This is a genomic window from Nostoc sp. C117 (genome assembly GCF_043099735.1).
Classification (GTDB): Bacteria; Cyanobacteriota; Cyanobacteriia; order Cyanobacteriales; family Nostocaceae; genus Nostoc.
Map to the genome: position 1 here is coordinate 5,770,657 of NZ_CP170991.1, position 57,671 is coordinate 5,828,327.

The 57,671-nt window shown below is 40.8% G+C and carries 51 protein-coding genes and 1 tRNA gene (2 of these 52 only partly in view); 25 read left to right on the top strand and 27 right to left on the bottom strand.

Annotated elements, in window-relative coordinates; all coding sequences use genetic code 11:
* Positions 1-1,437, bottom strand: partial view of an MlaD family protein gene (locus ACFG4S_RS24845; protein WP_392531604.1) — the 5' portion only. The gene continues 42 nt to the left of window position 1, outside the view; only the first 1,437 of its 1,479 coding nucleotides appear in the window; it begins with the start codon at positions 1,435-1,437; its stop codon lies off the left edge, out of view.
* 107 nt (positions 1,438-1,544) lie between these two features.
* Positions 1,545-2,327, bottom strand: a complete 783-nt coding sequence (locus ACFG4S_RS24850) for an ABC transporter ATP-binding protein (RefSeq protein ID WP_392531605.1) — start codon at positions 2,325-2,327, stop codon at positions 1,545-1,547.
* Between the two features lie 518 nt (positions 2,328-2,845).
* Here ACFG4S_RS24850 and ACFG4S_RS24855 point away from each other — a divergent pair.
* Entirely contained in the window at positions 2,846-3,883 is a 1,038-nt protein-coding gene (locus ACFG4S_RS24855) for a low specificity L-threonine aldolase (RefSeq protein WP_392531606.1), read from the top strand.
* 356 nt (positions 3,884-4,239) lie between these two features.
* Here the strand turns inward: ACFG4S_RS24855 and ACFG4S_RS24860 are convergent, their stop codons facing one another.
* Positions 4,240-4,602 carry a hypothetical protein gene (locus ACFG4S_RS24860; RefSeq protein ID WP_392531607.1) on the bottom strand — a complete coding sequence of 121 codons (363 nt, stop codon included), beginning with the start codon at positions 4,600-4,602 and terminating at the stop codon, positions 4,240-4,242.
* A 256-nt stretch (positions 4,603-4,858) separates the two neighbouring features.
* On the opposite strand from ACFG4S_RS24860, the gene ACFG4S_RS24865 reads away from it, so the two are divergent.
* Positions 4,859-5,920: a DMT family transporter gene (locus tag ACFG4S_RS24865; RefSeq protein WP_392531608.1), complete on the top strand. Its 1,062-nt coding sequence runs from the start codon at positions 4,859-4,861 to the stop codon at positions 5,918-5,920.
* 266 nt (positions 5,921-6,186) lie between these two features.
* On the opposite strand, the gene ACFG4S_RS24870 is transcribed toward ACFG4S_RS24865, so the two are convergent.
* Positions 6,187-6,402: a chlorophyll a/b-binding protein gene (locus tag ACFG4S_RS24870; protein ID WP_392531609.1), complete on the bottom strand. Its 216-nt coding sequence runs from the start codon at positions 6,400-6,402 to the stop codon at positions 6,187-6,189.
* A gap of 180 nt (positions 6,403-6,582) precedes the next feature.
* Between ACFG4S_RS24870 and thyX the strand changes: the two genes are divergently transcribed.
* The 3 genes from thyX to ACFG4S_RS24885 all read left to right on the top strand — a co-directional run bounded on the left by thyX (position 6,583) and on the right by ACFG4S_RS24885 (position 9,137).
* A complete protein-coding gene (gene thyX / locus ACFG4S_RS24875) occupies positions 6,583-7,305 on the top strand; it encodes an FAD-dependent thymidylate synthase (RefSeq protein WP_392531610.1) in 723 nt (240 codons plus the stop codon).
* A gap of 92 nt (positions 7,306-7,397) precedes the next feature.
* Entirely contained in the window at positions 7,398-8,279 is an 882-nt protein-coding gene (locus ACFG4S_RS24880) for an Rpn family recombination-promoting nuclease/putative transposase (protein ID WP_392531611.1), read from the top strand.
* A gap of 57 nt (positions 8,280-8,336) precedes the next feature.
* Entirely contained in the window at positions 8,337-9,137 is an 801-nt protein-coding gene (locus ACFG4S_RS24885; RefSeq protein ID WP_392531612.1) for a hypothetical protein, read from the top strand.
* Between the two features lie 12 nt (positions 9,138-9,149).
* Here ACFG4S_RS24885 and dcd read toward each other — a convergent pair whose 3' ends face one another.
* Together dcd and ACFG4S_RS24895 are read right to left on the bottom strand one after the other, a co-directional pair.
* A complete protein-coding gene (gene dcd / locus ACFG4S_RS24890; protein ID WP_392531613.1) occupies positions 9,150-9,701 on the bottom strand; it encodes a dCTP deaminase in 552 nt (183 codons plus the stop codon).
* 92 nt (positions 9,702-9,793) lie between these two features.
* Positions 9,794-10,330, bottom strand: coding sequence for a P-loop NTPase family protein (locus ACFG4S_RS24895; protein WP_392531614.1), 537 nt, complete (start codon positions 10,328-10,330; stop codon positions 9,794-9,796).
* A 342-nt stretch (positions 10,331-10,672) separates the two neighbouring features.
* Here ACFG4S_RS24895 and ACFG4S_RS24900 point away from each other — a divergent pair, with 342 nt between their 5' ends.
* From ACFG4S_RS24900 to ACFG4S_RS24915, 4 genes are all read left to right on the top strand, one after another.
* Complete coding sequence (locus ACFG4S_RS24900; RefSeq protein ID WP_392531615.1) at positions 10,673-11,296, top strand: adenylate kinase family protein; 624 nt, start codon at positions 10,673-10,675, stop codon at positions 11,294-11,296.
* Positions 11,297-11,474: 178 nt separating this feature from the next.
* Positions 11,475-12,221 (top strand): ribonuclease PH, encoded by a 747-nt coding sequence (rph, locus tag ACFG4S_RS24905; protein ID WP_392531616.1) that lies wholly within the window; start codon positions 11,475-11,477, stop codon positions 12,219-12,221.
* A 486-nt stretch (positions 12,222-12,707) separates the two neighbouring features.
* Positions 12,708-13,430: a 6-phosphogluconolactonase gene (gene pgl / locus ACFG4S_RS24910; protein WP_392531617.1), complete on the top strand. Its 723-nt coding sequence runs from the start codon at positions 12,708-12,710 to the stop codon at positions 13,428-13,430.
* 449 nt (positions 13,431-13,879) lie between these two features.
* Positions 13,880-14,773 carry an FHA domain-containing protein gene (locus ACFG4S_RS24915; RefSeq protein WP_392531618.1) on the top strand — a complete coding sequence of 298 codons (894 nt, stop codon included), beginning with the start codon at positions 13,880-13,882 and terminating at the stop codon, positions 14,771-14,773.
* 751 nt (positions 14,774-15,524) lie between these two features.
* On the opposite strand, the gene ACFG4S_RS24920 is transcribed toward ACFG4S_RS24915, so the two are convergent.
* From ACFG4S_RS24920 to ACFG4S_RS24930, 3 genes are all read right to left on the bottom strand, one after another.
* Positions 15,525-16,760, bottom strand: a complete 1,236-nt coding sequence (locus ACFG4S_RS24920; protein WP_392531619.1) for a DUF445 domain-containing protein — start codon at positions 16,758-16,760, stop codon at positions 15,525-15,527.
* Between the two features lie 139 nt (positions 16,761-16,899).
* A complete protein-coding gene (gene ubiE / locus ACFG4S_RS24925) occupies positions 16,900-17,595 on the bottom strand; it encodes a bifunctional demethylmenaquinone methyltransferase/2-methoxy-6-polyprenyl-1,4-benzoquinol methylase UbiE (RefSeq protein ID WP_392531620.1) in 696 nt (231 codons plus the stop codon).
* Between the two features lie 85 nt (positions 17,596-17,680).
* Positions 17,681-18,625, bottom strand: coding sequence for a response regulator (locus ACFG4S_RS24930; RefSeq protein ID WP_392531621.1), 945 nt, complete (start codon positions 18,623-18,625; stop codon positions 17,681-17,683).
* Positions 18,626-18,907: 282 nt separating this feature from the next.
* Between ACFG4S_RS24930 and ACFG4S_RS24935 the strand changes: the two genes are divergently transcribed.
* The 4 genes from ACFG4S_RS24935 to ACFG4S_RS24950 all read left to right on the top strand — a co-directional run bounded on the left by ACFG4S_RS24935 (position 18,908) and on the right by ACFG4S_RS24950 (position 22,733).
* Positions 18,908-19,993, top strand: a complete 1,086-nt coding sequence (locus ACFG4S_RS24935) for a RuBisCO accumulation factor 1 (RefSeq protein ID WP_392531622.1) — start codon at positions 18,908-18,910, stop codon at positions 19,991-19,993.
* 644 nt (positions 19,994-20,637) lie between these two features.
* Positions 20,638-21,411 carry an aquaporin Z gene (gene aqpZ, locus ACFG4S_RS24940; RefSeq protein ID WP_392531623.1) on the top strand — a complete coding sequence of 258 codons (774 nt, stop codon included), beginning with the start codon at positions 20,638-20,640 and terminating at the stop codon, positions 21,409-21,411.
* Positions 21,412-21,693: 282 nt separating this feature from the next.
* Positions 21,694-22,035, top strand: a complete 342-nt coding sequence (locus ACFG4S_RS24945) for a hypothetical protein (RefSeq protein ID WP_392531624.1) — start codon at positions 21,694-21,696, stop codon at positions 22,033-22,035.
* Entirely contained in the window at positions 22,035-22,733 is a 699-nt protein-coding gene (locus tag ACFG4S_RS24950) for a DUF6745 domain-containing protein (RefSeq protein WP_392531625.1), read from the top strand. The genes ACFG4S_RS24945 and ACFG4S_RS24950 overlap by 1 nt, the downstream gene beginning before the upstream one ends.
* A 26-nt stretch (positions 22,734-22,759) precedes the next feature.
* Here ACFG4S_RS24950 and ACFG4S_RS24955 read toward each other — a convergent pair whose 3' ends face one another.
* A complete protein-coding gene (locus ACFG4S_RS24955) occupies positions 22,760-23,665 on the bottom strand; it encodes a DUF4437 domain-containing protein (protein WP_392531626.1) in 906 nt (301 codons plus the stop codon).
* A 97-nt stretch (positions 23,666-23,762) separates the two neighbouring features.
* Here ACFG4S_RS24955 and ACFG4S_RS24960 point away from each other — a divergent pair, with 97 nt between their 5' ends.
* The 4 genes from ACFG4S_RS24960 to ACFG4S_RS24975 all read left to right on the top strand — a co-directional run bounded on the left by ACFG4S_RS24960 (position 23,763) and on the right by ACFG4S_RS24975 (position 28,019).
* On the top strand, positions 23,763-24,161 hold the full coding sequence (locus ACFG4S_RS24960; RefSeq protein ID WP_392531627.1) for a nuclear transport factor 2 family protein: 399 nt from the start codon (positions 23,763-23,765) through the stop codon (positions 24,159-24,161).
* A gap of 799 nt (positions 24,162-24,960) precedes the next feature.
* A complete protein-coding gene (gene ada / locus ACFG4S_RS24965; RefSeq protein WP_392531628.1) occupies positions 24,961-26,118 on the top strand; it encodes a bifunctional DNA-binding transcriptional regulator/O6-methylguanine-DNA methyltransferase Ada in 1,158 nt (385 codons plus the stop codon).
* A 141-nt stretch (positions 26,119-26,259) separates the two neighbouring features.
* Positions 26,260-26,937, top strand: coding sequence for a DNA-3-methyladenine glycosylase family protein (locus ACFG4S_RS24970; protein WP_392531629.1), 678 nt, complete (start codon positions 26,260-26,262; stop codon positions 26,935-26,937).
* Between the two features lie 83 nt (positions 26,938-27,020).
* Positions 27,021-28,019 (top strand): DMT family transporter, encoded by a 999-nt coding sequence (locus tag ACFG4S_RS24975; protein ID WP_392531630.1) that lies wholly within the window; start codon positions 27,021-27,023, stop codon positions 28,017-28,019.
* A gap of 38 nt (positions 28,020-28,057) precedes the next feature.
* Here the strand turns inward: ACFG4S_RS24975 and dapF are convergent, their stop codons facing one another.
* Positions 28,058-28,897 carry a diaminopimelate epimerase gene (gene dapF / locus ACFG4S_RS24980; protein ID WP_392536076.1) on the bottom strand — a complete coding sequence of 280 codons (840 nt, stop codon included), beginning with the start codon at positions 28,895-28,897 and terminating at the stop codon, positions 28,058-28,060.
* Positions 28,898-29,012: 115 nt separating this feature from the next.
* Between dapF and ACFG4S_RS24985 the strand changes: the two genes are divergently transcribed.
* Positions 29,013-29,228: an RNA-binding protein hfq gene (locus ACFG4S_RS24985; RefSeq protein WP_392531631.1), complete on the top strand. Its 216-nt coding sequence runs from the start codon at positions 29,013-29,015 to the stop codon at positions 29,226-29,228.
* Positions 29,229-29,535: 307 nt separating this feature from the next.
* On the opposite strand, the gene ACFG4S_RS24990 is transcribed toward ACFG4S_RS24985, so the two are convergent.
* The 4 genes from ACFG4S_RS24990 to ACFG4S_RS25005 all read right to left on the bottom strand — a co-directional run bounded on the left by ACFG4S_RS24990 (position 29,536) and on the right by ACFG4S_RS25005 (position 31,180).
* Positions 29,536-29,609 (bottom strand) — tRNA-Pro (locus ACFG4S_RS24990).
* A gap of 50 nt (positions 29,610-29,659) precedes the next feature.
* Positions 29,660-30,025 carry a DUF1818 family protein gene (locus tag ACFG4S_RS24995; RefSeq protein WP_392531632.1) on the bottom strand — a complete coding sequence of 122 codons (366 nt, stop codon included), beginning with the start codon at positions 30,023-30,025 and terminating at the stop codon, positions 29,660-29,662.
* Between the two features lie 287 nt (positions 30,026-30,312).
* Entirely contained in the window at positions 30,313-30,921 is a 609-nt protein-coding gene (locus ACFG4S_RS25000) for a hypothetical protein (protein WP_392531633.1), read from the bottom strand.
* Positions 30,922-30,943: 22 nt separating this feature from the next.
* Positions 30,944-31,180, bottom strand: a complete 237-nt coding sequence (locus tag ACFG4S_RS25005) for a DNA-directed RNA polymerase subunit omega (RefSeq protein WP_094351515.1) — start codon at positions 31,178-31,180, stop codon at positions 30,944-30,946.
* Between the two features lie 151 nt (positions 31,181-31,331).
* Here ACFG4S_RS25005 and ACFG4S_RS25010 point away from each other — a divergent pair, with 151 nt between their 5' ends.
* Positions 31,332-31,751 (top strand): fasciclin domain-containing protein, encoded by a 420-nt coding sequence (locus ACFG4S_RS25010; RefSeq protein ID WP_392531634.1) that lies wholly within the window; start codon positions 31,332-31,334, stop codon positions 31,749-31,751.
* A 98-nt stretch (positions 31,752-31,849) separates the two neighbouring features.
* Here the strand turns inward: ACFG4S_RS25010 and ACFG4S_RS25015 are convergent, their stop codons facing one another.
* Complete coding sequence (locus ACFG4S_RS25015) at positions 31,850-33,316, bottom strand: glycoside hydrolase family 13 protein (protein ID WP_392531635.1); 1,467 nt, start codon at positions 33,314-33,316, stop codon at positions 31,850-31,852.
* Between the two features lie 653 nt (positions 33,317-33,969).
* On the opposite strand from ACFG4S_RS25015, the gene ACFG4S_RS25020 reads away from it, so the two are divergent.
* Both ACFG4S_RS25020 and ACFG4S_RS25025 read left to right on the top strand, forming a co-directional pair.
* On the top strand, positions 33,970-35,697 hold the full coding sequence (locus tag ACFG4S_RS25020; RefSeq protein WP_392531636.1) for a S8 family peptidase: 1,728 nt from the start codon (positions 33,970-33,972) through the stop codon (positions 35,695-35,697).
* A gap of 114 nt (positions 35,698-35,811) precedes the next feature.
* Entirely contained in the window at positions 35,812-36,111 is a 300-nt protein-coding gene (locus tag ACFG4S_RS25025; protein WP_392531637.1) for a hypothetical protein, read from the top strand.
* A 37-nt stretch (positions 36,112-36,148) separates the two neighbouring features.
* Here ACFG4S_RS25025 and ACFG4S_RS25030 read toward each other — a convergent pair whose 3' ends face one another.
* Together ACFG4S_RS25030 and ACFG4S_RS25035 are read right to left on the bottom strand one after the other, a co-directional pair.
* Positions 36,149-41,539, bottom strand: a complete 5,391-nt coding sequence (locus ACFG4S_RS25030; RefSeq protein ID WP_392531638.1) for an AAA family ATPase — start codon at positions 41,537-41,539, stop codon at positions 36,149-36,151.
* Between the two features lie 517 nt (positions 41,540-42,056).
* The gene (locus tag ACFG4S_RS25035; protein WP_392531639.1) at positions 42,057-45,134 is read right to left on the bottom strand and encodes an amino acid adenylation domain-containing protein; all 3,078 of its coding nucleotides are present in this window, start codon (positions 45,132-45,134) and stop codon (positions 42,057-42,059) included.
* Between the two features lie 1,270 nt (positions 45,135-46,404).
* Here ACFG4S_RS25035 and ACFG4S_RS25040 point away from each other — a divergent pair.
* From ACFG4S_RS25040 to ACFG4S_RS25050, 3 genes are all read left to right on the top strand, one after another.
* Positions 46,405-47,694 carry a glucose-1-phosphate adenylyltransferase gene (locus ACFG4S_RS25040; protein WP_392531640.1) on the top strand — a complete coding sequence of 430 codons (1,290 nt, stop codon included), beginning with the start codon at positions 46,405-46,407 and terminating at the stop codon, positions 47,692-47,694.
* Between the two features lie 47 nt (positions 47,695-47,741).
* Positions 47,742-48,314, top strand: coding sequence for an AAA family ATPase (locus ACFG4S_RS25045; RefSeq protein ID WP_392531641.1), 573 nt, complete (start codon positions 47,742-47,744; stop codon positions 48,312-48,314).
* A gap of 116 nt (positions 48,315-48,430) precedes the next feature.
* Positions 48,431-49,426, top strand: coding sequence for a DnaJ C-terminal domain-containing protein (locus ACFG4S_RS25050; protein WP_392531642.1), 996 nt, complete (start codon positions 48,431-48,433; stop codon positions 49,424-49,426).
* 111 nt (positions 49,427-49,537) lie between these two features.
* Here the strand turns inward: ACFG4S_RS25050 and ACFG4S_RS25055 are convergent, their stop codons facing one another.
* From ACFG4S_RS25055 to fabD, 3 genes are all read right to left on the bottom strand, one after another.
* Positions 49,538-50,203 carry a glutathione S-transferase family protein gene (locus tag ACFG4S_RS25055; RefSeq protein WP_392531643.1) on the bottom strand — a complete coding sequence of 222 codons (666 nt, stop codon included), beginning with the start codon at positions 50,201-50,203 and terminating at the stop codon, positions 49,538-49,540.
* 104 nt (positions 50,204-50,307) lie between these two features.
* Positions 50,308-50,574, bottom strand: coding sequence for a Uma2 family endonuclease (locus ACFG4S_RS25060; RefSeq protein ID WP_392531644.1), 267 nt, complete (start codon positions 50,572-50,574; stop codon positions 50,308-50,310).
* 4 nt (positions 50,575-50,578) lie between these two features.
* Positions 50,579-51,460, bottom strand: a complete 882-nt coding sequence (fabD, locus tag ACFG4S_RS25065) for an ACP S-malonyltransferase (RefSeq protein ID WP_392531645.1) — start codon at positions 51,458-51,460, stop codon at positions 50,579-50,581.
* Between the two features lie 57 nt (positions 51,461-51,517).
* On the opposite strand from fabD, the gene ACFG4S_RS25070 reads away from it, so the two are divergent.
* Positions 51,518-51,697 (top strand): hypothetical protein, encoded by a 180-nt coding sequence (locus ACFG4S_RS25070; protein ID WP_392531646.1) that lies wholly within the window; start codon positions 51,518-51,520, stop codon positions 51,695-51,697.
* Positions 51,698-51,805: 108 nt separating this feature from the next.
* Here the strand turns inward: ACFG4S_RS25070 and ACFG4S_RS25075 are convergent, their stop codons facing one another.
* From ACFG4S_RS25075 to ACFG4S_RS25100, 6 genes are all read right to left on the bottom strand, one after another.
* Complete coding sequence (locus ACFG4S_RS25075) at positions 51,806-52,798, bottom strand: beta-ketoacyl-ACP synthase III (RefSeq protein WP_392531647.1); 993 nt, start codon at positions 52,796-52,798, stop codon at positions 51,806-51,808.
* 84 nt (positions 52,799-52,882) lie between these two features.
* On the bottom strand, positions 52,883-53,905 hold the full coding sequence (plsX, locus tag ACFG4S_RS25080; RefSeq protein WP_392531648.1) for a phosphate acyltransferase PlsX: 1,023 nt from the start codon (positions 53,903-53,905) through the stop codon (positions 52,883-52,885).
* Between the two features lie 377 nt (positions 53,906-54,282).
* Positions 54,283-55,764: a leucyl aminopeptidase gene (locus tag ACFG4S_RS25085; protein WP_392531649.1), complete on the bottom strand. Its 1,482-nt coding sequence runs from the start codon at positions 55,762-55,764 to the stop codon at positions 54,283-54,285.
* Positions 55,749-55,943: a hypothetical protein gene (locus ACFG4S_RS25090; protein ID WP_392531650.1), complete on the bottom strand. Its 195-nt coding sequence runs from the start codon at positions 55,941-55,943 to the stop codon at positions 55,749-55,751. Before ACFG4S_RS25090 ends, ACFG4S_RS25085 begins: the two co-directional genes overlap by 16 nt.
* Before the next feature lie 294 nt (positions 55,944-56,237).
* Positions 56,238-57,398 (bottom strand): hypothetical protein, encoded by a 1,161-nt coding sequence (locus tag ACFG4S_RS25095; RefSeq protein WP_392531651.1) that lies wholly within the window; start codon positions 57,396-57,398, stop codon positions 56,238-56,240.
* A gap of 113 nt (positions 57,399-57,511) precedes the next feature.
* On the bottom strand, positions 57,512-57,671 hold the final stretch of the coding sequence (locus ACFG4S_RS25100) for an alpha/beta fold hydrolase (protein WP_392531652.1). The gene runs 668 nt beyond the window's last position; only the last 160 of its 828 coding nucleotides appear in the window; the start codon falls outside the window, past its right edge; the stop codon is at positions 57,512-57,514.

Sequence of the window (57,671 nt, forward strand, 5' to 3'; positions counted from 1 at the left end):
CCGCAACTGTTTTAAGAGGTTTTCTTGGGATAAGTTAGGGATAGATGAACTAGGAATTGGTTGAGGTTTCGTGATGGTATTCTGAGAACTAGGAGGTGAATTAATTGCATAAATACCAGGATTTGTCTCAGATTGAGTGTCTGGCGATCGCAATTTTAAAAACGGTTCACTATCAGATATCTCTTTTTGAATTAATACTGGCGCAGAAATTACATTATTTGGTTTACTCACAGCAGCTTTTACCGAATCTAGAGTAGTGGCAATCTGCACTTGTTGCTGCATCTGTTGTGTCGAAGATACTAAACTACTTAAACCATTCACTAGTCGCCGGAGATTTTGTCGGAAAGTAGGATCGCCTGTCAATTCATCCAAATCAGATGTAATTTTTTGGGTATTTTCAAATGTTACGCGTGCTGAATCTAAGGTTTGTTGCAATACGACGATATTTTTTGGATCGTTTAAGGTTTTAGAAGCATCACGTAAATTAGCTGAAGCTTGTGCTGCATTGTTGGAGAGAGCTTCTAAATTGTTTAATAATTCTCCTTGAGTCAATCGATTTACAGCGGGTGATAGGCTGCTAACTGTAACACGTAATTGGTTGCTGGTTTCAGTAATATTGTTCAGCGCACCAACCAATGAAGAACGATTTGTTGTTACCAAGTTATCTAGGTTCTTCAGCAATCGATTCGCTTGAAGTGCAGTTGCACCGAATTGATTTACTGTTTGAGTAGTGGATACATTAAGTTGATTGGTTGCTCGCTGTACAGAATTAGCAGTGGCTGAAAATGTATTTAGTTGTTGTCGCAAGCTTTTAGTCAAACCTTTGAGATCTTGACTTAAGTCTGTAAAACTAGATGCTGCGACTGTAGTTGCTTCCAAAACTCCATTGACATTTTTATAAAATTTTGGATTATTATATGCACCGGCTAGCTCTGTTGAACTGCGAATTAATTCATCAACACTGATACCAATTTGACCTTTTAGCCGAGAGCCATTACAAATTATCAGGCTCGAATCACAATTTTTATCTAGAGGTTTAGCGATCGCCATTCCAGTAGGAAGCGCTGCTTTTGGTGTAATATCGATAATACTTTCACTAATTAGTCCACTCTGATTAGCCTCTATTGCTACATTACTAGGAATAATCAGGTCTGTTTTGCCAATTTCAATCTCTACATCAACGGCATTTCCTCCGGGTCTAACCTGGGAAATATGTCCTACTTTAACGCCACGATAGCGAACTGGAGTTCCTTTTTCCATTCCTCCAGCGTTAGCAAATTCGACAATAGCTTTGTATGAACCACGAGTAGCAGTGAATCTATTTAACCACAGGAAGAGTATTGCAAATACTCCTAGTCCTAGCAGAAGTAATAAACCCACAGAGCCTTCTCTAAATGTTCGTCCAGACGCGAAACCGCTTGTTATTAAACGTCGCATTTTTTCCTCCACCCAATAATTAGTTATGAGTTAGTAATTAGAAGTTATGAGTTAGAAGTTATGAGTTAAATTTAACTTTTCACTCTTAATTCCTCACTCCTAACTTGCTAACCGACGACGTGAATCGGTCCTTTGACACTTCCACTAATAAATTGTTTGATCAACGGATGTTCTGTACTGTATATTTCACTAACTGTACCCTGCCACTGTACTCTACCTTCATATAAAAATATAAGTCTATCAGTTGTACGGCGTATAGTACTTTCTTGGTGGGTAACAACAGCATAAGTACTACAGACTCCATGCGTACATTGCAAAGAACGGATTAAATCTTCTATTACTGTTGAAGCAATGGGATCGAGTCCGGCTGTTGGTTCATCGTACAGTAAAACTTCTGCACCTTCTGTAGGATTATCGGGGTTAGCCATAATCGCACGGGCAAAACTTACTCGTTTTCGCATTCCCCCGGAAAGTTCTGCTGGGTAAAGGTCGCCTATTCCTGATAATCCGACCATCTCCAATTTTTCATTTACCAGATCTTGAATGCGCGATCGCGATAGCTTGGAATTTTGATATAGTAAAAATCCTACATTTTCCTCCACCGTCAGCGAATCAAATAATGCCGCTTGTTGAAACACCATACCAATCCCAACCTGCTGGCCGCCATCCTCAATCAAACCTTGTCGTAGCACTCCTTGAACATAAATTTCTCCTTCATCAGGAGCCAGTAACCCCGCTATTACCCTTAAAATCGTTGATTTACCAGTCCCCGATGGGCCAATAATTCCTAGCGCTTCTCCTTGGTAAATTGTCAAGTCTACATTATCTAGAACTTTATGGCTACCAAAGGACTTAGAAACACTTTTGAGTTCAATCAATGGTTCAGTCATTAGTTATTAATCACTAGTCATTAGTCACTTGTACTGAGCGACTCGTACTGAGTTTGGACTACGCTCAACTACCGCGGAGCCGAGGTAAGTCGAAGTATTGGTTTTTAACAAAGGACGAAAGACAAAGGACAAATATGCCCGATAGTTATGTCATAGTTATTGGTAGGATATTGTCTAGTATATTATAAGTAGACAATTCGCATTTTAATTGGCAAACTTTACTTTTCTAGCACAACATTTAGTTAAGATCTTAACATCAGAAAATATCCCAACGTCAAGTTGACCGAGACACCATAGTACCAACGTAAATTAAAAATTAAAAATGAATCCAGCGTAAGGGTTTCGTTAATTTGCAATAGGCAGTTTCTTTACATCGTCCTGTACTATTAATTGAATATATTAGAGTAATTGATGTGATGGAAAATAAGACTTCTGCTTCCTATGGACATCAATCTTGAGTTGGCAACTAGCAAAATTATTCACTAATATTAGAACTGATAAAGATCAAATTATAAATTATGACTAGCCAGTCAGAACAGTTTGCGAGTGATAATTCCTCTGGTATTTGTCCAGAAGCGCTTGAATACATGATTAGGGCAAATCAAGGTAGCGTTCCCGCCTATGGAAATGATGAATGGACTCAAAAAGCCGCAGATTATTTTCGCGAACTCTTTGAAATTGATTGTGAAGTCTTTTTTGCCTTTAATGGTACAGCAGCAAATTCTTTATCTTTAGCTGCACTTTGTCAGTCATATCATAGCGTCATTTGTCATGAGACATCTCATATCGAAACAGATGAATGCGGCGCACCTGAATTTGCCTCTAATGGATCTAAACTATTACTTGCTCAAGGTAAAAATGGTAAGTTAACATCAGAGGCTATAGAGGCAATTGTTACCAAGCGTACTGACATTCATTATCCTAAACCTAAAGTTATTAGCATCACACAATCAACTGAATTAGGAACTTTATATTCTATTGAAGAACTTCTAAAAATTAAAGAAGTTGCAAATAAGTATAACTTAAAGATTCACATGGATGGCGCTCGCTTTGCAAATGCAGTTGCCGCTATGAATAAAACTCCTGCTGAAATTACTTGGAAAACTGGCGTGGATGTGTTGTGTTTTTGTGGTACTAAGAATGGTATGGCATTAGGTGAAGCCATTCTTTTCTTCAACAAAGCACTAGCAGAGGATTTTGATTATCGGTGTAAGCAAGCAGGTCAGCTAGCATCAAAAATGCGGTTTATTTCTGCTCCTTGGTTAGGTTTATTGGAAACTGGTGCTTGGCTAAAAAATGCTCGACATGCCAACCAATGTGCTGAATATTTAGAAAATCAGCTATTGAATATAGAAGGCATTGATTTGATGTTTCCGAGAGAAGCCAACGCTGTATTCGCCAAATTGCCGGAACAAGTCATTCATCGTTTAAAAGCAAATAATTGGCAATTTTATACATTTATTGGTGTGGGAGGAGTACGCTTTATGTGTTCCTGGAATACAACTAAATCAAGGATTGATGAATTAATTGATGATATTAAAAAGGCAATTAGTTAAAAAATAAAAAATATGAAAAATTATATAATATCTGACAAAGTAGTGAGTAGTCAAGTGACAAAAGATTAATCTATGTACTTGTTGCTCCCCCTCAACTCTCTTAAAAGAAGGTAAAGGAAAATTAAATTGACCCTTTTTTAGGGAAATTTACGAGGATATAAAATGTTTTGTTACCACAAAGAGAACTTTTTAAATATGCTTTTAGATTCACAAGATATCGTGACGATATAAAAAATTAGTCTAGGATATAAAGCCAGATATCCCCGAATTATCAATTAATTCAGGGATATTGTCGATCGCTAATGATTAAGTAAAACTATAAATGATTTAATTTGTCCAGGCGATCGCTTGTTAACTTACTTGACTTCGTTAGGTTCAAACTTAGCCACCTTACCTTTCTTAAGGGCGACAATTACATCATAAGTTGAACAGTAAGAGAATGTAACATCATTAGCTTTATTGTAAAGATTAACTACATGACCTGCTCCACCTGGTTGGATACCAATTGGTTCGAGGTCACCAAAAAAGAAACGACGGAGTAAATCGCCACTACCAAATTGACCTTTACTCTTAGTGAGCAACTCTAGTTTTTTTGCTATGGGGATTTCTTCAGCCGCTGATGCTTGAACTAATGACGGATTAATCGCTTTTAACGGTGCGTCCCAAACAGTGAAAAAACCAACCAAGGCGAGACTTGTAAGTATGGGTGCGAGTTTCATTTGTTACTCCTCATGTTTGCTTCATCCCGAACATCCAAAGCATCGCACTTGGGACTGAAGCTGAACTGAAACTAACCCACTATTTTCATGAATTTATCCCTGAACAAAACTTAGTTAATTCTCAGCATTTTTTCAGGGAATGATGGTAGCCTTAAGTCACAGAATAATTTAAGTATTTTTTTTGCAAAACCTCATTCGGAACTCGAATAGAGCAACTTCATATAATTAGCAATGATTCGATCGCGGTGACGTTATTGTGACTAGATCCAGAAGACTACCTCGCCTAATCCATAGAAAAATTTCGGGACAAACATATCTCTGGCTAGCAATGCTAATTTTTGGAGCATCTAGTGCCATCACTCGCAAGCTTACAGAGATTGGTAGCCAACATATCATAGGGCATCGCAATCCGATTTCTTTGTGTAATGTTTTGTTTGTGGGAAACCTGTGTGCCTTAATACTTCTGATCCTAATCTATGGGCGACAATGGAACAAAGCGACTTTAAAGAAGATTTCAAAAAAGGATTGGGTTAGTCTGACAGCAGTAGCAATTTTATCAGGAGCGCTAGCCCCTGGCCTAATTTTCCAAGCGCTGGCACTGACAGGAGTGAACAATATCATTTTGGTTGGACGCTTAGAACCACCGCTAACTATGGCTTTATCAGTCTGGTTGTTGAGGGAACGGGTACATATTTGGGAAATCGCCGGAGCGATCGCAGCATCTGTTGGCGTTATCCTAACTATTATCCTGCAACCCCCACAGGAAGCGATGATGAATATGGGAGGTTTGGTTTTAGGTATAGGAGAACTTTTGGCAGCAGCAGCATCTATAGCCATAGCCGTTTCTACAATTATCGGCAAGAAATACCTTTCCCAAATCCCTTTAGGAATTTATAGTATTTTTCGCACTGCACTAGGAACCGTAATCTTTTTCTTTATTGCCTTGGGACTCTATGGCAAGGATCATTTTGCTGATGTACTCTCACCATTTCTGTGGCAATGGATGTTTCTCTATGGTGGGTTGATTGTAGTCTTAGGTCAGTCATTCTGGATCAAAGGCTTGAAAACTTCTACCGTATCTATGGCTTCCTTAGTCGGATCGTTTAGCCCAATTGCAGGTATTCTCGCAGCTTTTTTAATTTTGGGTGAGGCTCCTACTCTAGCTCAATATATCGGCGGTAGCTTGATTTTAGTAGGCGTATTCCTGAGCCACCTTGGCATTATGCGTAAGGCTCATAGCACATTTGAGTCTCGCAAGGTGAATTCTATGCAAACAGAACAACAGGTAGAAACTGGTATGGGATTTAAGGGGATTTGAAGGGGTATGTTTCATTAAACCCGTTTAAAGCAACTGCCGTTAACTAATCTACCATTTCCTCAAACAGTTCGCGTGCTTGTGTGAAAAATACGCCGTCATTTACGGTAGACGTTTGCATATTCCTAGAATATCCCCTGAATTTCGTCACTTTTAGAGGCTGTCTTTTTACCCTAATCATTGCTGGCAATTGTTTTCTGACAAGCCTCGCATTTCTACTCATTAATCAGGATACCGTCTTTTTAAAACAGCCCCACCCAAATCAATGATTACAGACTTGTCAAAAGGCCAACGATCCCGTGTCCTGTGAATACTTCTAATGCTATGAGAGAAACAAAACCAGTCATTGCTAAACGACCGTTAATCAATTCTGCATAAGGTGTGAATCCAGTGCGATCGCCTTGCTCGTCTACATAAACTTTTGGCTCGATCGCAAAGTTGTTCAGTTTACCTTGGTCGTCAATGATAGCGGTGGTTGTACGCATGTGATTTTCCTTTGTTTTTTCTTATGTAAATAAATGTAACAGAACCATTAATATTTGTAAAGTATCTGAATCTGTCCAAGGCAGAGATATGATGGATCGAGTTCAAAGCCATGCTTAACGAACAGGCTCTGCTCCTTCTTCGTCAGCAATCTCAGTCACAAATCCATTCCCCAAAAGCTAATGCATCGATTTCGAGTAGAGGTTATTGCCAAAACACCAAACCCACAGCAAGTAATTTACGCCGCGATGCACCAGGACTATACCGATGGGTTCGTGTTTGACGAGCGCCATTTATGGCCTTCGGAATCACAATGCGGCGAAGTTATTGTCAAGCGACTTTTGGCGGGAGAAAGAGGACATTATGGACCTCTAGAGCATCCCCAGATTGTTTTTAACTGTGGCTACTTTCCCCACAGTGTTATGCAGCAAGCACGTACTCATAGAGTTTCTGTATCATTTGATGTGCAATCATTTAGATACACAGGTAACCAATTTATTGATGTAGTAGCAGGTAAGAAAGATATAGAAGATGTTTTCTATCTGCGTCCTGTTGGTTATTACACAGATAGACAAGGTAAAAAATACCACTATTCGCCAGAGCAACGAGCAGCAGATTTGGAATGGTGTTTAGAAGCGGCTAAACGATATAAAGCCGATTTTGAAGGTGGAATGTCTGAAGAACACGCCAGAGGTAAAGTACCTTTTGACTATCGTCAGCATTTTGTAGTTAGTTTCAATTTAAGGTCTTTCTTGCATTTTTGTGACCTGAGAAATAAGAAAGATGCTCAACTGGAAATTCAAAAGTTGTGTGAAATGATGTGGCCTCATTTTGCGGATTGGGCACCAGCGATCGCCCAATGGTATGAAAAGCAGCGTTTAGGTAGAGCAAGGTTAGCACCTTAATTTCTTTCTCATCTTATTTAAACTCCTATGGAAAGAAAAAACTATCCTCGGATCTATTGGGTTTGATGTAGGGCGATCGCCTCTATATTTTTATGAACAAAGCTACCGATATTAGCACTAAAAAATTAATTAGCCTTGCACCAAATAATTGGGCAAGATGGGTGACAGGAATTCCCGACATTGTAACAGGCGAAATCTTAAATACAGAATTCCAATGGATTAGCCGACAAAGCGATGTTGTTATTCAGGCTGAAAGTCCCCAATACGGAAAATTTCTCATCCTCAATGAGTTGCAATTACGTCACACACCAGAAGTACCGCGTCGGATGCGTGCATATACTGCTCTTGCAGAAGAGAAATATAAACTACCAACTTACCCTGTACTGATTAACATTCTCAAAATCAGCAACAGTGAAATACCTACAAGTTTTGCATCAAATTTTATCGGGTTAAGGGCAATTCAAGATTACCGCGTCATCAATCTTTGGGAAGTTGACGTAAATATTGCTTTTGAGATGTCGTTACCCTCACTGCTTCCCTTTGTACCAATTCTCAAAGGCGGAGAAAACGAGTCTACAATTAGGGAAGCATTGCGAATGCTACGTGCTGATGAGCAATTAAATCAACTTGAGACAGTTCTGGCATTTTTTGCAACCTTTGTATTAGAAAGTGCTTTAGTTCAAGAAATCATGAGGTGGGATATGACAGTCTTAAGAGAGTCACCTTGGTATCAAGAAATTTTACGTGAGGGAGAAGCACGGGGAGAAGCACGGGGACAAGCACTAGGAGAAGCACAAGGACAAGTACGTGGAATAATCTTTAGCATCGAAACAAGTTTAGAGGCGAAATTTGGTAGCGATGGTTTGGAGTTGATGTCGCTAATTTCGCCAATTTCTGATTTAGAGCAATTGAAAGAGATTTTACGCAGGATTGTTGTAGCAGATACAATTCAAGACTTACAGGATGTTTTGTAGAATAAAGCGATCTCTCTTTGATTTAATCGGTTTGATTTAGGGCGATCGCCTAATGGTATGAAAAGCAAAGTTAAAACCAGGTTAGCACCTTCAAGAATTGTGTATATAGTGAATGATATAGAGTATAATAAATTACGCTATTTCATAATTAGCAAAACAATGAGTGTTATCCCATTTATATTGGATGGTACTAATAGAACAGTCGTAGAGACTAGAGAAGAGTACGAGAAAGCTGGTGGTCTTGAAGGAGATGTAATTTTTATACAGAATCTCAATATCAAACAAATTCATAATACGAAATCTAGCAATGCCAGCTATGATTTAAGAGTTGGTGATGAATACAGAGATCATAGAGACTCCGGTAAAACTGATCTTTTGGAGAATGGCACAATATCTCTTCAACCAGGTTCTGCCGTCATTATTGAGACAGTTGAATCAGTTCAATTTCCCAAATCTAGATTTGGCCATGTAGTTCCAAAAGTATCTCTTCTGCAAGATGGGTTATCTAACACCTCATCAAAGATAGACCCTGGATATGAAGGAAAACTTTCTATCACAGTTTTCAATTTAGGCAAAAGAACAGTTCAGCTTAAGAAAGGACAAGATTTTTGTACGCTCTATGTACTTGATGTCAGGGAAGGAGTTATTCCTTATACAAAAGACGCTAAAAAAATTGCTGGAAACTCTAGAAAGGATTTATTAACTAAAGTTAGAGATTTTATTGAGATAAATCAGACGTACTTTACTATCATCTTAACTATTGCAACTATAGTTTTAACAATAGTTCAAATTGTGCAGCCTTTCGGTCAACAGGAAGTACAGACACTTCCCAAAGAAAGCAGAGAGAAAACTAAATAATTCTTTTGAAGTTTAAACCCTAGCCAGAGTCACGCCCTTTAGTTGGTCTTGATACTTACCCTGGCGTGCTTCATAATTTACAGCACATGGTTCTCCCTCTAAAAACATCAACTGTACTATTCCTTCACTAGCATAAATGCGGCAATCAGCACTAGAAGCGTTGGATAGTTCTAGTGTCAAGTAACCGCGCCAAGCAGCTTCGGCTGGAGTTACATTTGCAATTATTCCGCAACGAGCATAAGTACTCTTACCTATACAAATTACTGTAATATTATCTGGTATTTCCAGCCTTTCAAGGGCGACTCCAAGCCCATAGGAGTGGGCAGGGAGGATGAAGTATTTGCCATTAACATCAGTATGGAGTTCTGTTTGCTCCAAGTTTTCAGGATTAAAATTCTTAGGGTCTACTACAGTGCCTGGAATATGCCTAAAAATGCGGAAATCATCTGGTGATAGTCTGATGTCATAGCCAAAGCTGCTAAGACCATATGAAATTACAGGTAATTTCTCAAGTTGACGGATTAAAGTTGCCTCAAATGGTAAAATCATACCCTTTTGAGCCATTTCAGTAATCCAGATATCGTTCTTAATCACAAGTTCGCTACTAATGTTAATTTAAACAGACTCGATATACTAGCACGAACTGAGTATTTTGTTTAGGGTCGATGACTGCGACGGATTTCTGTAATTTGATCTGCTACATCCAAGAGAGATTTCGGCATCTCTGGCCCTGTGAGAATGATATCGACTTGGGGAGGGCGTTTTGCCAGAAAGGCTAAAACTTCCGTTTCCGGAATTAAACCAAAGTTAATCGCTAAACTTAATTCATCTAAAACCACGAGAGAATACTTACTCTCATTTACTACCTTTTGTGTATACTGCCACAGCTTTTGTAAGGCTTGGTTTTCTGAATCGTCTAAATGTGGTGTATCAATACAACGAGGTAAATCACAGCGAATCCAATCTAAATTTTGTCCTAGTTGTATGGGTCGATCCTGTCCTTGACGAATACCTCCTTTAAGAAACTGTACTATTAACACTGGCGTTCCTTGTCCGGCAATTCTCAGTGATTGAGCTATAACAGTCGTAAAAAAGCTACGATGAGCGCTAGTGAAAACTTGCACTAGTCCTTCTACTGGATATGGTAAGGTAAGCGTTGAATTTATACTTGGTGTTTCTAGTTGGGCAATCATAGACTAAAGTTAAAAAAGTTACAATAAATTACAGATTTTTACTTTGGTTGGCGATTACAAATCTCCCTGTATAATCAATCTGTTTTCACAGGTGTAGTGGATTTGGCAAATTGCATTCTTAGTCAAACACTACCTTGTGCTGAAGTCAAGGGTTATTTTGATTTGAATTTTCGTTTTTTCTCTGAAAGTAGTGGTAAAAATAAGAACACCTAAGTTACAGTTACAATCACTTAAAAAAGCTGGAAGTAGCGCCTGAAAGTCAGTAAATGTTAGATTTTTCGGTTGTTTGGGCAAAACAGATTTAGAAAGTAGTGAATTTGACAGGATGAGGAGTGAATTGTTGTGAGATTAGTGATTCTGGGAGGTTCAGGATCGGGTAAAAGCACTCAAGCAGAAAGGCTTTGCAGATACTTTGATATTCCTCTGATTTCTACAGGTGAGATTTTACGGGAAGCCATATCTGGTGACAAGTCGCTGCCGCAATTCCAATGGTCGCCAGCCGATCCCCGGAGTTATCTTTCTGTTTACGCTAGCCTGAGTGAATTAGGCTACCACGCAGGGACATACGTAGAAAAAGGCGAATTAGTCCCAGACGAAATGATCGTTGAATTGATCCGAATTCGCCTTAGACAACCAGATATTAACTGTGATTGGGTGTTGGAGGGTTATCCCCGTACTGCCTTTCAAGCTGAAGAATTAGATTTTTTCTTGGATGATTTAGGGCAAAAGCTAGATTGGGCGATTTATCTACAAGTTCCAGAAGCAGTGATGGTTAGTCGATCGCTCGGGCGATCGCTACCAGATGACCAACCAGAAATCGTACAGCGTCGTGTAGAAGTATTTTACGATCGCACCATCCCGATCCTAGAATACTACGATCGCCGCCGCCGTCTATTAACCATCAACGGCGACCAATCACCAGAGATAGTGCTGCAAAATATTTTGACTCTGCTTTCAGTTCCTTAGAAGAGTGCTGAGTAGGGAGCGGAGAGTTAGGAGTTAGGAGTGGGGAGTCAAAGTTGACTGAGAACTCTGAACTCAGCACGGGCTAAACGCCCCGCTACCGCTAACAGCACTCTTAATGCCCAATACTCCACTAAGGTAACCTTAAGGCAGTATTCTATGTAATCTTGAGGTAACTCCAATGGCTTGGCAGCGTCCCGACGGCCGTCTTCCTTACGAACTACGTCCCATCAGCTTTTACCCCAGTTTCACCCGCTTTGCTCCTGGTTCTGTTCTTGCAAGATGCGGTGATACTCAGGTACTTTGTACCGTGAGCGTAACTAAGGGAGTTCCCAGATTTCTGGAAGGAAGTGGTAAGGGATGGCTAACTGCTGAATATCGAATGTTGCCATCTGCTACACAACAACGGCAAGAAAGGGAATTATTGAAGTTATCTGGACGGACGCAAGAAATCCAACGTTTAATCGGACGTAGCTTACGCGCAGCCATAGATTTTGAAGCACTGGGAGAACACACGCTGACTGTTGATGCTGATGTGTTGCAAGCTGACGCTGGAACTAGGACAACAGCGATTACAGGTTCTTTTGTCGCCTTGGCTCATGCCATTTCTAAATTGTTGCAGCAGGGGAGGTTGGAGCGATCGCCTTTGTGTGGACAGGTCGCAGCAGTTTCCGTAGGATTACTGGAGGGAGAGCCATTTTTAGATATGAATTATATCGAAGATGTGGCTGCAACAGTAGATTTTAATGTGGTGATGAATCAAGATCTAGGAATCATTGAAGTGCAAGGAACAGGCGAAGAAGGCAGTTTTAGCCGTAGTCAGTTGAATCAGCTGCTAGATGTTGCCCAAAAAGGAATTCAGGAGTTGTTAATCGCCCAACGCGAAGCGATCGCCAACTGGAAAGATCTATTTGTAGGTGATTTGTAATATATCATTGTCGCTATTCAAAATATTTAGTAGGGGCGCAATAACTGCGCCCCTTACGACTCAAAAGGAAGTAATTAATTATTTTTATAAATTTTTGTTAATTTTTAAGAAAATTATTCTATCTACTGTCAATCAACAAAGTATGAAATAACTGGGTGTAAACAAAAATAATCATGATAGTAGTTAGTAGTTCGCATTAGTGAACTTTTGCTCTTTAAAGATTAAAGGGAAAAGGGGAAAGCTTTTTAATGTCTTTCACTTTGTCTTTTTACCTAGTTTTCCCCACCATCCAACAATTTTGGGTTAGCAGACTACTAGTAGTTAGTACGACTGACTACTGACAACTTACCTTTGAAGGTGATAAAGTGCTTCCACATTTATTTAAGCTACTTAATCCATGATGTTAAATATTTCAAAAGTTAAAAAGGGAGATTGTAATAAGTTCGGTATTGTATTGCTGGAAGCCAGCAATATCATGATGAAGCTATGAACAAAACGGTTGAAATTCTACCGGATCAGCCAGCGCTGGTTGCACGAGCGCTAGAATTAATTTTGTCGAAGTTAGAAACTGCCATTGAGCAGCGGGGGCAATTTACCATTGCCTTATCTGGCGGTAGTACACCTAAGCCGTTATACGAAGCGATTGCTAATCAAAAATTGCCTTGGGATAAAATTCATGTATTCTGGGGGGATGAACGTTACGTACCATCGGATCATCCCGATAGCAATGAATTGATGACGCGTCGTGCATGGCTAAATCATGTTGATATCCCAGCGGCTAACATTCACCCCGTACCAACTTTAGAAGCTAATCCAGAACTGGCTGCTGCTAAGTATGAACAGCATCTCAAAGAATTTTTCAATTCTCCTGGGGTCGAATTTCCAGTTTTGGATGTAATATTACTAGGAATGGGTGATGATGCACATACCGCATCTTTGTTTCCTCACACAGAGGCTCTGAAAGTACGCGATCGCCTGATTACTGTGGGTAACAAAGACGGAAACCCCCGGATAAGTTTCACATACCCCTTCATCAACTCTGCTCGCAGCGTGATTTTTCTGGTTGCTGGTGCTAACAAAAGACCAGCTTTGGCGCAAGTTTTTGCGCCCATCGCCGATGACTTCGCTTACCCATCGCGTCTAATTCAGCCCCAAGGAAAACTTTGGTGGCTGCTAGATGCAGCAGCAGGGTTGGAACTCCAAACTTAAGAAAGAAGGGGCATTGGGCATCCCTTTGACTTCACTACCTCAGCTACTTCGACTTTGCGGTAGTTGAATCTCGACTTCTCCTAACGGAGACGCTACGCGAACGCTCGATTTCCGCGTAGTCAAAACTCAGTACAAGTTTGCTCGGCACAAGTCAGGGCAAGTGGGCATTGGGCATTGGGAGGGGTGGGGTGGTGGGGTGAAATTCTTTCCCCATACTTCGGCTTTGCGGTAGTTGAATCTCGACTCACTTCGACGCCGCTCAGTGCAAGTCGCTCGATTTCCGCGTAGTCGAAACTTAGTACAAGTCAGTTCACTATAAGTCTCCCCATCTCCCAGCCCCCTACCCCGCGTCCCCTCAGGACAATTGTTACAATCGAAAACTAAGGCTGCCCCTGGAGCTTGCCAGTCGTACCTAATTTTACGATGATCTTGAACAAAGGCTAAAATCGATGATCGTCTGCCCTAATTGCAATCATCCCAATCCTGACGGCGCTGTGCAGTGTGAAGCGTGCTACACGCCGTTACCAGCAACTACTCACTGTCCCAGTTGTGCTGCAACGGTGCAGGCAGATGCTGCATTTTGTGGACAGTGTGGCTATAATTTGCACTCAGCAGCAGTTCCACACGTTCATGCCCCAGTGGCTGCAACAGTTACTCCCGATATGTCTGTGGAAGTTCCGCCATTAGTTACTCCCGATCCACTTCTAGAACTTTTACAACCAGATGCTTTGGGAATGAGCGGATCTAATAACTCCCATCCTCCTGTAACCTCATCTTTACCACCAACTGCGGTGGCAGTTTCCCCAGTAACTCCGCCACAGGCAGATGTTTCAGAAAACAGCCCACCAACACCACCGCCAACTGTCGCTGCTGAACCTGCTGCTGAACCTATAGTATCTAGCCAAAGTATTCCTACACCACCGCCTTTGGAACCAGAACCAATCTTAGAGACGGAAGTATCCCCACCATCAACACCAACACCAACAGTAACTGCGGCCAGAACGCAATTACAGCAGGTGAGTGCGCGATTAGTCCACGTTCAAACTGATACGTTGATTGAATTGCCACAAAATTTCTCTGTGATTCATATTGGCAAGCCAAACGATCGCATTCCTCCAGATGTGGATGTTTCAGGATTTCCCAATTCAGAAATTGTCTCGCGGATTCATGCAGATGTTCGCGTCGAAGGAGACGCTCACTATGTAGAAGATGTAGGAAGTTCCAATGGCACTTACATCAATAATTTGCCACTACTACCGGGGAATCGTCACCGATTACGACCAGGCGATCGCATTAGTTTGGGCAAAGGAGATTTGATGACATTCCTGTTTCAACTTGCTTAGCTATCTTTATTTGTAGTCATTAGTCATTTGTAATAAAAGTGACTAATGACCAATGACAGACTTTATCAGTAAATATCTATAGATTTTGGATTTTATATAAGTACAGTCTTTGCAAAGAGAGATACAAGGTGAGTCCAAATAATTCTTAATTTATTTATCTTACCGAGTACTAGTTAAATTAAACTTACTCAGTACTTATTTACTTGAGTTTTAGCAAGAAAGCCAGAGGGTAGGAGACTCAGTTGGCAGAAGGGAATTCTGATTCCTGGCCTCTGCCACGACCAAAGGGAGTAAAGGTTGAAGCCCCACTCCAAAATCTCTGCCACAGGTGTACTGCAAGACGCTTGATAGCGCAGTGTTAGAGATGCAGGAGCGTCTGACTCGCTTTTTCGTGTCGCTATCAATCAGTGTAGGTCTGTTCAGGGAGCGTCTCCTAGAGAAGCCTAGTAGTTCGCCAACCCAAAATTACTGGGTGGAGGTCGGCAGAGGAGCAGGGGAGCAGAGGAGAGATTTGTACAAGTTCTTTCCCCCCTGCCCCTCTGCACCTCTGCCCAAGAGCTTGCCACCACGCAAAATTCCCTTGGCAGACTAATAGACTGCAAGAGCAAACCTTCTGCCTTCTACCCTCAGCAAGAAGTGCTTTTTTCACCCAAATCTTCTCTCAAAAGGCGATCGCTCTATTTTGCTTGTTTCAAACAAGGAGCAATTTGTCACTATCATTTTGCAAAAATTTACAGGCAGCAAGAAAAAACTAATATTGGCTTAATAGTAAAAACACTGTTTGGAATAAACCCACAACAAAACCCAAAACACCACCTAAAGTTACAATTGCCTGTAATTCATTTTTGACAATTCCTTCAATAGCTGCTTCTAAATCAGCGGGTGAAGTAGATTTTACACGGTCAACTATTACTTGATCTATTGACAAAATTGGAATCACCTGTGCCACAATTACTTCTAAATCTTTTTCTAAATACTTTTCTAAAATTAAAGCCAATTCTTGACTCATCACTTCTAAAGAAGTATTAACAACAGGTGAAGTACTAAGGCGATTCAACAGGACTACAGCAATATTTTCCCAATCAACAGAATCAGTTAACCCTTGTAGTAAATCACTGCCACTGCTTTGTAGGTAATGGCGGACACTTTCGCCTGTGGTTTTTCGTAATTGCCGTACTGTGCCAATTGGCAAATTTTGTAATGATGAATTTTGCAGTAATTTTCTAATGCGATCGCGCATTTGCAAATCTTGAGTTAATTCCTGCAAGCGAGTATTTGTAGCTTCTTTCTCATCTAAGCAAAAAGTTCTGAGCCGCGTCAGAGTATTACGTAAACCAAACAAATTTGCGACTACCCAATAAGTACCACTGGTTTTTTCCCGAAAGCCTTCATCAATAATTTGAATTGTGCGATCGGTCAAAAAATCAATTATTGCTTGGCGCAATATATCCGGCGGTAAAACTACTTGCAATAACCAATCTGCAAGCCGCGTTGCTTGTTCTTCACTTAGTTGAAATTCCAACAATATACGATCAAAAATTTGCGTGATTTGCGCTTCCAAAAAATCTTCTCGTCGTGCCAAAACCTTCAATAATCGTGGCAGGGATTCTCCTAGTAAATCCCGTAAAATTCCCGCGACAATTTTGGCACTTTTTTGGTTTTTATCTGTTTTGATTTGTTCGATCGCCAGCCGCAACAACCAGAGAATTGCTCCTTGTACCCGTTCTGTTTGCAAGAGACGCCGTGCCAGATTTTGCAATTCTTGTGGTGTCAGTAGCGACCCCATAATTGTCTTAGAAATGTTCTGAGCTAGACGTTCCTGGTTACGGGGAATTAATCCAGGGGTAAAGGGTACTCTTCGTCCAGCAATATAAATTGCTCGGTAAGGACGGAACAACATTTTGATGGCTATATCATTTGTGAAATAGCCAATAATTGCACCCAGTACCGGGGGAGACACATAAAGCCAAAGATGAGACCAGTCCAAGGGAAGAATTAAAAAAGTTAGGAGTGAGCAGTGAGGAGTAGAGACGCGACTAATCGCGTTTATACAGGAATTAGAAATGATAAATTGTCAATGAGAATTTATAACTACTCAAAATTCATAACTTTTAATTCCTAACTCATCACTCATTTTTCTTGACTACTAGCACTCCCATCATATCGTTCGCAATGGGGTAGTGGGTGGCAATGGCAAAACCAACTTGATGAGCGAATTTTATTTGCTCTTTGCCAATGGGAAAGCGATCTAAGCTAGGACTGATGTAAGCATATTCTTGCTTTAAGCCTAAATAATTGGCAACTGGCACCACAAAATTGTCCAGATAGGCCTGCTGAAAGGCACGTAGCTGAGGATTACTCGGTCGATGAAAGTCTAAAATCGCAGCTTTAGCTCCTGGTTTCAGGACACGGTATAACTCTTGAAGACTGCGAGAAATATCTTTGACATTTCTTAAGCCATAGCCCATTGTTGCGGCATCAAATTGGTTATCGTCAAAGGGTAAATTAAGCACATCGGCTTCTATCCAGGTGATAACAGGTTGAAGGTACTGCTTTTGGGAGCGTTCTTTAGCAGTTTCTAGCAGGTTTGGAGAAAAATCTACTCCGTACACCTGTCCTGTTGCTCCCACACGTCGTCCTAAACGTAAGGCTAAATCACCACTACCGCAACACAAATCTAGTGCATTATCACCCGGTTTCGCTGCACTCCATTTCACTGCCATTTCTTTCCAGATTCGGTGTTGTCCCAGACTCAACCAATCATTCAACTGATCGTAAACTGGGGCAATACGGTTAAAAATGGACTGAATTTCGTTAGTCATTGGGTATTGGGCATTGGGCATTCATTGGGCATTGGGCATTGGTTTTTGACAAATGACAAATGACAAATGACAACTACACAATGCTTTAATGGCAGCGATTACTAGTTAGAGCGATCGCTACTAGTTGCGCTGATAAATCAATCAGCCTTAATTCATCTTCTCGCAAAACGCACGGTTGTTTCCACTGTAATGACAATACGCCCAACAATTGATTGCGGTAGCTAATCGGCATAACTAAATGTGCTTGCACACCACTATTTTTGTAGTGAATGGCATCATTTAATTTGGTGTCTTTAAGTATATTCAAGGAAACTTGAATTTGCCCTGTGGCGATCGCTTCCTGTGTTAGTGGGTCTTGGGAAAGCCAATTTTCTATTTTACCTGTATCGCTGTAACTGCCTTGGGTATCAACCAGAGTATTTTCATTTATCAATTGTAGAATACAGCCTTGGGTACCAAAAGTCTCAGAAAAAGCCCTAGCAATTGGGGCGAGAGTTTCCTCTAAGTTGGAAGTTGCTTGAGTTATCTGTACCAAAACACTCAGGAGCGCCATTTGAGCTTGGGCACGACGTAATTCTTCTGTACGTTGCTTGAGCAAGTCGTAGGTTTCTGCTGCTCTTTGCACTACCGCCTTCAGTTCGCCTGGGTCCCAAGGCTTGGTGATATATTTGTAGACTTGCCCGGCGTTAATCGCTTCTACCAAGTCTTCAATATCAGTAAATCCGGTGAGAATTATCCGGACTGTATCGGGAAACTGAGGTACAGTTTTGCTGAGAAACTCAGTTCCTTTCATTTCTGGCATCCGTTGATCGGAGATAATCACCGCTACCTCTCCTTCTGCTGCCAAAACTTGTAGGGCGTTGACCCCACTATCAGCTTTCAGAACATTAAAATCGCGGCGAAAGGTGCGATAAAGCAGATCGAGATTATCTGGTTCATCGTCAACTACGAGAATTTTTAGTTTTTTTGGACGTTCGAGAGTCATAACTTGATACTGGACTTTATCAATTTCCAGACTGCCATTATCCATAAAATCTTTCCTTTAAATATTTCATTATCTTGTTATATTCCATACCAAGCTTAATTGAAAATAGCAACATTCTATCAGGGGTTATCACGGAGTAAATTTTAATTTTTAGACACATTTAATTGATAAGCACGGACTAAATTTGCTTGTCAAAATCTTTTAGTTATTCAGCTGAACTTATCATAGATGAACTCAAGACAGTAGCTCTGGGTAATGGATAGATTAGAATAAGACTTGCTCATAGGTATTTATCAACCTTTCAAGTTGAAGCTCAAACTCCGATTTATGACTGATCTACCACCCAACACTCACAATTCCGAAAATACTACTGACGATGTAGCACAAGAGTTACTGCGAAAGTTGAGGCAAAAGCAAGGCAACTGGGTGGAATGGGGATACGCGATCGCCTCGTTGCAAAAAATTGGTTACAATCCCCAAGATATATTTGAAGCAACAGGATTTGAGCCGATTCAACAAAATCAGGTGATTGTTGGTTCCCAAGTTTACAATTCTTTGGAAAAGTCGGAAGTTTCCGAAGCAGTGCGATCGCACTATGCCACTCGCGGTAGTGATGTTTTGTATGAGTTGCGTTTGCTCACCCAAGAAGAACGCGCCGCCGCTGCGGCACTAATCTTCGACCAGAAAATAGACTCCGATGAAGCGCGGGAAGTTGCCAAAGCCATCAAGGAATTTTCCTATTTCCGCACTTTGCCAGAAGGATTTTCTGCCCATCCTGGGGATGCAGTTGCTTATCAAGTTTGGAAACTAGCACGGCAAAACTCAGATTTACAACAGCGATCGCGTCTGATTGCTAAAGGTTTGCGTTTTGCTCACACCCCAGAAGCCAGAAAACAAATCGAAGAATTACTGACTGATTTTACTACCGTCCCCAAGCGTCCGGCTCCAATTTTACCCTTTTACCGCCTGGAATCTGAAGAACAATTACCCCGAATTGTGCCTGTGGTAGGGGAATTGCCATTATCAGCGCAAGATTTACAAGCTGTGCCTCTAGTGACAGCAGTTGAACCATTTCGCATGGTTAAATTTGCCGGAGAGCAAGCTTGGGTGCCCTTACCAGGTTGGCAAGTGCTGTTGGCGGCAGAAGATCCAGTAGCGATTTTAGGAAATAGCGATCGCTTACCGAACCAAAATCCAAGTCAAGCAGAATCAGTGGTAATAGTGGTAGACCGCGCCCAACGGCAATGGGATGCTTCTAACTACTTTGTTATTGAAAAAGCTGGGGAATTAGATTTTAAATGGTTTGAAACTGAGCCAGAAATTGCTCTACTAGGACGAATAATTATTATTTTGCGTCGGAAGAAAATTCTAGATGAAGAATTAACTAAGGATTCATGGCAGATTGACGAATAAATTCAATTTTAGATTGTGTCGAAAATCAGAGCATTACATCTGTTAAGAGTGGGAGCATCTCACCTTTGCAAATATACCAGGCGATTAGAAATCGCGGCTACGCGGGTTCAAAGAATTTGAAACCCACCTGCGTGGGTTTTGTCTGTATAGCCAAGCCAGTGCGGTTTTCTCCCAAAGGGAGAGGCTAGCGCCTTTCCTTCTCTACGAGACGCTACGCGAACGGAACGCTATGCGATCGCGGAGCGTCTCGTAGAGAAGGGGGTTTCCCCCATGAGCAACTGGCGCACGAATTCCATTCGCCAGGGCAAGTGTGTTTTTACACTCATTGAGATGCTCCGGTTAAGAGTTCCCTGTTTCTAAGGGTAGCTACAGGAATTAAATTCGATCGCTATGCCTAAATAAAATTATTAAAAAATTAAGCATTTTTTTTGTAATTTTAGTTTTTCCGGTATCTTCATATTTTATAAGGACGATTTCTTCTTAAAGAAAAAATAAATCTTTATTTTTTCGATTTAGTTTAATAACAAAACAACCTCAATAGATTTACTGGTAACAGGAATATCTCAAATATTCTGCAATTTATAGTTATCAGTTAGTAATATTCAATTTTTGATTTGTATCTGAATTAAGGAGTGCTTTTAAAGATGTCTCTGATGAAACGTTGCTTGGCTGAATTTATTGGTACATTTTGGCTTGTTTTAGGTGGCTGTGGTAGTGCTGTTCTAGCGGCCGCCTACACAGCAGATGCTGCAAAAATCAGCGAAAATACTTCTTTCCCATTGGGTATTGGATTAGTAGGTGTATCCCTGGCATTTGGGCTTACTGTCCTCACAGGGGCTTATGCTTTTGGTCATATTTCTGGAGGTCATTTCAACCCAGCTGTTTCGTTTGGACTGTGGGCAGGTAAGCGGTTTCCGGGGTCTGACTTACTACCTTACATCGTCTCTCAAGCGATCGGTGCAGTTGTTGGTGCGGGCATTATCTACCTGATTGCTAGCGGCAAAACTGGATTTACCCTGACTGGCTCCAACCCATTGGCTACCAACGGTTATGGTACTCATTCTCCAGGTGGTTATACGCTATTTGCTTGCCTTATCACTGAAGTTGTGATGACTTTCATGTTTCTGTTGATTATTCTGGGTGTCACTGATAAGCGCGCTCCTAAAGGATTTGCACCACTGGCAATTGGTTTTGGACTCACCTTGATTCACCTAATTAGCATTCCTGTAACCAATACCTCGGTTAATCCTGCCCGTAGTACTGGAGTTGCTCTATTTGCGGGTGTAGAACTTTTTTCACAAGTCTGGCTGTTTTGGATAGCTCCTATCTTGGGGGCTGTTTTAGCAGGATGGTTATACGTAGCCGTCTTTAGTGAATCAAGTGTGCCAGAACAACAAAATATTAAGGAGCTAGTCTAACGCTCTTTTATTACTCTGGTCTGACTAAATTTGAAACCCTATTTTGGAGTTAGTCCACGTGGTGCGCTTCGCGCAGCGCAAGCGCACCACGTGGACTTTGTTTGTGTAGCAGCGATTTCTAATCGCTTGGATTATTCTCTCTCTAGAGTCATAGAAGAGCGCTAAGAGCCTTTTTCAACTGTATGAGTTGTCCTGGTATTTCCAGTTTTTATAGCAGTTAATCAAAACGGGGAAGAGTTGGATCTGCAAAGATTAATAGCAGAGGTATTGTATAATAAGAACATGCTGAACAACCGTAACAAGTCCCAAACTAACGAAACTGGTGTTCTTTACAGACACGGCGATGTTCTCCTCAGACATATTGACACCTTACCTGTCAATGCTCAAAAGTGTGTAGGTGCGACTCTGGCTCATGGTGAAGTCACAGGACATAGCCATCGCATTCAGCAATCCCATGCCGTTCAATTGTGGGTCAATGGTAATGACCTTTTTCTTGAGATTAAAGAACCAACTGCTACCTTAGTTCATGAAGAACATCGAGCAATTGAATTACCCCAGGGGCTTTATCACGTCTGGAGACAACGTGAATATCGCCCTGATGCTTACGTGGAGGTAATTGACTAATGCTGAAGATGATGGCAAATGGGCGTGTTCCAAATAAACCAGTTAAGCAGTGCCCAAACGAAAGCCACGAACCTATATCAGGGGAACGTGCTAGAAAACTCATCCTTGAGCATCGTTCATGGGATAGTATGCGCGTTTTAGGTCATTTGGATTTAAGTGGGGCGTTAGAACTTTACAATCTACCTGAAAATCTCACCTGTGAAAGTCTGGATATTAGCGATTGTGTGAACCTGACGAGCCTTGCCAAAGGTCTCCATGTCACTCATTGGATCGAGTTAGCTGGGAGTGGTATTACTAGTTTACCTGGGGGGCATGGTTTCATCCTGCGCTGGCGAGGGGTGCAGGTGAACGATAAGATTGCTTTTGCATCCCAATCCATAACCGGACAAGATATCCTCAATATGGAGAACGTTGAGTTGCGACGCGTACTGATTGAACGTCTGGGATACGAGAGATTTTTGCAGCAAGTAGGCGGGTTAGTACGCGATCGCGATCGCGATGCAGGTGGAGAACGCCAACTAGTCTACATTCCTTTTGAGGATGACGAGGCGTTTATGGTTTTGAAAGTCAGTTGTCCATCCACAGGCCATACTCATATTTTGCGCGTTCCCCCATATATGCAAAGTTGCCATCAAGCTGCCGCGTGGATCGCTGGCTTTGATAACCCAGATGAGTATCATCCGGCAATCGAGGCTTGATACTGCCATCTAAAAACACAAGGTTATTATTTCTGGCGATCGAGTGCAGATTGGAGACGTGCGTTATCTTGCTGGGTAATGTCTGGGTTATGCAGCATCCAATAACAGTCTAGGCGATCGCTGGTGCGAAACAAAAGTAGCGCTCCACTCTCTGTCCAGAAAGGTCCGTGGGGAATGTGTGCTGGTCGCCAGTAATAGCCATCTTTGTACATTCCTGTATAACGTCTATTAAAAGGATCGTCACTCATAGACCAATGTCCAAGCACATCTCCACAGATAACATACGCCTCCTCGGTAGTAGGATGACCAGCATAAAAGTTACCTTCAATCCACATTGGTACTAGACCGAGAACCCACGTGGCGCGTCCAGTTTTTTTATTGGTATATAGACTTTTACGCGCCGAACCAGCAGGTAAAAAGGTTGTACTTTCCCATTTCATTGCGTGGAGTTCTTGCGATGGAATATACTCAGTCATCCGTTCATGGTTTTGCATATTTGGATGATATGCAGAAGTTTGGGGGATTTGCTCAAGATTTGCGTAGTCTTCTGTTATGTAAACGGGTGTGGCATCTGGCATCCACAAAATAATAGTGTCTTCTTCCGTTTTCCAAGGACCAGTAGGTATGCCAGCCGGGATGAAAGAGTAACTGAGATTGCGTAGTAAAAACCCACCCTGGTAAAGGACGCCGGTTAAGACAAAAATTTCCACATCGGTAGTAAAATGACCAACAGGTGCATTCCAACCCTTTTTCAAGACTACTCGCTGTGTAGATTCGCCTGTACTCTCGTTTACAGATAGAACTTGGGCAGTAGCATATTTATCACTAACAAAGTTTTTCACGTCAAAAGGCAGTTGTGAAAACGTGAGAACTGAGTTGAGTGACTCTTCAGTTTCTACATGTTTGCGCCCTGTAGAGGTGTTCTTTTTCATTTGAATACCTATGTATATGTGTGAAATAACTAGCTAGTAATTCTACAACTTAAAAACTAAATTTGTATAGAAAGTTAGATATGAAAGGGAACATAAAATGACACAAGATTCAGAAAATACTTTAAAAGTTGCTCGATTAGCATTTGAGAATCTGACGCACGGTATGGCAACAGGTGAGTGGGAAGCTTTATTAGATATGCTTACAGAAGATTTTACCCTTTGGTTTCCTATGGGAAAATTCCACGGGTTCAATGTAGGGAAAGAACGAGCTAGAGAATTTTTCGAGTACGTTTCTCAATCCTTTAGTCCTGGATTAAAATTAAATGGTCTAGACCGCGTTACAAGCAATGAAACGACAGCTGTCTTTGAATTTCGAGATGAAGGACTTTTATTTGGACAGCCTTACAAAAATCGAGTAGCAGTTTCCTTTGATGTGCGTGAAGACAAAATTTGTGGCTATAGAGAATACTTTGGTAGTGATGGTAAATCGTATTAAATAATTCCTAATTCGTAAGGAACTGACAAATAAAAAAATACTCAACTACTTCTTGTAGGGTGGGTGTATCGTTGGTGTCAAGTTAAAGCAGATGCCTAAAGCATCGATTCAGTAATCAAAAACCTAACCCCCCAACCCCCTACCCTACGAGCGTTGGGCAGGTGGTTTCATACGAAAAAAGAGAAATACACAAGTCTTGATTGATCGTTTTGTAGTATGGCTTTTTCCCTCTCTCCAAACCTCTCCCCCCGTGAGGAAGAGGCTTTGATACCCAGTTTTAGTTTTTCTCTGCTTGTATGAAACCACCCTGCCCTCTCCGAAGCGGAAAGGGGTTGCGGGAGAGGTTCTTCCAGGATTACTGAATTGGTGTTCTAGATGTCAAAAGACCTTGCAGCATTGTGTCGGTGTCGTTGACGAATAGCTTTGACATGAGTTCATCAACTTCGATCGCAACAATCAGATAGAAAATAGTTTATCGATACATTTAATCTAGTTTTATAGCAGTTCCCAATAAGAGTGAAGTACAAAGAAAAACCTCACCCCCAATCAGGAGCTACGGTGTAAACACAAGTGGAAAAGAACTTGATGCCCAAGGCTGCAAGTCAATGCAATAAAGGTGCAAGTCAAGAGACTTATGTGTAGACCGTAGCAATCAAAGAGAGGGAAGATAAAGCATAGCTTTATCGAGGGGAGGTTAAGTTGTACCTCAGTTGCTTAGAAAACACTATATCTAAAAGCAAAAACTAATAATAAAGACTCCAAAGTGGGGATACTTTGCCATAGATTCAAGGAGACATGAATGCAATTACAACAGACACAACTTTTGGAAGAAACCCTCTGGCAAGCAGTTCTCAATCGAGATCCCGCTTTTGAAGGGAAGCTTTTCTACGGTGTTCGCTCTACAGGTATTTATTGCCGACCTATTTGCCCTAGTCGCAGACCAAATCGCCACCAAGTTTGTTTCTTTAAATCGCTACAAGAAGCTGAAATTGAAGGTTTTCGCCCTTGTAAGCGTTGTCAGCCACAATCTGAAACAGTTCTAAATCCAGCTAAAGCGAAAGTTTTAGCCGTATGTAGATACATTGAAGCACAAATCGATCGCATCCCAACTCTTTCGGAACTATGCTCTCAGGTAGGAATGAGTCCCACTTATCTACAAAGAATATTTAAGCAAATAATTGGTGTATCCCCTTTTCAATATGCAGATGCGCTACGTACCCAGCGATTAAAGCAGCGTCTTCAAGAAGGAGACAAAATTAGTGATGCACTTTACGATTCGGGATATGGTTCAAGTAGTCGAGTATATGAAAAAGCACCTAAGCAACTGGGAATGACACCAAAAAGTTATCAGCAAGCCGGAAAGACGATGTTTATTGTTTATGCGATCGCTTTATCTCCATTAGGATATTTGCTAGTGGCAACAACAGAGAAGGGAATCTGCGCCGTAAAATTAGGTGATGAAGCAGACAAGTTGGAACAAATTTTGCTCGAAGAATTTCATCAAGCGCACATCAGGCGTGACGATTGCACACATAAAGACTGGATACAAGCAATCCTTGACTTGATTGCAGGAGGTGAGACACATCTCGATTTACCACTTGATGTACGTGGTACAGTATTTCAAAAACAGGTGTGGCAAGCATTAGAGAAAATTCCCTATGGCGAAACGCGCACCTACACTGATATTGCTCGTGATATTGCCAAGCCCCAGGCAGTCCGCGCAGTGGGAAATGCTTGTGGAGCTAATCCGATCGCATTGATAGTACCATGCCACCGTGTGCTGCGGAGTGATGGCAGTCTTGGTGGTTATCACTGGGGAATTGAGCGCAAACAAAAACTGCTTATACAAGAATCAACCACCAAGGGGAAGGGACTTCCAATTAAAAAAATATCCCATCGTTTCGGTGAGCAGGGGAGGGAGAATTTAACGATCGTCTTCTCTGGCAAAATTGAATAATTTAATTTCTGGAAGTCCCGAATTCAAAATGACGCTCTTTAGGAAACGCTAAAAGCGTAGCTTGCTTCTCTGTAAGAGTATGCGGACTCACTAAACAAAATTCAAAATTAAAGAAATCTTGCCTTCTGGCTCTTCAAAAAGATGACATTGGAAGAAATAGCTGCACAAACACTTCAACTAGAATCGTTGACTGAAGAAAGTCTGACTCGTGGTTTAATGGTGCTTACCAATATTGATAGCGATTTGGCTCGAATTTTAGAGACACTGGGGACTCCACCTATATGGTCAAGAAAACCGGGTTTTGCAACACTTCTGTGCATAATTCTGGAACAACAAGTTTCCTTAGCGGCTGCAAAAGCTGTATTTAATCGACTAAGCGAGGTTGTTGTAACGCTGACGCCAGAAAATTTTCTCACATTGGATGATGCTCAATTAAGAGGGATTGGATTCAGTCGGCAAAAGATTCTATACTGTCGTGGGTTGGCGAATGCAGTCACAAGCGGTCAGCTTGACTTAAGTAAGCTGGAAAGAATGGACGAAACTACTATCAGAACTGAGTTAAAGCGCCTTAAAGGTATTGGAGATTGGACAGTTGATATTTATTTGCTCATGGCGCTACAACGTCCTGATGTCTTTCCTAAAGGGGATTTAGCGATCGCGATCGCTTTACAAAAACTCAAAAACTTAGCGACGCGTCCAACACCAGCACAACTGGAAACTATGACTCAGCACTGGCGACCGTGGAGAGCGATCGCTGCAAGACTTCTATGGCACTACTACCTAAGTAATACCAATAGTCATAAGCAAATACGCGTCTAAATTATATATTTTTACGCCTTCGTGCAGCAGCCATCACAGAAGAAGATTGTGCAATTTGCAATTCGTTTAATAAATATAATCAAATGCTAGAAAATAAATTAAATTTAAGACAACAAAAAGCTGAAAACCCTTCAAAAATACTGCCAATATTAATAGTAATTATTGCATTACTAGCTTTATCAACAACAGCAATATTTATTAAAATTGCTGTTAGCGAAATGAGCGCTATTACTACATTATTTAATCGGTTATGGATAGCAACTATTATCTTTGGATTATGGAGTGGAATTAACCAAGCGCGTACTCAGATTATAGATGATGAGCCAATTTTACCAAAGCAGCGTTATCCAATCAAAGAGATAACTTTCTTAATAGCAGTGGGTTTAGTTCATGTATTAGGTAGATTATCTTGGACTTGGTCGCTAACTCAGACTGGTGCTGCGAATGCTAATGCCTTAGGTAGTCTCAATCCGCTATTTACTACATTAGGAGGATGGCTATTTTTTGGTCAAATTTTTGGGCGGAAATTTATCATCGGTTTGATTTTAGCCATAATAGGTGCGATCGCTGTTGGATTTGAAGATTTATTGCGCTCTAATAACAATTTTACAGGTGATGCTGTAGCCCTGATATCATCGGTTTTTTATGCAGCAAACTTTTTACTTATTGAGCAAATCCGCAATAAGTTTTCAATTATCACCATCCTCGTGTGGCGCTGTGTGATTGCAACTTCATTGATGATCCCAGTAGTCCTAATCTTTGAAAAACAAGTTTTCCCAGTTACTTTGTCAGGATGGTTGGTAGTATTTGCTCTAGCTGCTATTTGTGAAGCTTTAGGTCATGGGCTAATTGTCTACAGCCTGAAAACTTTTTCCTCAGGATTTATCTCTTTACTCTTGCTACTCAATCCAGTGATTGTGGCTATTCTTGCTTGGATACTTTTCTCGGAAAACTTGAGTATTTTTAACTTGCTAGGATTAGTTCTAATTTTAGGGGGTATATATCTAGCAATTTCTAATAAAGAATCTCTAGAATCTAGTGTTAATACCCCCATAAAATCACCAGTAGAAAGTGAATCTTAACAAGTTGGTAGTCAGGAATTTAGTCCTTTTTGTGGTAATTAAAGTTTACCTGTGAATACCTTCTCAGCTGGCCCAGTCATATAAACCCTTTGGTCGATGTCTGACCATTCAATTTGCAAAACCCCACCTGGTAATTCTATAGTGGCAATGCGATCGCATTTTCCAGTCAGCACACCAGCCACCAACGAAGCACAAGCGCCAGTTCCACAAGCCAATGTAATCCCAGCACCCCGTTCCCACACTCGCATTTTCAAATAGTCACGCCGCACAACTTGAATAAATTCGGTATTTATGCGTTGGGGAAAAGCTGGATGATGCTCAAATTTTGGGCCGATGGTTTCTAACTCAATTGCGGCGATATCTTCCACAAAGGTAATGCAGTGGGGATTTCCCATACTTACACAGGTGACATCCCAAGTTTTCCCCGCCACTTCCAACGGCTGATTAATTACTTTTTCTTCAGTGGGTGTAAGGGTGGTAGGAATTTCGCCAGCAAGTAACCTGGGTAAACCCATGTCTACCTTAACTTGACCATCAGACAACAGTTGGGGAATCATCACACCAGCTAGGGTATGAATGCGATATGAGTCTTTATTCCGGGCTTCACCTTCTAAATCTGCTAAAAAACCAGCTAAACAGCGAATACCATTACCACACATTTCTGGTTCCGAACCATCGGAATTAAAAATCCGCATGGTGTAATCAGTGCCATTTTCTCCTGGTAGGGCAAAAATAACACCATCAGCACCGATGCCAAAATGGCGATCGCACAACTTAATGGCTTGCTGTGGAGTCAATACAGGCAAAGATGACGAGCGATTGTCAATGAGAATAAAGTCGTTGCCTAGACCATGATACTTAGTAAATTCCATTGCCATTTCCAAAATCTTTAACTTATATTTGTGTTTTGTCATTTGTCATTTGTCTTTTGTCATTTAATGCCCAATGACTAATGACCAATGACCAATGACTAATAACTAATGACTAATGACTATGATTACTGAATTTGACACCACTTTGCCCAGTATTAGACAAGTTCAAAACCTGATTAAACAAACAATACCGGTAGAGTTTAAGCTGCTGACTGGTGATGTGATTACAGGAAGGGTTTTATGGCAAGATCCACATTGTATGTGTATTGCTGATGAAAACAGTCAGCAAACCACTGTTTGGAAACAAGCGATCGCATATATCAAGCCAAAAACTTAGTTTTGATAGATTGAACTGACACAGAGACATCCAGACACCGAGACGCAGAGAATTTTAAAGCTTGGAGAATTAATGGGACAGGTGCTGGATTTGACGTTATTTTCAGCTTACTACCTGTCCCTTTCCTTATCCCAAACTCAGGTTAATTAAGCGAAGAAGAGAAGGAATCCTTGCTTTCTCAGATTTGGTTCCAAATTCCAGCTTTTTACCAAAGATAAAACCGCTTTGGCAAACTCTCCGATTTGCCATTCCATGAAAAAACCTGCTAATCATTTTGAAAACACTAGCAGGTATGGCTTATCATCAATCGGAGCGGCGGGATTCGAACCCACGACCTCCACTACCCCAAAGTGGCGCGCTACCAAGCTGCGCTACGCCCCGGTCAGAATTACTACTATATAGCAAAACCTTAGAATAATCAAGAGGTAAATTTAAAAAACCTTGAGCGTTCCAGCTGCTTGCAATAAATCTGGAACCGCAGAAGCATCCCATTTGCCTTCTACACATCGCCCTGTATTCAATATGAAGCGCAGACTGTAAGCATGAGCATAGCCTTCTACTTCCATCCATAATAAATCGCTTTCGGCTTCACAAGCAATTTTTTCCTCTTCCATCAATTCTGTTGCGAGTTGCTTCATGGTGTCTGCTAGCTGTGCTAGTAGACGACAAAAATCATTCAACTCTGCTTCGGTTAACTCAATTGCCCAATCATCTGTACCTACTAAACCTTTAAATTCTGGTACATCGGGATTCCAACCAATACGCCAACCAAATCCAGTTTTAACAACGCGTTCCATAGTTTAGTTTTTTAAACGCAGAGGAATGCAGGGGACTTCCAACTAAAAAAATATCCCATCGCTTTGGCAAGCAGGGGGAGCAGCACTTCGGCTCATTTCGGCTCATTTCGACTACGCTCAATGACCAACGCTCAAATCGAGCGACTTGCACTGAGCGGCGTCGAAGTGAGTCGAGATTCAGTGACCGGGGAGCAGGGGAGGAAGAATCTAACGATCATCTTTGCTCCAAAATTGAATAATTTAATTTCTGGAAGTCCCCAAAAGAAGATTTTTCACTATGGCTTTGGTCATTTTAGGAGTTCGGCACCTCCCCGTTGTGGTGGCTTTGGGGGAGTGGATGTACTAGGACTGGGTGTGGTTTTGGTGACAGGAACTGGTGTGTTTTGGGAAGTGGGATTAAATATATTGACTAAGACTTGTACTAGGGCATTTCGCTGGCTGCGGGTGAGACGACTGATGGCTTGGCGATCGCCTTCTATCGGATTTTCTCGTAATGAATCATTCCCTGGATAGCTAGCATCATACATTATTTCATTCGCACCCAGATAATCAGCTAAAGTCAACTTCCAATCCAAACGATAAATTGGGGCGCGCCCTTTGGTATAAATGTGATATCTAATTAGGCGATTTACTAATGTATTGTTTTCGGCAACTTTCCCAGTTTCTTTGCTGATATACTTATTTTCTCGTGGTAAATCTGGTAATTCCTGATACACCTGTTGCCAAACATCGCTAGGAGTGATTCTCTCGGCATATGCAGGTTGGATACTAAATAAACTTGTCTGTATTAATTTGCCCGCCCCTGAACCTAAAACAATTACACCCACTACCATTAAGGCAGTGAGTGTCTGCCAGGGCTTGAGTCGGGGTTGAATGAACGATAAATGTTTGCTCATCCTACCTTCTCTTATGCCTTTTTTATAATTCGCCGATAATTTCTGGCTGAGTCAATTCATCGGACATTTCGATAATTGCTCTTAGCACTGGTTTCATCATCGCATCTTCGTTACTTTCAAAGTCTTCGTAACGCCGACGCTTGGCACGATTTGCCACCTGAACCGTAATGCGGTAACGATTTGAGGCTGCACTAATCAGATCCTCAGCACGGTGCATAATCTGAGACTGAGTTGTCTCGAACTTAGAACGCTTTAGCATAATCAGTGGTTCTTGGGGTCATTCACCAGTTTAACAGTAGTAAATCAGTCTGCTATTTTCTATTTAATCGCCAGTAACCTTTCTGTTGATAGAGGCTAAGAGTATTTTAATCACTTTATAAGTAACTTGTAGTATTACTTAAAGCACCCTCATGGCTGACATTGTGGAAACTGCGATCGCAGCAGGAAATTTCAATACCCTAGTAAAAGCTGCTAAAGCTGTAAATTTCATAGAAACTTTGAAAAGTCCTGGTTCTTTCACGCTTTTTGCACCGACTGACGAAGCTTTTGCTAATCTCCCAGAGGGAACTTTAGATTTGTTATTACAAGATATCCCCAAGCTCAGGAAAATTGTGGCATATCATATCGTTAGTGGGGATGTCAGGTCTGATGATTTGGTAGATATTAATGAGGCAGAGACGCTTGAAGGGTCAATTGTAGCGATTGAATCTGCCGGTGGAAAATTTAAGGTGAATAACGCCAATGTCCTCAAAACAGATATTTTGACAGACAATGGCGCGATCCATATTATTGATGCGGTGTTGATGCCTGCAATGGTGGCAGGAAAGTAAGGGTATTGGGCATGGGGCATTGGGCATTGGAAGTGTGGGGAGATGGGGTGAAATTCTCTTTTCATCTCCCCATCTCCCCAGTCCCCAGTCCACAGTCCCTAATTCCCAGTCCCCAGAATGCACCCACTACGTTCAGGAATGGTTAATGATAACTGTTGAGTTTCTCCTTCACTATTCCACTCAACTTCAGCAGTACCATATAAGAGCTTGTTGGGTTGAGTGTGCAAATTGGGGATATCGACATTTGCTGTGGCCGAACTTGTGCCGGCGTTGACGACAATTATTAATTCTTCTTTGTCCAAAGTTCGCGCAAAGATGTAAAGTTGTCCTTGAGCATGAAGGACTTGGTAATCACCTGTACGCAATGCTGGGTAAGTGTGACGGAGGGCAATTAATTGGCGGTGAGTATTAAAAATCTCTTGATTCCAGTTAGTCTCTAAGGGAAAACTACGACGTGAATCTGGGTCAATTCCTCCAGGTAAGCCAACTTCATCACCATAGTAAATACTGGAGGCGCCGGGAAAGGTGAGTAACAGTAGAGTTGACAACTCTATACTGGCGATATCGCCGCCTGCAATGGTCATCAATCTGGCTGTATCGTGACTTGCCAGCAAATTGAGTTGAGTTAGCTGAATTTCCCAAGGGTAAAGTTGCAGTACTTCTTGGATTTTGGTGGCGTACTCGGCAGCAAATAAGGGTGGGTAAGGTTGATAGTCGCGGCTTTGGACTTGTTCTAAGACTACGCGATCGCCAGCTGCAAAAGCAATTGTTGGTCCGGCAAATAGATAATTCATCACGCCGTCAAATTGTGTGCCATCTAACCACTGACGGGAATCTCCCCAGACTTCGCCCACAATGTAAGCTTCAGGATTGATGGCTTTGACGCGATCGCGAAATTCTTGCCAAAAACCAGGAGTTTTAATTTCAAATGGTACATCCAATCGCCAACCATCAATGCCAAATTTAATCCAATATTCGGCAATTTCCATAATGTATTCTCGTACTTCTGGATTGTCGTGGTTAAATTCTGGCAAGGCGCGATTTCCCGCCCAACCCGCGTAGTTGGCAGGAAACTCGCCATTGTAAGCTGACAGCGGCCAACTTTCAATTTTGAACCAATTTACCCAAGGCGAATGGGGACCATTTTCCAAAACGTCATGGAAAAAGAAAAAGCCGCGACTGGAATGGTTAAACACTCCATCCAGAACCACTTTAATATTTCGTTGATGAGCAGCGTCTAGCAATTCCTTAAAAGCCTCGTTGCCCCCCAGCATTGGGTCAACTTGATAATAATCATGAGTATGATAGCGGTGATTACTGGCGGATTGGAAAATCGGCGTGAAGTAAATAGCGTTAATCCCCAAATCCTGGATGTAGTCTAAACCCTCCATGATGCCCCACAAATCACCGCCTTTATAACCTTGGAGTGTTGGCATAGCGTCCCAATCTTCCCAACGGGCTTCGTGCAATAGCCGTTTGCGGGGCTTTTTGCTTCTGGCAAAGCGGTCTGGGAAAATTTGGTAGAAAACAGCGTGTTTCACCCAGTCTGGTGTTTGAATTTGCATGAATAACTCTTTGTACGTTCAGAAGCGATCGTTGCAAATATTAGCTTCTTTATGGCTCTTACTTATGATAGAGAATCTATCATTTATCAGTATTCATTAGTGATTTAGCCTTTAAGCGGCTGTTTCATCCGCAAATGTTATCAGTCTTAACTATTTTGACTACAATTTGTTTTAGTTTTTCACACTTCAACAAGATAGACTGGCAACTTATTGCTTTCTGACTCCTGAATTTTTCTTCAATAAATTTATCTTTTTTATTTATTACTTAATTATTCTTAATTTTATTTTCTTTACTTTGTCCGTAATGATTTAAGCAGACAATGGATTAGTTTAATAGCTTGACACAAATTACCTGTTACCTCAAACTTGGGTAATTTTTAGATGCAACCGATTAGAGATGTCTCATGAACAACATAAAATTACTATGAGGGATAATTAATTGAGGAATATGAGTTATGAATTAGCAATTGTCTTAGGAATAACTTTCCGCCTCCTAAGCTTATTTGATGTTATCTATTAAATAAAATAGATAACTATAATGGCATCAAATAATCAAGGCTAAAAACCTACGTAATCTACGTTAATCCTAGAGCAAGTTATCCTGCTAAAATCACTAATTTGCTGACAGTAAATAAATTGAATTTGAGGTAAAAATGAGACACGAAAAACTTTCTCCCGGATTACTTTTGGCATTTCAAGACTATCAAAACGAAGGAGATAAAGCCTTAGTTACACACAAGCGATCGCTTGGCATCATTGCCCACAAAAGCCCGGTCAAGCCGACTAAAAGTATCGTTTTTATCTATTGCGACCATGATACAGACTTAAGTTACCTATCACAATATAATATTGAAGTCAATCAAAACTCAGGTAGTGTGCGGACAGCTTTCTTACCGATAGAGAGTTTAGATGTGTTATCTGAAGAAGATGCGATCCAACGTATCAAGCCATCACGCAAACTTCATTTGAGGATGGACACTGCACTGGAAACAGTCAAACTACCCCAGTTCAAGAACCAAACCGGACTGACTGGTAAAGGAGTCATCATCGGCATTATAGATAGTGGTATCGATCCGAAACACCCCGCTTTTGCTGGACGAATTTTACACATTTGGGATCAAACGCTGCCAGGTCCGGGCGTAACAGAGGGCGCTTATGGGGGTGAATTTACTGGATCGCAACTGACAATTTCTCAGGATACTGGAGGTCATGGTACTCATGTTGCGGGCATTGCCGCTGGTGATGATGCAACCTATGGCGGTGTCGCACCAGAAGCAGAATTAGTTATCGTCAGGTCAGATTTACAGGATGCTCACATTGCTGATGGCATTCGTTACGTTTTCCGAGTTGCTAGAGAGTTGGGACGTCCAGCAGTGGTAAATCTCAGCTTGGGTGGACACGCTGATGCCCATGATGGTAGCGATTCTTTATCCAAAGTCATTGACGCCGAAACCGGCCCTGGAAGAATTGTTTGCTGTGCTGCGGGTAACGAAGGAAACGATAACATTCATGGACAAGCAACTATACCCAGTGGGCGCACTCGTGGTATGCGCTTTAATGTTCCTTTGAATCAAATAGGCATAGTTTGGTTAAACGCTTGGTACTCCAAAGACAGTGAATTGGAAGTGTCTGTGCGGAGTCCTAACGGTTTTGTCACCCCCTTCCAAAAAATCATTACTGACGGTAATGCTGCCCAAGATTATCAGTTACCAGATGCACGAGTACAGTTAGCGACACCAGGACCAGATCAAGCCAACAGCGATCATAATTTCTTTGTGCAAATACGCGGTATTGACCCCTCGCCAGTAATGGGAGGTGTTTGGCAGCTGCGAGTTCGGAACACTTCTTCAACTGACACACGTTTAGATGTGTGGACACTAGATGACACTTCGTCGGTATTTTTTACAGGTAAAAGTGTGAAAGATGCTTTAAAAGTTGGTTCGCCAGGAGCAGCCAGCAGTGCAATTACAGTTGCTGCCTATACTACTAAAACCAAGTACACAGATATTGATAACCAAGTCCGAGAAATGGGCTTAGAATTGCATACTATTTCAGAATTTAGTAGTGAAGGACCTCTCCGCAATGATGCACAGAAACCGGATGTGGCAGCACCAGGAGCAATGATTGTTTCGACGCTTTCTGCTGATGCAAACTTTGACCGCTCATCGATGATTAATTCTAAGTTTGTGGTGCAGGCTGGTACGAGTATGGCGACACCGTTTGTTAGTGGGTTAGTGGCACTGCTTTTGCAACGCGATCCTCAACTCGATCCGGCTGCTGTCAAAGACTTGTTACGTAAAAATAGTGCAATTCCCGGAAAACCCCCAGGCACATTTGATGACAAATGGGGTTATGGAGTGATTAACGCTTTAAATCTGTAATGAGACTGAGAAAGGTGGATATTATTTCTGTACAAAGGTAGGCAATAATAGCCTATAACTTTGATAAGTTAGGGTAGGCAGAAATTGTCTACCCTCTTTACTAAGGAATTGCTGATGAATTATCAGAAGCTAGATGCCGCTCTTGCTACAGCGCTGAATGATGTTCAAGATATACAAGAAGCGAGTTTGGGGGTTTTCATCCATACAGAACCAATTTTAGACTCGAAAGCGATCGCTTTTTTAGAAAGTTTGGGCGTTAGTGGTGTTACCGCAGATAAAGATATTTTTACGGCAACGCTGTCACGAAATGCGATTTCCCAGTTGTCAGATCAATCTTGGGTGAAGTATTTGAAGCGATCGCAGCAATTAGGTTTGGTTAATAAGAGAATAAATACACCGAAGTTGGGCATTTAATAGACATTGTTTAGCTTTACACTCAGAAAGAAATCCTCTATATTGGCAACTGGATTACAAACTCTGTTCCTTGCCCAAGCGTGGAATTTACCTCAATGCTTCCACCATGTTTTTCAATGATAATTTGAAGTGCGATCGCTAATCCTAAACCTGTTCCTTTACCAACAGGTTTGGTAGTAAATAAGTGATCAAAAATTTTCTGCTTAACTTCTGGGGTCATTCCTACTCCATTATCTTTAATTCTTATCAACACACTCTTCTGGTCTTCGTTTAACTTGCTACTTAGAATAATTCGATTAGGATTTAGTTTAATCTCCTCTATATTGCGCCCTATATTTGACTCTTCCAAAGCATCAATAGCATTAGCAAGTAGGTTCATAAATACCTGACTAAGTTGGCCAGGAAAACATCGGACTAACGGAATGTCATCATAATTTTTGACTACTTCAATCGCCGGACGAATATGTGAGGCTTTCAGACGGTGTTTGAGAATCAAAATTGTACTATCGATGACTTCATAAAGATTGCAAGGAATTGTTGTTTGGGTATCTCCCCTAGAAAAAGTACGCAAACTTATGCTTACATCATAAATACGGTTTATCCCCTCTTGCATCGAGGCAATTACTTTAGGTAAGTCTTCACGCACATACTCCAAGTCTACATCTTCAATTGTTTTTGTAATTTGTGCTACAGGTTGAGGATAGTAATGTTGATATAAACGAATTAATTCTAGCAAGTCTTTTACATATTCACTTGCAGGTTTTAAGTTACCAATAATAAAGCCAATAGGATTGTTGATTTCATGTGCTATCCCTGATACTAAATTACCTAAAGTAGACATTTTTTCACTCTGCACAAGATGCAATTGCATTTGCTTGAGTTCAGATAGGGAAAATTCTAATTGTTTAGCATAGTCTTGAGCTTGCTGATAAAGTCGAGAATTCTCTAAAGAAATAGCAGCTTGAGATGTGATTAAATTCAATATATTGACACGTTCTGATGTAAATGCACCTGCAATAAGTTTATTTTCTAAGTACAAAATACCAATAAATTTACCCTGATAGAAAATAGGACTGCACAATATTGATTTTGGTTGATGGTGTTGGATATAAACATTTGATTGATAAAGAGTCTGAGATATAGCATCATTTATCACCAAAGTTTCTTGAGTTCTAGCAACATAGTGAACTATGGAAATAGGGATATCTTGGCTTTCTTGAATCGGAGTTGATTGCAGAATAATAGAGGAACTTTCTGTAGTATTGATTGCTTCTATAAATAATTCATTATCTTTGACTAAAATCAGACAACCCTTTTGGGCAGAAGCGTTTTCGAGAATTATATTTAAAAGAGTATCTAGCAGTTTATCTAAAACTATTTCGCTGCTAATTGCTTGTGAAGCCTTTATTACCGTAGCAAAATCCAAGACACCATTGCCGTTACTTATGGTTTGTGAGTAATTTATTTTTGTTGTAGCAATAGTCCTAGTTACATCTATTGCTAACTGGTTAACATTTTGAGTACGAATTATCAAATTAGTATAGCGTTCATCCAAGTCTTGTACTTTCGCGATAGCTCCCCAATGTATATAACCATAGTAAGCTTCAGTCATATACATTTTGGCAATTTTTTCTTTACCCAAACCCATGTAAAACTTTGCTGCTAGTTCATTTCCCAAAGCCTGTTCTTGGATATAACCATTTGTTTTAGCTCCAGCAATAGCACAGTCATATAAATCTATTGCCACTTGTAACTTACCCAATACTCTTGCTTTCTCTGCTTCCACTAGTTCATATTTGTGCTGGAAATTACATGGTGCTTGTTTCGCCCATTTTTTCATTTGCTGCTGATTCGCTGCTACCTGTTTTAAGTATTGCTTTTTCTTCATAGGTAAAGCTTGTTCAGAAAATGATATTAGAGCCAAAGAATAATAAAAATTATTAGCAGTATAAATTAATAATCCAACGTTATCGGCATGAGTCTGTTCAGCGATAATTGCATTTTCAATGGCTAGTTCATATTCTTCAAATAAATAACATAATATAGTTTTACAACCATAGTAAAAACCTTTAAAAGAGTAATTTTTAGTTACTTCAGATGCCATTGTTATTTCATCAAAGGCATCGCCAACTAAAGCAGTTTTTATCAATGACTTTGCCTGTAAATTTAAAGTCGCCTGTCTAAAAACACTTGTAGCTGCTGCTAGAGATTCAAGCCTTAGCTTCCGCATCAAATCGACATAGCTCAATATTTTTTTGTCTACCAACTCCAAATTTTCCCCAGAAAGCAAAGAATGATAGCCTGCAATTACAGCACAATAGCCAGCATTTTCTATATTTCCTAATTCTAATCCACTTTGCATCCCTTCTAAAAGTGGTGCTATTGTGTCTTTAATATGCTCTTTATAAAACCTAATTGTGCCATTATGTACAAAGTAAACTGTGGCTTTGAGTGAGTTATTATTCGTGTTTGAAAGTAACTCTATTGCTAGCTTTCCTAATTTATATCCTGTTTCAACTTGGTTAAATTTATCAGATAGAATAGTACCATAAGCTGCATAAGCATAAGCCGAAACTGGTGATTTTCCATATTTTACAGATAATCTCACCATAGCAAATACAGCTAATACAAAAAGGAAAGATCCTGCCTGACTAGCAGCTGGAACAATTTGCAATAATATTTGCATAGCTGCTAGTTTATAGGGATCAGACATTTCAGGTAACAAAGCTAATTCTTCTATCGGTTTACCTATTAATGTTAGCTTTGTCTGAATTAAAGCTGACAAAACATTTAATTTTGTAGGTTTATTGGGTAGTATAACTCCTACCTCTTTGAGAGCTTTGACACCAATTTGTAGGACTTCTGGCATCTGATTGTATGCCATGTAAGTTAACATTTTTATTTCATATAACTTAACCTTATCTAAGATACTATTTGCTTGACTTAGTGCAATATCTACTAATTTATGAGCATTATCAAAATGACCATTTAAATACTCTGCTTCTGTAGTCTCAATATACAAATTCAATGTTAGGTCATAGAATTGATGCCAACTATCTGTTGTTAACAGTCCTAACCCTATATTTAAATACTTGCCAGAAGATTCGTAAGCAGTGGCTGCTTTAGCTTTTTTACCAGCGAGAAGATTAAGTTTTGCTAGATCATATTTTTCAGATTGTTGAGTCAATAAGTCCAAACCTACGTTAAGCTGGTTCACAATATCTAAAATATTTTCTGCTAACGATTCAGCAGGTGTCTGTTGGAGTAATAACTGACCTATTTTTAAATGAGTTCCTTGTTTATTATTTTCTGGAATCAATGAATAAGCAGCTTGCTGAATGCGATCGTGTAAAAATTTATAACTAATCTGTTTAGAATCAAAACTTAGTTTAACAGATTCTTCCTGTTCAAAAGCTAAAGGAATACGATAAGCATCACTCAAAGGCAAAATTAACCCACATTGCAATGCAGAATAAAGTTCACTTGCTGCACTTGTAATGGATTTTGCACTCACAATAGAAAGTATATCTAGAGAAAATCTATTGCCAATACAAGCTGCTAGTTTTAAGATTTCTTGTGTGGCTGGTGAAAGGTTTTTAATTCTGCTAGCAATCAGTTCTACTATACTCTTATCAGTAATACCAATCGCTTGAATTTTTTCTATATCCCACTGCCATAGAGCAGTTTCAAAGTTGAAATTAAATAAATTATCTTGATAAAGTACTAGTAATAGCTGTGTTAAAAAAAATGGATTTCCTCCTGTTTTATTGTAAAGTAAATCTACTAATAATTTTATAGTTTCTTGATTTTGATGTAATGTATCACAAATTAAGTGGTTAAAGTCTTCCAAAGAAAGAGCTTGCAAAATAATATTATTAACAACAGTGTTGTTTTGATTAATTTCTTCTATTATTCCCATTAAGGGATGTGTCATGCTAACTTCATTATCTCGATAAGCTCCAATCAAGAGTAAATATTTTGTATTATGGTCAGTAATTAGCAGTTTGATCAACTTTAAAGTAGCTGAATCTGCCCATTGCAAGTCATCCAAAAAGATAACTAAGGGGTGTTTTTTTTTGGCGAAGACGTGGATAAACTCACTAAAAACACGGTTGAAGCGGTTTTGTGATTCTACCGCACTCAGTTGAACTACTTCTGGTTGTTTACCTATAATTAATTCAACTTCAGGAATTACATCAATGATCACTTGTCCATGTGATTTAACTGCGGCTAAGATTTCACCACGCCATGTTTCAAGTTTAGTAGTATTTTCTGTAAGCAACTGCCGCATTAATGAACTCAAAGCTTGAATCAGTGATGCATAGGGAATATTGCGTTGGAATTGGTCAAATTTACCACTAATAAAAAAGCCTTTAGCGCGAGTGATGGGTTTATTGACTTCATTAACTACAGAAGATTTACCAATTCCTGAATAGCCAGAAACTAATATAAGTTCACGGCTTCCTTGGCTGACTCGCTCAAAAGCCTCTAAGAGTGAGTTAACTTGAGTTTCTCTACCATAAAGCTTTTGAGGGATGAGCAACTGACTTAAAACATCTAAACGACCAGGTATAAAATCTGTGATTTTACCTGTTGTTTCTAACTGCTCTTGACAGATTTCCAAATCTGCCAAGAGTCCTTTAGCTGTTTGGTAGCGGTCTTCAGCATTTTTCGCCATTAGTTTATTGACAATAGACGAAATGGCAGTCGGTATTTCTGGGTTTAATGTTTCAATCTCTGTAGGTTGTTTAGCAATATGACAGTAAACTAATTCTAATGGGTCATAACTTTGAAAAGGTAATTGCCCGGTAAGTATTTCATAGAAGGTAACTCCAAGAGAATAAAAGTCACTCCGATAGTCAAGAGTACGGTTCATTCTTCCGGTTTGTTCCGGTGATATATAAACTAAGGTACCTTCTAGTTGGTTAGGGTTAGCTAGTTGCGTTGTTTCTTTATCGAGGCGTGAGGCAATACTAAAGTCGGTAAGCTTTACAACCCCAGTTTCTGGATTGATGATAATGTTAGCAGGTTTAATATCTTTATGAATGATCTGGCAAGTGTGTACAGATACTAAAGCTTGTGCCAGTTGAATTGCAATCCTAATAAAACTCTTTAACTCTTGTTTACCTTTAATCAGTAGTTGTTTAAGGGAGTATCCATTAAAGTCTTCAAATACGATCGCTAAACGATTTTCGTGAGTTTCTAGTCTTAATACTTTGACAACACCTTTTAAATCCAAGTTTTCTGTAATTTTGTATTCATGTTTTAGACAAGCGATCGCATCTATGGATGGATAATCTGTTTTAAGAATTTTCAGAATTACAGATTGTTTGTCAAGTTGTGATGTAGCGCGATAAATAATTGTATCATCTCCTTCATGGAGCATTTCTTTGAGATCGTACCCTGAAATTGAGCCTGATGTGAGCATTGACATTACCCTTCTTAGTAAGCACAAAATTGTGTATATTTATGATTCCCACTTTTGCTATTATTTAATCAAATAAATGTTTTGATTAAAAGACATAGTAAATTTTTCATCGTTATCAAAAACAAAAACTTATACAACAAGAAAGGGTCATCATCAAATAAGTACGTATCAAGTATTAAAATATTCTTATTTTGTACTCCAGTTACGTTTTAATGTCTTGTACTCCTTCCGTATATAACTTAGAGATATCTCTATGATTGGTTTTAAGCGTGCGTAGATGCTTTTAGCATATTGTCGCAGACATTGCTTCCAACATCAGCCAGTTTTTCCGGCAAAATAAGTTTCTTAGGTAATTATTGCTAATAATATGGTGTACAAAAAAATAAAATAGGTTAATCATTTTTTTGATTGAAGAATAAATTCAATATCTTAATACTCTAAGAAGACTATTTCATTTATTAAAATTGAAATATTCAGATTCCCAACTTTTTAGAAAAATCAGGAATGCAGTTTTTCACTAATAATTAAGGACTGTTCTATTCTGGAGTTTTCTGGTAGAAAAGTTTTTATCAAATTTGGGTAAGTATTGTTTCATTAGTTCTTTGTCAATTTTTGGGGATAAAATACCCGAACTTTGGATAGCATCAAAGGTGTTATCTACTTTGCATATAGGAGTACGATGGTGTACTTCTAGTATAGTGCTACGGTTTTGATACACTTTTTCTTGGAAAAAAGAAGTTAATGGATACAAGGGATTAATTGTTGACAAACTAGAGAGAGCATTCAACCAGTTTTTGGGTGAAATTTTTTGTAAGGGATAGCCCAACTCCTTGAAGCACTCAAATATTTCTGTATTACTTAATTCCTGTTCTCTAGGTACAACAATATTGTAATTGCCACCTGTGTGCTTTGCGTCTAAGGAAATATGGGCGATGACGGCAGCAACATAGTCTACAGGTACAGGAGTCCAATATTTTTCAGGCCAGTCTGGATATATGCCCATCTCAATACAACCACTAATAAAGCGGTAGAACGTGTCGTTAAGGTTAGCAACTCCTGTTTGTCTGTGTCCAGAAATAAAACCAGGACGGTAAATAGATACTGCTAATCCTTTTTCTTTAGCTGATTTGACCATGCGTTCGGCAGCCCATTTTGCCCGTACATAGCCGTATTCTACAGACATAATTGGGAGGCTAAAATCAATATCAAAATCTTCTGAAACTTCATTTTGACTTAATAATGAAGTTACTGCTCCATAAACAGACACAGTAGATATGTAATGCAGTGTTTTATGAAGACGATGTGCTGTTAAAGTAAGAATATTTGCAGTCCCATCTACATTAGATTTTTTAATTAGCGAATAAGGTTTGATGTAATTAGTGTCAGCAGCTACATGATAAATTTGATCAACTTCTTCACCCAGTTTGTCAAATAACATTGTTGGTAGTTGCAACTGTGGTTGCTGAATGTCACCAGCGACTACATACACTTGCGCCAATTTTGTTATTGGTAGCTGATATTGAATAAAGGTTGCACGCAGCCTTGCCATTGCATCTGCATCACTTTCTGCTCTTATTAAGCAATAAATTTGGCGATAGCTGCCTTTTGTGAGCAATTCATAGAGCAAGTGTGCCCCTAGAAAACCTGTTGTACCTGTAATTAATGCACAGTCATATTTAACTTGTGGTGGTTGTTGCCAAATAGATGTATTCAAATCTCGAGAAAGTCTGGCTTCTGCTTGTAAGTCAATATGTCCATCATTAACTGTACTTTCGCTTTTGAATTTAAACTGTTCTAACAATTGTGCTAAACCCAACGGTGTAGGATATTCATAAATTAAGCGAGAAGGAAGGGTGACACCAAAATCGCGATCGAGTGCATACAACACATGAGCGATGCAAAGTGAGCTACCACCTGCCTCAAAGAAATTCGTGTGAGGCTTGCAAGTTCCAGTAGGTAACTCTAAAGCTTCATCAAAAACTACCGTTATTTTGAGAGAGCTATCCATCGTATCAGTTAGGAAAGATGGGGTTTCTGGCAGTTCTGGTAAAGCATTTCGGTCTACTTTACTGCGATTAGGTAATAAAGGCAATTCGTCCATAAAAATAAACCGCGTAGGTACCATGTAATCTGGTAGTTGTTCAGCAGCAAAGCGTTGCAAGTGCTTTTCTGTCAAAAACTGTCCAGTTTTAGGGACAATATATGCAACAAGCATTGATACGCCATAATTTTCTGTCTCATCGCTACGTTCTATTCGTGAATTTCTAATTGCTTTGACTGCATTTGTTTGTACGCCAGGATGCTGGGCAAGTATCATTTCAATTGCTTCTATTTCTATACGCTTGCCCCGAATTTTGACCTGACGGTCTGATCTGCCAGCATAATGTAACAGCCCAAGTTCATACGGATCTTCGTAAACGATATCACCAGTTTTGTATATTTTGCCCAAACCAAAAGGGTTATCTAAAAAACGAGTACTTGTAATCTCAGGTTTATCTAGATAGCCTTTTCCTATTCCTAAACCACCTACATATAACTCACCCTTTTCACCACGATTACAAAGTTTAAATTCTTCATCCAAAATGTAAAGTTCTACATTTGGCAATGCATAACCAATAGGCAGACTCATATCCTGTTGTTCAAATTCGTAAATTGTGCAACAAACTGTTATTTCTGTTGGCCCATAAGCATTAAAAAAGCGGGTATGAGGTGAAACCCATGCTTTAGCAAGTGATATGGGACAAGCTTCACCACCTACCACTACCATTTGTAAATCAGGTAGCTGATCGGAAAAAGGTGTCAGTGTTGCAAGTACAGAAGGGGGTAACATCACCCATTGTACCTGATATTTCATTATGAAGTTTGCTAAGAGTTGGCCAGGAAGCATTTGCTCTCTTGCACCCAGTACCAAAGTTGCCCCACCACATAATGCTGTAACTAATTCCCACACTGCTGCATCAAAACTGATGGAGGCAAACTGAAGTAAACGCAAGCCTGGTTTGATATTAAAAGTACTACAGCTAGCTTGAGCAAGATTTAGTAAACCTCGATGGGTAAGCATTACCCCTTTCGGTACACCTGTAGAGCCAGAGGTATAAATAATGTAAGCTAGTTGCTCAGGCTCTACTACTGAAGGTAATGCAGAGGATGTAGTTAACTGTTCCCAGACAGTAGGGGTATCCAAAAAACACATTTGCCCATTTAAACCACTCTGCCGCATTGCTGGCTCAATATCAAAAGCAAACTTTTGCTGTGTCAGAATCGTGGTTAATTTAGCATCAGCAATCATATAGCTGAGCCTCTGGCGGGGTAAATCTGGATCAAGGGGAACAAAAGCTGCACCTGCTTTCAAAATGGCATAGATAGCAATAACCATTTCAAAAGAAGGTTCTATACACAGTCCAACTAAACTGTTAGGTTTTAGACAACCTTGTGCTATTAAATACTGATATAAATGTTCTGCCCGATCTTGTAATTCTCCATAAGTAAACTGTTGATTTTCTAGAATTACTGCCACTTCATCGTGATACTTTTGACAACTAAGTTCGATTAAGGAAACAATTGTTTGATGGACTTGGGTATTTTGAGTTTTCATTTGAATATAGATATGTATTGGTTCAAAAAATGCAAATTTAGAGGTAGATAAAATAGTCCTGATAACAATTAAATATCAAAGCAAAGCAAAGCAAAGCAAAGCTATGGAAAATCTGATAGTGACTACATCAGTATTCTCCATACTGCTAATTTATAATTTGAGATGCGAGAGCTATCCTATTTCACTTGTGAAAATAAGTTTTTGACAAGACAAACCGCATTCTCCAAATCAGAAGCCGCAGCTTAGTACACATAGACGCAAAGCAAAGCGGCTGAACGAAGAGTACGCACATAAGAAAACAAAAAGAAGATTTCACTTTTTAATATGTTCTGTAATTTTCTCAAAATAAGCTGATTAGAAAAAATTTGGTTTATAGATAATCATTCTGACAAAAATATTCTCAAATATCTAGAAATTTGCCAAATCTTTAACTTCATCAAATAAATACAATGAATACATCGGAAGATATTTAAGTAATCATATCAAGCTAGATTTACATTTATATCTAACTAAGTAAGGCTTTTAATCAATATTTGAGTGGTAATTTTATTTGGCTAATTAATTGATTCATAAAATAAATATTTTAATATTAAAAATTTAAGTAATTGTACGTAAACTATACTTTCGCAGAAAACGATCCAGAAATGAAGCTCTTGGGTTGACCTCTTAAAGTGTCGCAACTGGAGGGTTAAAGCGGTCAGACGAAGAATTTGGTTTAACTAAGAAGCTCGTGGCGGCAAGACCAATCCAAGAGCGGGTTTTTGGGAAAATATTTGAGCGATCGCTTTCATGTTAGAGTCTTTCATAAAGGTAGGAAAAACTAAAAATAGAACTCGAAGCCTCAATTTTTGGCATCCAGTTCCTTTCAGTTTCCAGTTGTTGCATTTGAAATAGGCGCAATAAAGACTAAATGACACAAGCTAAATACACAAATAGGTCAATAAGTTATTCTCAAAAACAAAAGATAGTCACCTAAACTAAAATACTGCTTTAAATATCTAATGGCTGATTCAATGCAAAAATGACAAGAGTAAATTCAATATATCTATTTTCTTTTCGTTTTCTAAGGAAGAGCATTGTAGCCAAAAGTTCCTAATATTTTTCACATCAATATAATACAGATGTTCTATTTTTACTTATTGCCCCACTATCTATCACCATCAGCATTCTATAAAATTCATCCCAAAGAATTCAGATGATCCCCCTTACCTGTGGTGGCAGACAGTCCTAAACTGAAGATGAGAGTTGAAAGGCAGTCGGGAGAAATTTTGTGAAAAAAGTTTTATCAATCATTCTTGGTGGTGGTGCAGGTACGCGTCTTTATCCCCTAACCAAACTACGCGCTAAACCAGCAGTACCAGTGGCGGGGAAATACCGGTTAATCGATATCCCTGTCAGTAACTGCATCAATTCCGAAATATTCAAAATCTATGTTCTGACACAATTCAACTCAGCTTCCCTGAATCGTCACATCGCCCGTACCTACAACTTTAGTGGGTTCAATGAAGGCTTTGTAGAAGTGCTAGCCGCACAACAAACACCAGAAAACCCTAACTGGTTCCAAGGCACAGCAGATGCTGTACGTCAATACCTGTGGTTAATGGAAGAATGGGATGTAGAAGAGTATCTAATTCTCTCAGGCGATCACCTCTACCGCATGGATTATCGTGATTTTATCCAGCGTCATAGAGATACCGGAGCTGATATTACTCTCTCAGTCATCCCCATTGATGAGCGCCGCGCCTCAGATTTTGGCTTGATGAAAATTGACGGTTCTGGTAGAGTAATCGATTTTAGCGAAAAACCCAAAGGTGAAGCCTTAACCCAAATGCGGGTTGATACAAGCGTACTGGGATTAAGTAAAGAACAAGCCCAACAACAGCCTTACATCGCCTCGATGGGAATTTATGTATTTAAAAAAGAGGTTTTGTTCAAGTTGTTAAAAGAGGCTACAGAAAGAACTGATTTCGGCAAAGAAATTATTCCTGATGCCTCTAAAGATTACAACGTTCAAGCTTACCTTTTTGATGACTACTGGGAAGACATTGGAACAATTGAAGCATTTTATCATGCGAACTTAACGTTAACTCGGCAGCCCCAACCAGCTTTTAGTTTCTACGATGAAAAAGCACCAATTTATACCCGCGCTCGTTATCTGCCTCCGAGTAAACTATTAGATTGCCAAATCACAGAATCAATGATTGGCGAAGGTTGCATTTTGAAAAATTGCCGCATTCAACATTCGGTTTTAGGAGTGCGATCGCGCATTGAATCTGGCTGCATCATTGAAGAGTCTCTAATCATGGGTGCAGACTTTTACCAACCTTCTGTAGAACGCGAATGTAGCCTAGTAAAAGGCGACATTCCTGTAGGCATTGGTACAGACACAATCATTCGCGGTGCCATCATCGATAAAAATGCCCGTATTGGTCACGATGTCAAAATTATTAACAAAGATAACGTCCAAGAAGCCGATCGCGAGAATCAAGGTTTCTACATCCGCAGTGGTATCGTCGTTGTCCTCAAAAATGCTGTAATTGATGATGGAACAATCATTTAAGAGTGGTGAGTGCTGAGTTGTGAGTGCTGAATTAGGAGTTAGGAGTTATGAGTACAACATCTAATCACTCTTCACTCAGCACTCAGCACGGGCTAAACGCCCCGCTACCGCTAACAGCACTCATCCTATTGATTGGTCTTCCAGGTAGTGGTAAGTCAACTTTGGCGAAACAATTACTGGCAGAATGCCCCCAGATGCAGCTGATTTCTACGGATGCTATCCGGGGGCAGCTGTTCGGTTCTCAAGCTATTCAGGGGTCGTGGCTGCTGATTTGGCAAGAAGTGGAACGGCAATTTCAACAAGCTATTTCTACAGGTAATACCGCAATTTTCGACGCCACTAACGCCCAGCGAGGTAATCGCCGTGAAGTCATCACGCTAGCCCGTGACTTCGGCTTTACCCAAATTACGGGAATTTGGGTGAATACGCCAGTTTGGCTGTGTTTGGCACGCAATAAAAGGCGATCGCGTCAGGTTCCAGAAGAAATTATTTTGCGGATGCATCGTCAATTACGGGATGCCCCCCCAAGCCTGGAAGAAGGACTAGACAGCCTGATTCTCTATCCAGAAAGTTGGGAGTACGGAAATTGCGATCGCCCGGTGAGGAAGAACCACACTTGATTTTCTATATTCTTTGTTAATTTAAAGTCAGATTCTTTTGCTTGGCATTATACCTAGCAAACTAAACATCTCTTATTCTTAAAAACATAACGGGAATTTCTATAGGAGGCTGGTAGATGGCTGCAACCGACTTCAAAGACTATTACGCAATTTTGGGAGTTAGTAAGACTGCCAGTCCAGAGGAAATTAAACAAGCCTTTCGTAAACTAGCCCGCAAATATCACCCGGATGTGAATCCAGGGAACAAACAGGCAGAGGCACGCTTCAAAGAAATTAACGAAGCCTACGAAGTTGTATCAGACCCAGATAAACGCAAAAAATACGACCAATTCGGGCAATATTGGAAACAAGCTGGTCAAGGTTTCCCATCTGGCGGTGTTGGTGCTGATATGTCTGGCTTTGACTTCAGTCAATACGGCAATTTTGATGAGTTCATTAATGAATTGCTAGGACGCTTTGGTGGTGCTAGCCCTCGTGGTGGACGACAAGCCTACTCTTACCAAACTTCCACAGGTGCCCCTAGTGGTTTTAGCGGCTTTAACGATTTTGGGTTTCAAGATGCAGGTGCTGGTACCGCCCAAGATACTGAAGCTACCATTACTCTCAGTTTTGCAGAAGCATTTCAGGGTGTGCAAAAGCGCTTTAGTTTAGGTAATGAAACAATTGATGTTCGCATTCCGGCTGGGGCTAAAACTGGTACTCGCTTACGTGTCAGGGGTAAAGGTCAAATCAACCCCATGACCCAACAACGCGGGGATTTATACTTAAAAGTCGAACTTCAGCCGCATTCGTTTTTCCAAATTGAAGGCGATAATTTGGTTTGCGAAGTGGCGATCGCCCCAGATGAAGCGACGCTAGGAGCATCAATAGATGTACCTACTCCCGATGGTATGGTTAATGTCAAGCTACCAGCCGGGGTGCGTTCTGGTCAATCGCTGCGGTTACGTGGCAAAGGCTGGCCTCTTGCCAAGGGTGGACGCGGCGATCAATTAGTGAAGGTAGCGATCGCCCCACCAAAAGACCTCAGCCAACAAGAGCGGGAGTATTATGAAAAAATCCGGGCTATACGTACCTACAATCCCCGCAGTCATTTGCCCCAAGTCAAGCTGTAAGAAAAATTATCTTTTTAAAGGTTCGTAGTAAGCACTTTAGTGCTGAAAAAATCAAGGACTAAAGTCCTTACTACAAACATCTATGACATAAACCACTAGAGTCGATGGCTTTTAGCCTGGGTTCTGTTTTGCCATTCTCGCTACTACAATAGCCTTTAAGGCTGCTAAGCTCTCCGGTGTAGCCTCAGTTGCTTGCCATGCTGCACGTACTATCAAGCGATCGCACCAAGCGTTTAATTTTGGATATTGACTTAAAGATATACCTATAGTTGGCATCAAAGGGACTACAGTTCCAGCCACAGCCTCAGTGAGAGTGAGGTTTTCACTGCCAAAGTAAGGGCGATCGTCAAGCAAACTTTCAAAAAACTTCAGCGTTGTGGCAATTTTTTGCTTTGCCTTTTCAATTTTTTCTGGATCTCCTCCAGGTAAGCCGAGAAACTGAGGTAAAAAGATGGTAGTTGCTGGCAAAAGCTCATTCACAGTTGCCATTTGGACGATACGGGCGATCGCTAAATCCTTAGCATTGTTCGGTAACATCCCAGGTATCGGGTACTTAGCCTCTAAATAATCCAGAATTGCCAAGGATTCTATTATCTTCAAGTCGTCATCTACCAAAACTGGAATGCGATGGAAAGGACTAATAGCCGAAAACTCTGGTTTAAACTGTTCTCCATCCAGTTTTACCTCTACTAATTCAAATTCAAGTCCTTTTTCTAGGAGAGTAATCCAGACACGGCGAGAGTTGGGAGAAATCGGCGAGTGATAAAGTGTCAGCATTAGGAAAACCTCATACCTTTTATCATGATATGGCTGCTCTGGGACGATTCCAAAAAAGCAGACTTATTCAACAAGTTTAGTTGCAGATGGAACTTGGTATATTACTAACTAACCAGAGGAAATACAACTGATAAATTCAGCGATAAATCTGGAAATTCCGGAATATTTACAATCGCATTTGGTAAATAGATTTGCTTATTTGCATAATTAAAATTACCTTGAAAATCTCGAAACGGCTGAGTATAAACTTCTAAACAATTGGCTTTTAAATTAAATATCCAATAATTAGCAATTTTCGATTCAGCATAAAGGGATAACTTTTCTTCACTATCATATTTAAGAGTACTATCTGATACTTCAGCTATTCTCAAAAAATTAAACAGGCAAATCAGCAGCACTCTGGATATTTTTTAATATTAAGTCAGGGCTACTACGTTTAATTAAACCAGTTAGAACTTTACCAGGGCCAATTTCTAGTACTTGCTGGATGCCGTTGGCTGGTAATTGCAGAGAAATTTCTCGCCACCGTACCGAACCCGTCATTTGTTTGTTGAGGCGTTGCTTTAAAATGTTGGCATCAATAGACGGAATTGGCTCTACATTCGATAAAACTGGGACAACAGCTGGCTGAAATTCCACAGATTCAAGAATGTCTTGGAATTCCGCAGCCGCAGCAGCTATTAAATGTGAATGAAATGCTCCAGAAACTTTTAAGGGAATAGCACGTTTGGCTTTAACTTGAGACATCACCGCTTGTACAGCTTCGGTTGTGCCTGAAATTACCACTTGAGCCGAACTGTTGTCATTTGCCAATACTACATCAGGCGTTTCGGCAATGACTTTTTCTAACTGTTCGCGGTCAAAGTTCATCAGGGCTGCCATCATACCACCAGAAGCACTATCCATGAGTTCTGCACGACGCTTGACCAAATATAAACCAGCTGACCACTCAAAGACACCTGCAATATAAAGGGCAACATATTCTCCCAAACTGTGGCCAGCAACTAAATCTGGCTGCTGTCCTCGTTCCCGGAGAAGGTCAGCCAGAATACTTTCTACCACGTACAGACTTGGCTGAGTATATAGCGTCTGTGATAACTTTTCTTCTTGAGTTCGACATATTTCCGTTACAGACCAGCCTAAAATTGCCTCGGCTTGGGCAAATTTGTCTTTAGCGGCAGGTATATCTAATAAATCTATTCCCATTCCTAGTGCTTGAGAACCTTGTCCGGGAAACACCCATGCAGTTTTAGTCATTGGTCGTTTGTCAGTGGATATTGGGGAAGGTGGGGTCCCCTCTGGGGATAAGGGGTAATGGGGATTGGGGACTGGGGATACTTCAACAAGCTCAGTGCATCGCTGGGGACTTGTACTGAGCGGCGTCGAAATGAGTCGAGATTTAACTACCGCAAAGCCGAAGTAGCCGAGGTAGCGAAGCCTTTGGCGCAGCCTCTCGTAGAGAAGGGAGTCGAAGTCTTGGGGATTGAGGATTGAGTGCTGAGAAAATATTTCTAGATAGATATTTATTTCCTAATTCCTAATTCCTAATCCCTAGTCCCCATTACCCCTTATCCCCAGAGGGGACCCTACCTTCCCCAATCCCTATCTTCCCCATTGAAATATTGCTGCACCCCATGTCAGACCGGCACCAAAGCCGGATATAGCAACGATGTCATTGGGTTTAATTTTGCCTTGGCGCACTGCTTCATCTAAAGCTAAGGGAATGGAAGCAGCGGAGGTGTTGCCATAGTGGGCGAGATTACTGATTACTTTATGTTCTGGGATATTTAGGCGTTGGGCAACGGCATCAATAATCCGCTGGTTGGCTTGATGCAAGACTAGCCAATCTATGTCGTCAACATTGAGGTTGGCTTGAAATAAGGCTTTATCAATAATTTCTGGCACTTTTTGGACGGCGAAGCGGTAAACTTCTTTGCCGTTCATGGTAATGGGTTGGTAAGCGCCTTTGGTGACATTGATACCAGGGAGTAGTTCTTTGGATGAACCTGCATAGCCAACGTTGAGGTGATGATTTTGAGCGCCATCACTTTTAAGTGCAAATCCCAATAAGCGATCGCTTATCGATGCTTGCAACACTACTGCTCCTGCACCATCACCGAACAAGACACAAGTACGCCGATCTTCCCAATCTACCCAGCGAGAGAGGATATCTGCCCCAATCAAAAGTACATTTTGATAGACTCCTGTTCTGATGTATTGAGCTGCTGTGACTAGTCCAAAGACAAAGCCGGAACAAGCAGCCGTCAAATCAAAGGCTACTGCTTTCGTAGCTCCCAGTTGAGCCTGTACTTGACAAGCACTGCCAAACAAATCATCAGGGGTGGAAGTTGCCAGCAAAATCAAATCTAGGTCTTCTGCTTTGATTCCCGCAGCGGCGATTGCCTGCTTACTGGCGTCAGTAGCTAGTACACTCAATGACTCAGATGGTAGCGCCAATTGCCGTTGACAAATTCCGGTTCTTGTGGTAATCCACTCGTCTGTCGTTTCAACCAGTTCAGTCAATCTCTGGTTGTCTAGGGAAGTAGCTGGTACTGCTGAGCCACTTCCTGTAATTGTTATGCCTAAATTATGCACACCTAATCTCCAAAAGCTATCAGCTTTTTGTCATTTGTCATTTGTCATTTGTCATTTGTCATTTGAATGACTAATAACCAATAACTAACCGCTCTCGCGCTCTAGGATATATTGGGACTGAATTCGTTGCAGTACCTGGTTGTCAACAGCTTCTTTTGCCATACGAATTGCATTAAAAATTGAAGGTGCTTGTGAGCTACCGTGACCGATAAAACAAACTCCAGCTACGCCTAAGAGCAATGCACCGCCGTGTTCTGCGTGATCCATGCGCTGCTTGACTCGCTTCAGGTTAGGTTTTAAGAGCGCCGAACCGATTTGACCATGCAATCCTTGAGGTAATTCTTCCCGTAAGATTTGCAGAATTACTTCTCCGACTGCTTCGGCAAATTTTAATAAGACATTGCCGACAAAGCCATCACAGACAATCACATCAAAGCGACCGGAAAGGACATCACGCCCTTCGGCATTGCCGATAAAATTAATTTGGGTATTTTCTCGTAGCAGTTGGTGGGCGCGCACAGCTGCGTCATTGCCTTTGGAGTCTTCTTCTCCGATATTCAACAAACCCACTTTGGGTTGAGTTGTACCTAAGACATATTGACTATAAGCCGATCCCATGACCGCAAACTGGTCTAAAAACTTCGGACGACAATCTACATTTGCGCCGACATCAAGTACCAGCACTGGTTTACCAGCGATGATTGTCGGAAAAACAGTCCCGATCGCTGGGCGGTCAATTCCTGGCAAACGTCCCAAGCGGAGCAAAGCTGATGCCATAGCTGCGCCAGAGTGACCTGCTGAAAACACCGCATCTGCCCGTTGCTGCTTGACCAAATCCATCGCCACATTGATAGAAGCGTTGCGTTTGCGTCTAACTGCGTTTAAAGGCTCCTCATCCATTGCGATCGCTTCTTGTGCAGTCACGATCTCTACTTGCCCTAAATTTGTTTTTGGCGGTAAGGCAGCTTCAATTTGTTGGGGATCGCCAACCAATAATATATCTACACCCAATTCTTCCTTTGCTCGCAATGCGCCAGCAACGATTTCACCGGGTGCGTGATCCCCTCCCATTGCATCAATTGCGATCCGTACACGAGTCGATCCCATTGCTTCGAGCTTCTAGAAACCTTACAAATTTTACCAGATGGCTTTACTCAAAAAGGTTAACTTTCAAGATAACCAAATTACTTTAGTTACGATTGCAACATTTTTACTGGCAAGCCTAAGATAGCACGAATTTGGGGACTAGGTACTGGGGGTTGGGGACTGGGCATAGAGGATTGGACAAAAAAGTGCTGTTAGCGATAGCGGAGCGTTTAGCCCGTGCTGAGTTAGGAGTTAAGAGTTTTGTTTATCTCCTTCTCCCCTAGTCCCCAGCGATGCACTAAGCTTCTTGTTGGCGCAGCCTCTCGCACAGAAGTGTCCCTAGCCCCCAGCGATGCACTGAGCTTGTCGTTGGCGCAGCCTCTTGCAGAGAAGTGTCCCTACTCCCCAGTCCCCAGCACCCAATTAACTAACGTCCGAACGCCGTAGCCAGTTGCTCCAGGGCTGTTGTAGCCGTTTTCTTTATCTGTCCATACTGGGCCGGCAATATCTAAGTGCGCCCAAGGGGTTTGTTTGACGAATTCTTTGAGGAAAAGGGCAGCTGTAATCGCACCACCTGGACGGGGGCCAGTATTTTTCATATCCGCAATCCCAGATTTTAGCCCTTCAAAATATTTTTCTTCCATTGGCATCCGCCAAATCTTTTCGCCTGAAGTTTGGGCGGCTTTTTCCAATTGGGAGGCTACTGTATCATCAGGGGTGTACAATCCAGCAATATCATCGCCCAAGGCAACGACGTTGGCACCTGTGAGGGTGGCTAAATCAACGATCGCATCTAATCCCAATTTGTCGGCATATACTAAGGCGTCAGCTAGGGTTAAACGCCCTTCAGCGTCGGTGTTGTTCACTTCGATTGTTTTGCCATTTGATGCTTTGAGAACGTCTCCTGGGTGCATGGCATGACCGCTAATCATGTTTTCAGTCGCTGCCGAAATAAAGTGAACTTCGGAATCTGGCTTAATTTGAGCGATCGCCTTTGCTGCACCTAAGGTAGCAGCTGCACCCCCCATATCCATTTTCATGGTTTCGATACCGCTACCTGCACCTTTAATATTGAGTCCGCCGGAATCGAAGGTTACACCTTTACCAATAATTGCTAGTTTCCTTTTGGGTGTACCTTCTGGTTTGTAAGTCAGATGAATAAATTTCGGTGGCAAATCGGAAGCTTGGGCGACTCCCAAAAAAGCACCCATACCTAACTTTTCACAATCTTCTCGTTCGAGAATTTGCAGTTGTAAACCGTATTCTGTGGCGATCGCTTGAGCTGTTTCTGCCAAGGTAATTGGTGTTACCTCGTTAGCTGGGGCTGCTACTAACTGCCGTGCCAAAATTACCCCAGAAACAATTTGATTGGCGCGACTGATGGCGGCTTCTTGTCCACCAAAACCTAGTAAATCTACGGTTTCTATTTGCAATCCTTTATCTTCAGGTTCTGATTTAAAGCGAATATCTTGGTAAAGCGCTAATTCTACACCTTCAGCGATCGCTTGGGCGCTGGCTGTGGGATCGTTATTCCATAGAGGAAAACTAAAACCGAGAATTTTGCTTTTTTGCTTTTTGCCTACTCTGGCTACCGCAGCAGCAGCGCGTCGCAGAGTATCTAGTTTTAGTACTTCTGGTTTTCCTAAACCCACCAAAATGAATTTACGCACTGGGCTACCAGCATTCACACGCGTGAAAATGCTACTGTTAGCTTTACCTTTAAATTCTTCTTCAGCAATCAGTTCTTTTAAAACTCCGGAAAACTTTTGATCTAAAGTTGCCAATTCTCCGGTTAACTCTACTGCATCTTCAAATAATCCAATTGCCAAAGTATCGCCTGCCCACTCTAGCAAAGGCGTATCACTCAGTTGAATTGCCATGTTGGGATTTTATGTAAATATTCCTTCCTGTACCAGTATTGCTCAAAATTTTTGTTTCCGGCATTGGGTATTGGGCATTGGGCGTTAGGAGTTCTGTTAGCGATAGCGGGGCGTTTAGCCCGTGCTGAGTTAGGAGTTTCGTGTATCTCGTTGTCCCCTTGTCCCCCTTGTCTCCCCATCTCCCCATTCCCAAAAACTCACCCACAAAGGGATGGAGTTTCCATGTACCATCTAGATTTCGATCCTCTCTAACCCGCCTTCAAAAGGCGAAACTAAAATCTTTATAGTGATGATGCTTCTAGTAATGGTTGACTAAGATAAGAGACATCCAAAAATTAAATTATCCATTTTTCAGAGCAAAGACCATAATTGTATGTATTCTGCTTCCTCTGCTCAAGAACAGGTTGCCAAAGCCATTGATTATTTTTTTATTTGGAAGTCCCAAAAAGAGAGGTTTTCCAGATCCTCAATGCCTAAATTGCATTTGTATCAATGTCAAATTTATTACCGATCGCACTGATTATTTTTTGCTCAACTGGTGTAGTCTGATTATCAAGACGGGCAATTTTCTTACACTGAGCTAATAATGGTATGGCAAAATCACGGCTTAACTGATTGAGCAGTGTATCTAAAGGCTGGGGTGATTTGATATTTTGGGCAATGGCATCTAGGGAGGTAGGACTGAGGTTGAGAGCTTGCAATTCTGGCAAAATTTCTTCCCAAGTTTTTTCGGGATGAGTGGCTAGGATCGCGTGAACTAAAATTTGATCCATTACAGCTTGTTGAGCGATCGCACTTTCTAGATATTTCTCACTTTCGGCTTTTAATGTTGCCAATGTCTCTGGGGAGTTGAGCGAAGTTGATTCATCCAATTTGGCTTCATAAAATCGACAAGCAGCATATCCCAATGAATAAATCATCGTTGCATTTGAACTAGCGGCGATCGCAGCACCTGCAAAGGGTACATTTCGCAACAAACCTAATCCCGCAGCTTTCAATAAACGACCTCCACCCAAGGCCAAACCAAAAATTGCCAAAACTTCACCTTTGCGGGTAGGATCTTTTAAATCTAGCCCGTAAAGAGATGCAATCTCATAAACCATTTCTGACTGCAATTTTGTTGTCGCGGCTAAATCAATTGCCAGCAATGTCAATGCTATTCCTGGCAAAATACTAGTTGCTAGACCAATCCCACCTGCTTTAGCGGCTTTATCCATCATAATCCGGTGAGCAATCTCGCTAGGTGATTCATTCGGATACTGTTGCTTTAGCTTGTCTACCGCCGCTTCTGCTTTTTCCAAATCAACAACATCAGTAGCACCAAACAACCAATTCAGATTTAATACGCCAGATAGTTTTCTAATGAGCCAATTTTCGCTAAGAAAATTGATAATTTTACCGCTAGTTTGAGTTGTTTGTTCAATTAACTTATGTGTTTCTTTGACCGCTGCTTCTCCCACCACTAGAGCGGTGTCTAAAACTGATTTGCTAGTTTGACCAATAGTTTCAAAAAAAGGGTCTAATATAGAAGATTTATCTTCTACTGAAGATTGAGCCTCTATTTCTACTTCTGAAGTTTCTATTGGTGAATTAACTAATTTGTTCGCCTCTATGTCTTGGGGTTTGTGTACCATTGCTTCGCACCATCCTGTAAAGCCTCTCTCTTTAAACTTGTAACTGAATATTAGCGGCTCTACATCCATCTATCAACGTAAATATCAATTTCAAAAGTTTTGTTTACCTCTTCCTATCCTCTCACCTCTTGCTCTTTAGCGATATCAGCATTACTTTCTAAAAATTCATTATCCTTAAGAATTTCATAGAGATTAATATCTTGCTCTAACAAACAAGCATGTCCGCAATCGGGCAACACTACAATCTTGTTATTTGGTAAGATATCCCCTATC

Bases quoted from the DNA above. Each gene is read 5' to 3' on its own strand.
- ACFG4S_RS25095 (WP_392531651.1), bottom strand. From the start codon at position 57,398: ATGGTACACAAACCCCAAGACATAGAGGCGAACAAATTAGTTAATTCA.
- ACFG4S_RS24995 (WP_392531632.1), bottom strand. From the start codon at position 30,025: ATGGAACGCGTTGTTAAAACTGGATTTGGTTGGCGTATTGGTTGGAAT.
- ACFG4S_RS24870 (WP_392531609.1), bottom strand. From the start codon at position 6,402: ATGCGTACAACCACCGCTATCATTGACGACCAAGGTAAACTGAACAAC.
- ACFG4S_RS25025 (WP_392531637.1), top strand. From the start codon at position 35,812: ATGAATTATCAGAAGCTAGATGCCGCTCTTGCTACAGCGCTGAATGAT.
- ACFG4S_RS25055 (WP_392531643.1), bottom strand. From the start codon at position 50,203: ATGCTGACACTTTATCACTCGCCGATTTCTCCCAACTCTCGCCGTGTC.
- ACFG4S_RS25070 (WP_392531646.1), top strand. From the start codon at position 51,518: ATGGGGATTGGGGACTGGGGATACTTCAACAAGCTCAGTGCATCGCTG.
- ACFG4S_RS24915 (WP_392531618.1), top strand. From the start codon at position 13,880: ATGATCGTCTGCCCTAATTGCAATCATCCCAATCCTGACGGCGCTGTG.
- ACFG4S_RS24880 (WP_392531611.1), top strand. From the start codon at position 7,398: ATGAACAAAGCTACCGATATTAGCACTAAAAAATTAATTAGCCTTGCA.
- pgl (WP_392531617.1), top strand. From the start codon at position 12,708: ATGAACAAAACGGTTGAAATTCTACCGGATCAGCCAGCGCTGGTTGCA.
- ACFG4S_RS24895 (WP_392531614.1), bottom strand. From the start codon at position 10,330: ATGATTGCCCAACTAGAAACACCAAGTATAAATTCAACGCTTACCTTA.
- ada (WP_392531628.1), top strand. From the start codon at position 24,961: ATGCAATTACAACAGACACAACTTTTGGAAGAAACCCTCTGGCAAGCA.
- aqpZ (WP_392531623.1), top strand. From the start codon at position 20,638: ATGTCTCTGATGAAACGTTGCTTGGCTGAATTTATTGGTACATTTTGG.
- ACFG4S_RS25010 (WP_392531634.1), top strand. From the start codon at position 31,332: ATGGCTGACATTGTGGAAACTGCGATCGCAGCAGGAAATTTCAATACC.
- rph (WP_392531616.1), top strand. From the start codon at position 11,475: ATGGCTTGGCAGCGTCCCGACGGCCGTCTTCCTTACGAACTACGTCCC.
- ACFG4S_RS25030 (WP_392531638.1), bottom strand. From the start codon at position 41,539: ATGCTCACATCAGGCTCAATTTCAGGGTACGATCTCAAAGAAATGCTC.
- ACFG4S_RS25050 (WP_392531642.1), top strand. From the start codon at position 48,431: ATGGCTGCAACCGACTTCAAAGACTATTACGCAATTTTGGGAGTTAGT.
- ACFG4S_RS25045 (WP_392531641.1), top strand. From the start codon at position 47,742: ATGAGTACAACATCTAATCACTCTTCACTCAGCACTCAGCACGGGCTA.
- ACFG4S_RS24945 (WP_392531624.1), top strand. From the start codon at position 21,694: ATGCTGAACAACCGTAACAAGTCCCAAACTAACGAAACTGGTGTTCTT.
- ACFG4S_RS24850 (WP_392531605.1), bottom strand. From the start codon at position 2,327: ATGACTGAACCATTGATTGAACTCAAAAGTGTTTCTAAGTCCTTTGGT.
- ACFG4S_RS25085 (WP_392531649.1), bottom strand. From the start codon at position 55,764: ATGGCAATTCAACTGAGTGATACGCCTTTGCTAGAGTGGGCAGGCGAT.
- ACFG4S_RS25005 (WP_094351515.1), bottom strand. From the start codon at position 31,180: ATGCTAAAGCGTTCTAAGTTCGAGACAACTCAGTCTCAGATTATGCAC.
- plsX (WP_392531648.1), bottom strand. From the start codon at position 53,905: ATGGGATCGACTCGTGTACGGATCGCAATTGATGCAATGGGAGGGGAT.
- ACFG4S_RS24885 (WP_392531612.1), top strand. From the start codon at position 8,337: ATGAAAAGCAAAGTTAAAACCAGGTTAGCACCTTCAAGAATTGTGTAT.
- ACFG4S_RS25035 (WP_392531639.1), bottom strand. From the start codon at position 45,134: ATGAAAACTCAAAATACCCAAGTCCATCAAACAATTGTTTCCTTAATC.
- dcd (WP_392531613.1), bottom strand. From the start codon at position 9,701: ATGGCTCAAAAGGGTATGATTTTACCATTTGAGGCAACTTTAATCCGT.
- ACFG4S_RS25015 (WP_392531635.1), bottom strand. From the start codon at position 33,316: ATGCAAATTCAAACACCAGACTGGGTGAAACACGCTGTTTTCTACCAA.
- ACFG4S_RS25000 (WP_392531633.1), bottom strand. From the start codon at position 30,921: ATGAGCAAACATTTATCGTTCATTCAACCCCGACTCAAGCCCTGGCAG.
- ACFG4S_RS24970 (WP_392531629.1), top strand. From the start codon at position 26,260: ATGACATTGGAAGAAATAGCTGCACAAACACTTCAACTAGAATCGTTG.
- ACFG4S_RS24935 (WP_392531622.1), top strand. From the start codon at position 18,908: ATGACTGATCTACCACCCAACACTCACAATTCCGAAAATACTACTGAC.
- ACFG4S_RS24960 (WP_392531627.1), top strand. From the start codon at position 23,763: ATGACACAAGATTCAGAAAATACTTTAAAAGTTGCTCGATTAGCATTT.
- ACFG4S_RS25090 (WP_392531650.1), bottom strand. From the start codon at position 55,943: ATGGGGAGACAAGGGGGACAAGGGGACAACGAGATACACGAAACTCCT.
- fabD (WP_392531645.1), bottom strand. From the start codon at position 51,460: ATGACTAAAACTGCATGGGTGTTTCCCGGACAAGGTTCTCAAGCACTA.
- ACFG4S_RS24950 (WP_392531625.1), top strand. From the start codon at position 22,035: ATGCTGAAGATGATGGCAAATGGGCGTGTTCCAAATAAACCAGTTAAG.
- ACFG4S_RS24860 (WP_392531607.1), bottom strand. From the start codon at position 4,602: ATGAAACTCGCACCCATACTTACAAGTCTCGCCTTGGTTGGTTTTTTC.
- dapF (WP_392536076.1), bottom strand. From the start codon at position 28,897: ATGGCAATGGAATTTACTAAGTATCATGGTCTAGGCAACGACTTTATT.
- ACFG4S_RS24955 (WP_392531626.1), bottom strand. From the start codon at position 23,665: ATGAAAAAGAACACCTCTACAGGGCGCAAACATGTAGAAACTGAAGAG.
- ACFG4S_RS24930 (WP_392531621.1), bottom strand. From the start codon at position 18,625: ATGGATAATGGCAGTCTGGAAATTGATAAAGTCCAGTATCAAGTTATG.
- ACFG4S_RS25020 (WP_392531636.1), top strand. From the start codon at position 33,970: ATGAGACACGAAAAACTTTCTCCCGGATTACTTTTGGCATTTCAAGAC.
- ACFG4S_RS24985 (WP_392531631.1), top strand. From the start codon at position 29,013: ATGATTACTGAATTTGACACCACTTTGCCCAGTATTAGACAAGTTCAA.
- ACFG4S_RS24975 (WP_392531630.1), top strand. From the start codon at position 27,021: ATGCTAGAAAATAAATTAAATTTAAGACAACAAAAAGCTGAAAACCCT.
- thyX (WP_392531610.1), top strand. From the start codon at position 6,583: ATGCATCGATTTCGAGTAGAGGTTATTGCCAAAACACCAAACCCACAG.
- ubiE (WP_392531620.1), bottom strand. From the start codon at position 17,595: ATGACTAACGAAATTCAGTCCATTTTTAACCGTATTGCCCCAGTTTAC.
- ACFG4S_RS24855 (WP_392531606.1), top strand. From the start codon at position 2,846: ATGACTAGCCAGTCAGAACAGTTTGCGAGTGATAATTCCTCTGGTATT.